Consider the following 42317-nt stretch of genomic DNA (forward strand, 5'->3'; position numbering starts at 1 on the left):
TCCCAAAGTCTCCTTGTATAGGTAGCTGTCATGCGACATGAGGCGTCCTCACCCGGCAATCGGTTGCAATGTACGCTCAAGTGTCGGGCGCAGATGTTCATGCTGCGTTGGCAGCTTCAACGCCTGACCCAGGTTTGCCGTATCTTCATCCCGGTCGAAACCGGGCTCATTCGTCGCAATTTCGAACAGAACGCCGCCGGGGGTCTGGAAGTAGATCGCCCAGAAATAGTCGCGATCAATGACCGGCGTGACCTGGTAGCCGGTGTCCATCAGCGCCTTGCGCACCTCCAGCTGTGCCGCCCTGTCTTCAACCGCAAAGGCGATGTGATGCACGGACCCCGCCCCCTGTCGGGAGGGTGCCACATCAGGCAGCGCCTCAAGGTCGATGGTATTGGCACCGGTCCCCTCCGCGACTGCAAAGCGGGTGATGTTTCCCGCTTGGTCGACTTTCTGGTAGCCCATGAAGCCCAGCAACTCTGCCATTGCCCCATCGTCCTGCAGCCGCATGCCAGCGGAATGAAACCCGCGGATCGCATGATCTTCGGCGACCCCGTTTCCTGTCCACGGTGCACGTGTATCCGCGTCGATTTCGGCAAGCGCGAAGCCTTCGCCATCGGGGTTTTTGAACGTCAGACGCCTTTCCCCGAAGTGGTCCTGCAGGGCCAGTTCGCCAGCATGATATGCGGCAAGACGATCCTGCCAGAACGCCAGTGACCCTTTCGGCACCGAGAAGACGGTTTCGCCAATCTCTCCAGTGCCTTGACTGCCACGGATGATGTTGGGGAACGGGAAATACGTCATCACCGAGCCCGGCGTTCCCACCTCATCCCCGTAGTAAAGATGATAGACATCCGGCGCGTCAAAGTTGACGGTCTTCTTGACCCGGCGCAACCCGAGGACTTGGGTAAAAAAGGTATTGTTCTCATTTGCATCCGCCGCCAGCGACGTCATGTGATGCAGGCCCTTGATTTGGTTCAGCATGTCTTTCTCCTTTCGGTAGCGCGACCCTGCGGCCGCAACAGCTCCTGTTTCTGACCCCAAGATAGGGAAAGCCAACTGTTGCGATAAGCGGCGGATTATGGAAGTTATTATCCCGCAAAGTGGGATTATATCATGGCCGGACACCTGGAACGCATCAAAACCTTCTTGTCGGTCGCCAATGCGCAGAGCTTTTCCGCCGCCGCGCGGGCGCAGAACAGCTCCTCCTCGGCTGTGACACGCTACATTGCCGAACTGGAAGAAACTCTGGGGGTTCAGCTATTTGTCCGCACCACGCGAAAAGTGTCGCTCACCCAGGCGGGCCTGCAATATTACGACAAGGTGCGCCCGCTGGTGACCGATCTTGCCCTTGCCGATGATCTGGCGCGGGCGCATCAGGACGCGCTGACCGGCGCACTGAAAATCAGCTGCCCGCTCTCCTTTGGTACCCGCTTTCTGAAAGACCCCCTGACCGAATATGCGGCATTGCACCCCGGCGTCGATTTGCGGGTCAACCTGACAGACAGCTTTGTCGATATCATCAAGGATGACCACGACATGGCGCTGCGGATTTCTTCGGCGCCCAGCGACAAATCCACCATCTGGCGCAAGATCAGGCCCGTGCCGCGCTGTCTGGTGGCCGCCCCTGCCTATCTTGCCGGTGCTGCCGCTTTGAAGGTACCGAGCGATCTCGGCAACCACGCCTGTCTGGGCTACACCAACCAATCCGAGGGCGAGGTCTGGCAGTTGGCGCATGTAACGGGGAATACGGTCCGGCCCACGCGCGTGCCGCCCGGATTTGCCTGCAACAACGGCGATCTGATTGCGCAAATGGCCGTTGCTGGCGCGGGCATTGCCTTGTTACCGCGTTTTATTGTGCAGGAGGCCATCGCAACAGGCGCATTGGTTGAGGTGCTGTCAGAGTGGCGCGCGCCGGAGATCTGGCTGACAGCGTTTTATCCGCCCTACCAGAAACTGCCGCTTGCCATCGATCAGTTCACCGAAGTTTTCGAGCGCCACGCCGATGATTTTGACCTGTAACGCGCGACGCAAATTCCCCACACCCTCTGATCGATCATGGCCATTCTGCGTGGAAAATGCGCAGACGGGTTGCAATGGCAGACAAGAATGCGGACAGTTTCACCACGAAACCGCGCAAAAGACGCGTTTCCGGCGCATCTGCATCGCCGCCGGGACTTGAAGGGGGGCAGAGCCAATGGACACCGCGAGAGCAACGGGAAAAGCCTCGGGTCTGATCCTGCGCACGGTGCGGATCTGGTCCGGCCTGTTCCTCTTGGCTTTCGTGACCACACATCTGCTCAACGTCAGCCTTGGGGTGATTTCTATCGATGCGATGGATGCGGCCCGGCCGTTCCTGTCCGGCCTCTGGGCCAACCCGGTCATGGGGCCGCTGCTGCTCAGCGCGCTTTTCATCCATTTCTGTCTTGGCCTTTGGGCGATCTATCGGCGTCCGACGCTGCGCACCAATCTGCAGGATCTCGTGCAGCTCTTTTCCGGTGTGATCGTGGTGCCGCTTTTGGCGACACATGCGGTGGGCGTGTCATCGCTCAAGCTGAATGGCGTCACGTTTGACTATGCTGCGGCGATCAAATTCTTCTGGTTGGGCCAACCGGCAATCGGGTTGTTGCAGGTGATCCTGCTCTCCGTTGTCTGGGTGCATGGGTGCGCCGGGTTGTTTACCTGGCTGCGCGCAAAGGAAAGCATGCGCAATGTGCTGGGCGGGCTCTACCCCATCGCGGTCGCGGTTCCGGTGCTGGCGCTTGTCGGCTTTGCCGAGGCCGGGCGCGGCGTTCTGATCGAAGCGCAAGCCATGCAAAACGCCGCACCAGCCTATTCGGAGGCGCCCCCCGAATACGCCGAGACGCCAGCCCCCAGCGCGGCCCCCAGAGTGCCATATGAGGTGATCAAAGAGGTCACAAATCAGGTGATTTGGGGATCGCTTGCCCTGGCTTTACTCACCTTCGCGGCCCGTGGGGTGCGGGTGGCCCTGCGTAGGTCCGAAACCGTGCGCCTGCAGCGCGGTGATACGCCACCGATTGAGACCACATCCGCGCTGAGTGTCTATGATAGCTTCCAGGCGCATCATCAGCCGCACGCCGGTTTGTGTTCGGGGCGCGGGCGTTGCGGCACCTGCGCGGTGCGCATCCTATCCTCGGAGTTCCCACTGCCGGACCCAAGCGCTCTGGAGGCCAAAACCCTGGGCCGCCTTGGGGCGGCGGAGGATGTGCGACTGGCCTGCCAACTGATCCCCTCGGGTGGTTTTCTGCAAGTTGAGCCGCTTTACCCCGCGGATTACAGTTTCAAGGACGAGGACTATGCCCGGGTAGAGCCTCCGCGCGCCTCGGAGGCCCCGGCGTGATGTTCTGGCGACAGCTGCGTGCGTGGAGCATCGCCGCCGTCTTGCTGCTGATCGCAACCATTACCGCTGCGCAGGAAACAACACCCGTCGCCCCACCTTCGGCCAATGATCTGCACGAATTCACCCGGCTGCTGGCAGATGAACGCATCCAGAATTGGATACAGGATCAGGCGGATGGCGCGGAAGCCGCCGCCCCCGAGACACGCAAAACCATTCGCGCGCAGTTGCGCGAAGCGACGGACAGGGTCAATGCCCGTGTGGATGACCTGAGCGCGGCTTGGGCCAGCTTTGATCAGGCACCGGAGGTCATTGCCGCCCGTTGGCGTGAACAATTGACGCCGGACAGACGCGTGCGCAGCCTGACCTTTGCGCTGATTTTCCTGTTTTTCGGCGCCGGGTTGGAATGGTTGTCGCGCCAATACACCAACCCATTGCGCCGGCGGATCGAATTTGGCACCTTCAGACGCCCCCGCGAACGGCTCTATGCCGCCCTCACCCGCACCGCCCTTGCGCTGACAGGGCTCGCGATGTTTGCGATTGGCAGCATCGGTGCGTTTTCCATCGTGTCATGGCCGCCCCTCCTCTACACGCTGATCCTGGCCACGCTGATGGGGATCGTGTCGGTCCGGGCCATCAACACGCTGATCAAGCTTTTCCTCGCCCCCAAGGTTGCGCAGCTGCGGCTGCTGCCTGTCGGGGACAGGATGGCCCGTGTCGTGGGCCGCACACTGATGACCTTTTCGGCGATGTTGATCTTCGCGATCTCTCTGATCGACGTCTTCGATCAGTTGACCACGGCAGATGTGCCGGAGGCTGTCTCTCCTGAGACGCTTTCCGTCGCGGTTCTCTTTGCCCTCTTGCTGCTGGTCGCCAGCCTGATTGCCATCGCCCTCTGTTTTTCGCAGGCGAAAAAGCACACCGGGCTGATCTCGCACCGATCGATGGCGCGCTGGCGGGTGTACCTGAGCCTGCTGAGTGTCTTGATCTTTGCGACCTGGCTGGTTGATACACGCGCGCTGATGTGGACAGTGGGGGCCATCGGTCTGACGATCCCGATGCTCAAGCTGCTGAAGGGCTGGACAAATATGGCATTTGACCATGCCATCGCGGATTTCACCACCAAAGCCGAAAAGGCCCGAGCCGCCGAAACCTCCCTCGACCCCGAGGAGATCATAAGCGAAGAAGAAGCGCCGCCAGAACCTGAGCCCATCGTTGATCCCTATGAAACCTACCGCCCGATTGCCCAAAGACTGATCCGCTTTGCGGTCTTTGTCGCCCTGGGCCTGACACTTGCCCTGATCTGGAATGCCGGGGTCTTTGAAAACTCCGAAACGCCCACCGTCGCGCAACGCATTTTCTCCATCCTGATCGACAGCGCCGCCGCTGTCCTGATCGCCGATCTGGTCTGGACCTGGGGCAAAACATCCATCGACCGCCGACTGGCCGCCTATAAGCCCCCCGAAGATGGCCAGGCGCCCGGCCCCGAGGCGCGCATGGCCACGCTGCTACCGCTGTTGCGCGTGGTGCTGATGGTGACCCTGCTCAGCATGGTCATCATGTCAGTCTTGTCGTCGATGGGGGTCAATATCGCGCCCATCCTCGCAGGTGCCAGCGTCATGGGCATCGCCATCGGCTTTGGCGCGCAATCGCTGGTCAAGGATGTGGTCTCAGGCATCTTCTTCCTGATCGACGATGCCTTCCGCGTCGGTGAATACGTCGAGATCGATCAGCTGCGCGGCACGGTCGAAAAGATCTCGATCCGATCCTTGCAGATCCGCCACCACCGCGGCGCGGTCCACACCCTGCCCTTTGGCGAGTTGAAATCCATGACGAATTACTCGCGCGACTGGGTGATCATGAAGCTGGAATTCCGCGTGCCTTTCGACACCGATCTGCAGCTGGTGAAAAAGATCGTGAAAAAAGTCGGAGCCGAGCTCAAGGCCAACGAACACTACGGCGATTCCATTCTCGATACGCTGAAATCACAAGGGGTTCGGAGGATGGAAGAATTCAACATGGTGGTGGGCGTCAAATTCATGACCCGCCCGGGCGAACAATGGCTGGTGCGGCGCGATGCCTATCAAAAAGTGCGCGATGCCTTTGAGGCCAATGGGATCCGCATGGCCGAGCGCAATGTGAAAGTTGAAATCGCGGGTGATGAACACCTGACTGAAGACGAACGCAAAGCCGTCACCGCAGCGGCCCAGGAGGCGGTGACCCAGCCCGTCAAGCCCGGTGTAATTCCGGATGAACCCTAGGCGCGTTTGAACTTGCGCACGGCAACCTGGGCCGACCGGCGCACCACCGCTTTCAGATGTGCGCGGTTGAGATCGGCCAGCGACAGCGGGTTGCCCGGAGAGGTCACCACCGCGATCAGCATGGCATAGTCACTGGGACCGGCATGGGTCAGATCCACGGTGAACTTGACCGCGCGCGGCGTGCGGGCGTCCACAGGTGCGGTGGGCTTGCCCCGCCCGACGTATGTCAGACCCGCCACAGCGGCGGGGGAATTGCCCTGCACGGTCTCCTGAACGAAAGTGCGCCAGGGGTTCGTCATCGCAAACCCGCTCAGGTCCCCGGACGGCGCACCGCTTTGCAAAAACAGGTCGATGTTCACATCGCTGCCCGGCACCGGGGTCGTATGGCGATGGTGCACCATCGCAAAGACGTCATGAACCGCTTGTGCGTATTGCACTGCTTCGGGAGCGGTGAGCAGGTCCGCCTCATTCGGCAACCCCGGATCCCACGGATGTGCGCCCGTGGGCAGAATGATCAGATCGGGGCTTTTGTGAAAGGTCTGGTCGGTCACATTGTCCAGCGGGCTCAGCGCCGTGGCGGGCAATTCCATGCGGCCCGTGTCATGGGGCACCGTGCGGATGAAGGTTTTGCCCACAGAGGTCGGTACGTCGGAAATCTCCCGCTCCCACACCCCGCGCGACACCAGCGCGGCGCGCAGGAATGTACCGGCCGTCGAGACGGAGATGCTCAGATCCTGCACCATCGTTTGCGGCAAACCCTCCATCGCCGGGCGCCAGGTCCAGCTGGGGTGTTCGCCGCTACGGTCAATCTCCCCGTGCCACACGCCTATGCGATTGCCGACATAGACGTGATCGCGCGCTTCGGGGTCAACGATCACGCAATGCGCCCCCGCTGGCGATCCGCCCGTCCCGCTGCCCGCGTCCAACGGCGCGTTGCGCAGGCCGGTGGGATACCAGCGCCCCTGCCCGTTGTACCACCACAGCGTGTCGAACTCGGGGTCGCTGACAATATCGCCGCTGGCATCTTCGCTGCGCTGGCCGGTAGTGGTCACATAGAAGGTCTCCCGTCCGGACACCGTGGCGTCGTGCACCGCAATATCGGTCCAGGCGCTGGTGGCGGGATGGGGCAGATAGTCCAAGAATGGGTTTGGGACGTCATCATCTTTCTTGCTCTTCGGGCGCTCAACCCCGGAGGACGTGCTGACCACCGAATTCGCAATCGGGGTCCAGACCTGCGGGCCGGGGGTTACCGCACGGGCGGAGCGGAAGATGCGTATGGTGCGCGTACAAAGCACCAGCAGCGCCGTCCCCTCATATTGATCTGCCGTGTCGCCTTCCTGCAGGATTTCGATCCCAAGCACCGGATCGCGGACACCGCCCTCGGTCAGCCAGTCCTGATTGAGGGCTGCGGCGGCATGACCATCTGTCAGGCTGGGGATCGTGACCCAATTCATATTGGTTGCGGCATCGCGCCATTTGTCGGAATACCAGATGCGGTTCGTGCCCAGAAACAGCCGCGCATCCGCATTGTCGGTGGCTGCCGCAGCGGCCCCCTGAGAATAAAAGCTCGACCGCTTGCCTTCGTCGGTTTCCGCCGTTGTCGCGGGATCCGTACGCACCACCGGCCCCCAGGGGGTCATCGCGGCGGGTTCGAAATTCCACGAGGCCTGCACATATTGCATGACCCGTTGATGCGGCTGTGTGGGGTGGAAGAGGCACCCGCCGCCATCGCCCTTGCGCTGCAGCGACCAGACCGTATCGCCAATGCGTTGAATGGCACCATTGTCCTGCGTCCCCGCAATCATCGGCCCGTCCAGCGCGGGATGGGAGGCGATGTAGCCGGGTTCGGCAATCGCGAGCCCGGCATTCATCGCGCGGGTCGTGCCGCCGGAATGTCGGAAGACGCCGCCATCGCAGCCCACCCAGATCGTGCCGCCCACTTCGGTCAGAACATGGACATCCGGGTGCATGCCCAGCCCGATATAGGTAGAATCGATCACGGCAAGATGTTGATTGCCCGGATCAAAATCCGTTGTCAGCCCGGCGCCGGATCCGGTGATGGTCAAATCGAACAGCGCCGCATTCCAGTCGACATAGAGTTCCAATGACCCGCCGATCGTGACCACGTCATCGCTGCCCACCTTACGCACGGCAATTGCCTGATCGTAGTCCGCCTGGTCATTGCCGGTGGTGATCAGGTTGCCCGCCCCATCCCGTCTGACGCGCGACACAAAGAGACCGACCGGCACATTCTGCACGACCGGAGCACTGTTTGTGCTCTGCGACAGATCCACCTGCCACAGGGCGGCGTGGTCGAGATTTGTCGCGGGCTGGAACGGGCTGGGGACCTTGCCCAGCACATACATGCGGTCGGTGTCCGGCGCCGGCGCGATGCTGATCCGCGATTTTGGCTGCATATTGGTCAACGCGATGCGTTCAAAGGTACCGCCCAGGCCCGTTGGTGACCGGTAGAGCCCATCCTGCGCACCGCTGCCCGCCAATGTCACCCAGAGGCCCTTGTCGTTCCAGACCACATCCGAGCAATAGGGATCGCCTGGCAGATCGGCAAAATTGGTGGTTGTGAATTCTACACGGTTCCAATCGCTATCTTCGTCGAAATCCCCCTCGCGCGACCACAACCCATTGGAGGCCGCCGCCACCAGGGTCCCAGCACCCGCCAATGTGGGCGTCACGCCAGGATCGGCTGCGAGCCGGAAAATGCCGCGCCCGGCGAGGTTCTTGGCCTCCCGGGTCCAGGGATTTTGCAACGGATTGGCCAGCGCATCCGGCAAGGTGCCGCTGAGGCGCAGCACCCCAAGCCCCCCCAGCTTTCTGCCCGGAATTTCCGCCAGCCGCGGATTGCTTTCGCCGGTGCCGACATAGACAATGTCCTTGGCCGGATCGTCAGCCGCACCGGTCTTGCCAAATACGACCCAGAGCGCACCGATGGTCAGTGATAGATCTGACCGATCAGCGGTCGGGGCCAGCCCAGCAGCCCCCAACGGCACCCACGACACCCCGGCGTCAGCGGAATACCAGACCCCGCCGTTGGCGCTGCCCACATAGATGCGCTGGCCGTTCGGGCTGACCTTGATCGCGCGCACGCGGCCTGCCACCACCGGATTACCCTCGGCCTGCCCGTTTGTCATGATCGACGGGCCCAGCGGTATCCATGTCCGGGCTTCGTCGAAATTGGCCTGAATGACGTCATCGAGCTCTTCGAGATCCCCCAGCACCCCGCCCGGCAGGCCGATACCGCGATCCCGCGCCGCCTGTTCCTGCCGTTGCGCCAGCATATCAGGCGATTTGGAGAATTCGCGTGGCCAGTTGTAGCGGGTCATCAGCTGTCCTCCCCGATTTCCGGGCCGTCATCCGGGGTGATGCGGATATAGCCCTCTTCGACAGTGGCGCGGCCTGTGGGCAGCACGGCGGCCTGCGTGGCGGCCAGAATAGGATCGTCGCGCCAGGTGATCGGCGTGCCACGCCGCGTCCAGGTCTGATTGGCGCCAAACGCCGCGATCTTGGGCAGGCGCACCTTGTCCGGATCAATGATCACCGGGCCAATGCGCGCCGAGGGCGCCACGCGCCCCAGCCCCGGTGAGACCCAATCATTCAGCAATTCCAGCGACTTGCGCGGCAAAAACCCGGTGGTCGCATGCACCCGCGCCGAGGGGTGCATGAGCAAGGTGAGCCGCAGTTTCTGCCCGACATGAACGCCCAAAGGCTCGCCCGCCCCAATGTAAGGGGCATCCAGCGGATTGGGTGCAGGCAGGAAACCGGCGCCAACCTGCGCTGACACCCCGCCCATGATTGCACGGAACCCCGCGCCTTGACGGCTGATGCGTGCGGCCTGCGCAATCTCTTTTTCGATCAGGTGGAACAGCCCGTAATCCTCCCCGATGAAGAACCCGTAAAGCCCGTCATGCCCCTTGGCGATCTCCCCCAGACGCACCTTGAATTCCTGCGATTTGACCGCATCGAACACTGCCTCGCGGATCAGATGTTCGCGGATGTCATCCGCGCTGTCGCCAAATGCGCCGGTTTTTGACAGATCTTCCGGGATATCCAGCCAAAGTTGCGTCATGACCACCGCGATGGGCCGTCCGACCAGCCCGGCAATGGTGGCCCCCGCGGAGGCGAGACTGCTGTCGACGCTCCAACTGGTGGTATCGACCGCGCGCAGAAAGGCACTGAGGGGGCTTTCTTTTTCCGCGTCAGCCTCCGAATTTCGTTGCAGAATGTCGGTTTCGATCATGCCTTGCGCAATCCGGCCACAAAGCCGTGCAGAGGCCGGCAGATCCGCCATGGGGGACCCTGACGCGGGCCCGTCCCGCCCGACGCCGCCCTCCCAGATCAAACCGCCGGTCACCGGATCATGCAGAACCTCGCCCAGGGGCTGCCCGGTCTGGTCGAAGAATTCCACGGATTCGTCGATGAAGTCCGGCAGCACATAGCCCGAGATGGGGTTGATCATATTGGCGGGCGTCGATTGATCCAAGCGCGCCTCGGCCGGGGTTGCGGAAGTGTCTGCGGGATCCACAAAGCGCCACATCAACCGCGCGGGCAAGGACAGACGCGGCGGCATGGCCAAGGCCGGGTCCCCCGCTTCCGTCTTGGTCGCCAGCGCCGTGGGCAGCGTGATCTTGGTCGTTGGCACCTCCCGGAACCGGCCAAAGCTGTCGACGATCCGGGCCCGCGACAGGCGCAGCGTCCCATCGGCAATCAGATCGGGCAATCCGGCCTCCTCCAATGCCGTTGCCACCGATTGCGGCGCTTGCATTACCTGGCCATCGGGGCCGGTCTCGATGGCAAGCCAAAGATCGTTGATCCGGTCCAGCGTGATCGACCCCAGATCGGCATTGCGCAAAAAGCCGGAAAGATCGGAGAGCGTGCGCTCATGCCCCTCGTTGATCTCGCCCTCATTCGTCGCGTCGCGCTGGTTTTCCGCGATCAGATAGGTGTCGATGACCGACTGATAGGTGCGCGCCAGCCCGGAGGTGATCACGGAGCGTCCGCGCAACGTGATCGTCTTGCCCTGCGGCTCAGCCTCGCCTGCAAATTCGATGCGCCCCAGCGTCCATCCCTCAAACCCACTGCCCGGCGCGAGCTCGACCTCCCACTCCAGCCAGACCGGCGACCATGGCTGCACCCAGCTGGTCACGGCCACCGGGCTCGGATCGCGCCCCTCGGCGAGGGAAAACCGGCGCATCGCGTCACTCAGGGCGATCTGCGTCGCCATCGAGGTTTCACCGCTGCCCCGCGCGACCGGTACGATGCCGTCGTAAACCCCGTCCGGCGAATAGCGTAGCGCCATCTCGCCGCGGACACGGTTTTGCGTGGGCCCGACCTGATCGTCCCGCACCACCGCTTTGATCGCGGCAAAGATCCACGGCATCATGTATAGATCATCCATGAAGCTGCTGCGCAGGATGCGGTTGGTGATCGCGGGCACATGGGTGTTGATCAGCACCGGCACGTAGGTCGAGGCCTGATACCCTTCGCCGTATTTCTCCTTCAGCTCCGTCGACCAGCGACAGATCAGTTTGTTGTCTTTGGTGAAACGGCCATCGCCCAGAAACCGCTGGGCACGTCCGTAGTTGCGCAGCCCGATGACCGGTGATGTGGGCCGGTGATACCGCGGACCCGGGCGTTTGACACGCCGACGCTCGGGCGCATCGTCCAGGATGCTGCCCTTGCGCTTGTATTTGATGTCCTCGGCCCGCCGCCGCAGATCCTCCTGATCCGAGGAGGTTTTGCCCCGTTTGCGGCCATTCCAGATCACATCCGACCGCGGCGCAGCAGCAGATTTTGCCTTGGCCTCTTTGGTCCGCAGGGGCCTGCCCGCTTTCAGAGCAGACTGCTGCCGCGAGATGATGACATCCTCGTAGGTTTCCGGCCCCTGAAACGCCTCAAACCCATCGGCATGTTCGGCCTCGTCCAACGCCACGATGCCATCGCGGTTGCCGACGTTCATCAACGATGTATTGGCCACCGCCGTCAGCAGACGTTCAAAATACTCTTTCTTCGGGCCGGTGCGAATGCCCATGCCACTGGCCGCCTGCGCCGCGATCAACCGTTCCAGCGTCGGGGCCATCGATAGTTCGATCCTGGACGCGCCGGGTGCCGCATCCTTGGCCACGCCACCGGTCACCGGCACGCCGTAAACCGCGCCATGCAGCACGGTCTCATACCGGGCACGGGTGCGGCGCAGCACGACCTCGTCCATCTGGTATTCCTTGAACCCCGACAGCAATCCGATCTGCGAGGAACTGAGTTTCAGCGCGCTACGCACATCGATGCCTGTGGCGTCCATCTCGGCGTCTTGCCGGGCCGTGGTGAGCTGCCGTTTGGGTGATTGCCACTGGGTGATGAAGGGGGCGGTTGAGGCAGTCCAGTTGAACTGCGCGATCCGGCGTGGCACCGAATAAGGCAGGCTGATGCCGCTTAACGGATCATTGGCACGTTCCGCCCACCAGCCGATCACCACATAGCTGGCCTGCTTTGTCATCACCTGCCCGGTCTGCAAACCGTCCAATGGGTCGTGAAAGGCAAAACGGTTGAGGCTGGCGTCATAGGAAGCCGTCCAGTTCGGCGATCCGCCGACGATCCCGGTCAGCCCGTCGGGCTCCAGTTTATGCGCCAGACTGGCCGAAGGCGCATTGGGATATTTGGGCAGGTCGAACACACGCCCGGTGTCAGCCTCGATCATCCAGGATTTCAGATCCACCTTGGTGCGCCCGCTGCGCCCCGTCATCCGCACCACCAGCCAACGGTTGGGCAAGGGGCGCATTTGCACCGGTGCATCCTTGTCTTCGACCATCTCGCCCCGCAGCAAGCCATCGGGTAGCGCCCAATGCAGATGCACGCCCTTGGCCCGTGCGCGCGGTGTGGAAAACGGCTCCGTCACCTTGCCCTGATCGGCGCCCTCGCCCAGCTCCAGCGGCAGACGCACATAGCGTTCGCTATGCGACGCAGGCACATACAGCGCCTGCACATCCACCGGCACCAGCAACGCGGGATCGGGCACCACCGGGGGTTTGGGAAAGAGCACATTGGCATCCACAACACGGTCCTGCACCGTCGTGGCCAGCGTCCAGTTGCCACTGCCGAGAATGGCGTTCATCAGGTCCGGCTTGATCCGATCCGCCATGTTCAGTCCTCCGCGATCTTCAGTTTCAGGGCCGTCGTATAACGGGCCGCGACCTTGCCAAGCGTCGGTTTGAAGGCGTCGTTCTGCGTCGCCGTGGTGCCCACGTTCTGGGCAAAGACCTGCCGGTAGGGAAAGCGGATCATCTGCATGGCAAACTCCGCGCCGCTCACTGGGTCATTGGGCCCGGCGCTCATATTCGTGGACGTGGCGGCGGCAAAGGACCGGGCGGTGTTGCTGAGATCGAGCACCCCCGCAGCCCCGCGGCGAAAGCTCACCGGGATCTGCTGTGCCTGTGTCGGCAGGTCTTTTTCGACACCGCTGGCGTTGACGTAGTTCCCGGTTTCGACGTTACGGGCCGGCACGGTTGCGGTTGTCCTGCCCCGCGCGCTGGTTTTCAGATTGACGCCGAACTGGATGCCTTGCCGGGGTTCTTCGATGTGCAGCACCTTGGGTATGCCATCAAAGAGCGCCAGCAGAACGGCAGGCGACAGCCGCTGCAGCCGCAAGAGCTTGATCCGGCTGGGATGGGACTCCGGCACGATCTCCGCGTCATTGGGCGCAGGTTCATTCTTGTAAGCCCGCACGTGCAGCCCGGGCCACCCCGCCACCGCCGCCGAGCGCAGCAGGAACCCGGTCACCACGCCGGCCGTGCCGCGCAGCACCGGCTCGCCCCCCGGCGCGCGATATTGCCGTTCGGCGTCATCGACCTCCCCCTCGATCTGCGGATAAAGCTGCTCCAGCTGCCCGCGCTCGATGGTGTTGGTGGTCGCGACACTCAGCGCCCCCTGCACCAACGCATCGGTCCAGGCGCGATCCAGATAGAAGAACCGGATGGATTCGTTCGGCAACAGCTCGGTATCGGGCACCAGATTGTTGAACGGCACCCCTTCCAGCATCCGCAGCTTGGCCAGAAATGTCAGGATTTCGGGCGGCGTGATCGTACCCCCAGCAGTATCGCCGGTGGTGTCGAAAACCGCATCGGCCAGAAGTTGCAGCGTCATGTTCTGGGAAAGCGCCATGGTCAATTCCTCTCGAAACGGTCTTTGACGAAACTGTCGAGCGACGAGAAATCGCTCAGGTCCTTGACGGTGTCGGCCCTGATGTCTTTGGCGCCGATCGCCGTTTGGGCCAGCTCCACCAACCCGGTGGACAGCACGTCATCCAGTTGCGTCTCGATCTCGCCATTCAGGTCAATCTCTGCAGTGCTCACCCGCCCGGGCTCCGACGCCTGCAGCTGGGCGAAGGCATCGAGGTTATCCGGCTGGGCTGCGATCTGATCGACCAGCGCGCGGTCCATGCCCAGCCCTTCCGCCAGGAATCCGTTGAAATCGCCCGCCAGCCCCTGCGCCTTGACCCCCGGGGTCACCAGCTCCACCGGGGTCGAGATCGTGCGGTCCCGCCGCAGATCCAGTGCTGCAATGATCCCGCTTTCGAGCAGTTGCGGGATCAACCCTGCCCGGATCGCATCCAGAATACGCGCGTTGTCGAAATCATTGATCAGCGTGCCCAGGATGTCGGTGCTTTGCCTAAAGACCGTTTCCTGGCTCACCCGCGCGCGGCTGGCGCCAAACCGTTCGGCCCGCCAGCGTTGCAGCGCGGCGACAAAGGAAGGCTGCGACATCGCCAGCAAACGGCCCGTCTCGAAGGCCACGGCGAGCGAGACATCCTCGCGGCCATCCGGCGTCATCATCCGCAAATGGTCGCTGATATGGGCCAGTACCGGGAATTGCGCCTCCTCCGCCAGCGGATTGCGCAGCAGCTGGTGGGGGGAGAACGCACCGCGATACCAGGCATTGGCGTTTTCACCGGTGCGGGTCAGATGCGGCAGACCGACATGGCCGGTTTCGGCCATCTCCAGCGGCAATTGGGTGACAGGCGCCGCGCCCGGATCATCCCCGGTGACTTCAGGCACGCAGTCCGGCAGGGCGCGTTCGTAACCGCCCTCGGCCACGGTGCCCAGAAGGCCCACATCCAGCGAACTCATCAACTGCTGAAAGCTGCCCGCCCCCGCGCAGGTGAACCGCCATGAGGTCAGCACGGGAAAGCGGTAGAATTTCTCGGCAAAGAGCCGGTCAAGCGGGAAGTTGAAGCCTGAGAAGGTCCCCTCGACCCGCCGCACCTGCGGCTGTGCGGCGGCGTCCGTGGCGCGCGCAACGGTCGAGAAATCGCCGTCCAGAAAGGAGATGGAATCCATACGGCCCAGTACGTTCAACCCGTCCGACGTGGCCCCGGCCCGGTCGATCAGCGTGCCATTGTGAAACACCACCTCACCCCGGCGCACCGCATCGGCCATCGCCCCCGCATTGCTCAGATCCAGCAGGCGCGTATCGGTGCTGACCTTCTGCGGCACCGCGGTCCCTGAGGACACCGAAGCGGCATAGGTGGCGACGGTCCCGTTCAGGAAGAGATCGGCCATCTCGTAGAAAGGGCGCGGTGGCGCGGGCGCGGGCAGCACGTCCAACTGGTTTTCGAGGTTGATCAGACAGGCGGTGTAGGCCTTGGGCTTGCAGTTGACCGTGTCGTACTGCGGCATTCGGTTGGCGATGACGACGGCCAGAAAGCCATCCTCATCCCCCATCGCGTTCTCGGTGTCATCCGGGTTGACCTCGCGCACGTGGGTCAGCAGTGACAGGTCCTGAACGGTGGGGAAAATCTTGTCGACCGTCGACTGCGGCACCGACAGATAGCTGGCGCGCGGCGTGTCGATGTTGCCGGTCAATGTCTTGGGCGGGGTGATGCACTCCTCCCACGGCTGGTCGTGTTTGATCTCGCCTTCCCCCTCGGCGATGACCACCAAAGCCATCCAGGGGGTGGTGTCTTCGACGGTCTGACCATGAAATACCGTGCCCGCTGCCGCCGCGCGCCGGTCCCAGGGCAGCGTGCGCTTGCGCAGCACAATCTGCGGCAGACGCGCCTCATACGCCCCTTCGGAGTTCGCCGGCGGAAAGGTCATCAGCGCCTGATCGGGGGGCAATTTCAGGCGCGGGGCGGTGACATTGAAATGCATGTCATGCGGGGCCACAGGCAGGCTGGTGTTATCCGTGACATCCACATCGAGCGTCGAGCGGATCTTGTAACTGCCCGCCGACAGCGGGGGCACGATGCTGTCGTATAAGTAGAATTTACCTCTGGCGACCATGTGCTTTTCCTATTCTGCCTGCGTCACGCGCAGATTGCCGGGGGCCTTCCAGGCAGCGGTTACAGTCTTGGTGCTCTGCCCCGACAGCGTTTCGAGATCGAGCCGGATGGCGTTGTTCAAGAGCCGCGCAATCAGTTGATCCGCCGTGATCCGGCCCGCGATGATGCCATCCAGCCGGTCGTCGGTGCGCCCGCCCAGGCTAACCGAAAACGGCCTGTCGGCTTTGGCGTTCAGACTGTAGACAATCAGCGTTTTGCCGTCGAAGGGCACTAGCTGCGGCGCGGCATCCGAGGCCTCGATGCCATCAAAATGCACCGCCAGGGTCTCAAGATCTGCCGGGTCGACCGTGCCCTCGATCATGATGGCAAGGCTCTGCGCGCCACGGTCGAAGCTAGTTTCGACCAGGGCCGTTTGATCGGTCAGATCGCGCGCCTGCATCCATCCGCAGCCTGCGCGTTTGCCGGCGCGGGCGCGGCTGGCCCCCTCGGCCCGCACAAATCCGCCTGAACAGCGCGCCATGCCCCGGCCCAGATAGGCAACCTGCGTGGTCTCCAGCCATCCCGCGATGTCTCCCGGCGCGGGTTCTTCGCCCGCCAGCACTGCGAAAGAACGGCTTTCAGACGGCAATTTGACCCGGCTGGCGTCAAGCTGGTTCAATATGACCTGACCTGCCGCGCCGATGACCACCAGACGCGCGGCCCCTTTGATGCTCAATTCGCCAGCCGTCGGGAAGCGCACCGTTCCGTTTGCGCCCGGCAGATCGTAGACCGCGATTTCGCCAGCATTGAGCGCGCGGCTGTCCCCGTGCCGGGCCGCCCCCGCTTGCACCATGTTTTCGACGGCTGCGAGTGTTTTTCTGTCAACTGCCCCCGCGCCCGTCCTGCCAGCGGAGAATGCGGCCACGGGCGACAGTGTTTCCGGAACAGTGGCAGCAGCGACCAGCGTCTTGTCGATCTTGGGTGCCCCGATCTGCGCGCGCAGCAAAACCGGTGCGGTGCGGGACGCCTGAGCGGTCCCGGCCACCACGGGCGGTGCGATCCGCTGGTATTTTTCGCTATTGGCCGTGACGCGCGTGACCTTTGTGACCGCATCGATGGCCGTCCCGCGCGCCGCGCGCGATGGCTGCACCATATAGCCACGCAACCGGGCCTTGCCAAAACTCACCGTCCTGGTTGTCAGCCCCTTCTTCGGTACCACACGTTTGCGCCCGGCGGCGGCGGACCCGACGATACGCTCCGACAAAAGCCCGACGCGCATCGGTGCCGCACGCTCGCGCGCCCAGGACCGTTTCGCTGTTGGCTGACGCGCAGCACCATGCCAATCGGCGGCAATCCGGGGCATTTTCTGATCCCCCATCGCGTTGAGCAAGGCCCGCTGCTCCTGCGCCTCGCGCACGAGGGCCGCCCGCAACGACCCCGCCGCACGCAGGGGCAGTGGTTTGCGGTCACCCGGTTCAACCTGCTCAAAGGCAACGCCGCCCGATGCATCATTGGGGATGCGTTTGGAGCGCACCGATTTGAAGCTGATATCGATCCCTTCGGTGGCGGAAATCACATCGCCCTTGGGCAGTTTCTTGGCATCGGTATCCTGTGGCGGCCCCCAGACCCCGATGGGGAATTTCCCGGTTTGGCGCGCGGTCGGGAAGATCTTGGTCGGGGCGTTCAAAGAGGCCGGACCACCATCGATGCGCGTCAGACGCATGGTCAGGATGATGTCATCCACGGTCTTGCCGGAGGGCGCCACGCCGAGGTTCGGTTTGGCCCCTGTGGGCACCCCGATCCCGTCACAATCGATGCCGGTCAGCGGGATGGTGCTGGTGAAGGAGAGCTCAAACTCGCTAGTGACATCAAAAGGATGCGCGATGGAACCATCGGCGCTGCCCGCTTCGTCACCATCCTCCGACGCCGGTGGAATGGCCCCTTTTCCGGCGATGCCGCTCATCGCCCGCGCGCGATTGCCGGGGGCAAGTTCCAGATATTTCTCGGCAAAGGCCGTCCAGGCGATGAGCTGTGCTGGCACCGGGCTGCTGTCGCCAAAGCGGACCCGGATGTCGATGGGGCCGACCTCGACCCGTGCCGTGCCGTGGAATTCCGGGCCGCGCACTTCGATATAGGCGCCAAGGCTGAAGGACAGCTTGATCGTGCCCAGGAAGGTCTTGATCCGGATGCCTGCCGAGACCCGCGCATGGGCGTCGGCCTCATAGCTGAAGGGGTCAAAATAGACGATGGCGTTGCCGCCAAAACTCAGATGCGCAAAGGCGGGCCCAAATTTTGCACTGGCCTCAAAGAGGCCGCCTGCCATGATCGCCTCGGAGGTCAGGGCGAAATAGGTCTCCGACTTGATGACGATGTTGCTGGAGACGGACCAGTTGAAGCCAAGGCGCGGTACCACCGGGTAGCCGTCACGCTGAAAGCTTGGGTGATAGCCGCCCAGCGTCAGGACGAATTGCCCGGCCTTATCGCCTTTGAACCAGCTGACATAGGCAAAGCCCCCCGTCAGCCGCGCGGATTTGTGAAGCAGCCAGGAGTTATCGGTGAGCTGCGCCTGTATCCAGATCACGCCCTCTTCGGTGGAGAAACGTGCCAGCAGGCCCAGTTCGATGGAGACCAGCGCCACCTCAGGCCGGGGCAGCGCCATCCGCGCCAGCCCGAAGATCGACAGCTCGAACCCCTGCCCGAACTCCACCGCGACCACGGCGATGCCGTCGACCAGCGCAAAAGAGGTAAAGCTGATGCCTGCCGCGAACCAGAACTTGCCTTTCTTTGCCGGGAAATTCCCGCGGATGACCATCAGATCCTCCGACAGGTTGCCGCCCGGGCTGAACGCGGGATCCAGCGCCTGGATCATGATGAATTCGTCGAAATCACCCGGGCTGGTGGGCGGGATCAGATCGCGGTTGATCCCGAAGCCACCGCCGATGCCCGTCAGGAAAAATGCCGGTGCCCCACCGATTGGGCCCAGCACCGCACCATAGACGAAAAACGCCGTATAGGGGTCGTCGCCCTTGACCGCCGAATAACCGCCGTAGAGCGACAGCCCGTAGGTGCCAAAGCGCGCGGCCAGCATGCCGATGTAATCGATGCTCTTGACCATCTCCGTGCCCGTTGGCGTGGTAACCGGGACATCGGTTTCGAATTTGCGCAGCCCCCCCGCCAGCACCACGCCGGACATATCCGCCGAGACCGCAAGCCCCGCAAGATCCACCGCCCAGGAGGCCGGGTCAAAAATACCGCCGCTATCAAGCCGGTAGCGCAGTTCCAGATCATCCACCGCGGCCTGCAGCCCGGCGATGGAGACATTGCCATCAAAGAGCAGGGAGATGGATTGCAGCGTATCATCAGCGATCTGCGAACCGAGGCCGATCTGGTCGATGTAGATCGGACCGAACTGGCTGCGGATGGGCAGCCACCAGGGGCCGTCACCGTCACCTGCGCTGAAGCGGAATGCGATGTCTCCACCAGGCTTGGACTGCACGGAAAACGCGGGGCTGAAGGCGGGAGCAAGGGCCGCGTCGCCCTCATTTGTCTCGGCCAGCATGCCCTCGGCAACCGCATTGCCGCCCTCCTCGCTACCGGTCTCGCCGCCCACCGCCACGGCCAGATCGGAGAGCTGCACCTGCGCACCACCCAGCTTTTCGGTACTGGACAGACGCGCAAAGCCGTGCAGGGCAATCGACCCGATCGCAATGGGGCTATCCAGCAGCGGCGCGTTTGACCGACCGATCCTCAGACCAACCCCATCGACTGACAGCGTCGGTTCGAAATCGAGGCCGCCCATGCCCAGTTTCAGCAGCCCGATTTTCAACCCCGCGGTGGGCCCGCCAATGATCCAGCGGCTGTCGTTCTCCAGCCAAAGCGCAATGTCACCCTCGACGATGGGCAGACGATCCCTGACGCTCAGACTGAACCCGACGACACCGCCGGGTTTGGCGAGACCGATATCAAGCGCGCCATCAATGGTAACGGTGGGTTCGGCATCCGCGATGTTGTCAATCAGCGTGATCACACGCGCCAGCTTATCCTCCAGCAGATCGGAGGCCTCCTCATCCTCGCGCAGGATCACGCGGAAGAAATCGGCATCAAGCCCACCGCCGGGTTTGAGCAGCACACCGGTGAGCATGTCTTCGAGCTTGAGGTTCCTGGCCGGTGCGCCGATGGGCTTGTCCAGCACCTCCCTGACCGGTGGCAGTTCCAGCAGGAAGGTGCCGACCAGATCGATGGCAAAATGCATGATGCCGCTGGCGATCTCATCGGGGGTATTGGTGCCGAAGCCGAGGTCGAATTTTCCAGGGGTAAGGTTGGTTTCGAAATCATAGCGCAACGTCAGCGCTTGGCTATTTTCTGGATCAACCGCCAGCCCGATGGACACCGACGGCACCGCCACCGTGCTGCCCACTTCCAGCGCGAAAACCGGATAGAGCTCGATCCCGCCCCCCAATGGGATGGTCGCGGGCCCCACGCCCACCTGCATCCCCGCAACCCCGGTGGCGTCAAAGCGCAGCGCGGCAGAGACGGTGTTTGCAAAGGGCACAAGCAGAATATTCGCGCCCACCTCGACCGAAATGGGGCTGGCGTGGAAGGTCACATGCAGAGTTGATCCGGGTGTCCCGGCATCGGCGATCTCAAGACGCGCACCGGCATTCATCGGGGTGGGTCCGACGCCCAGTGGGACCACCGACACGCCGTCAGGCAGGGCATCATCCAGGCGCAGGAGCCCTGATGCCATGAGCTGCGGCCAGCGAGTCTCCAGCGTTCCGGCCGGGTCCGTCACCCAGGCCACCATCGCGGGCCCGTCGAAGTTGCCCCCCTGGCGCAGGAGCAGCGCATCACCGATATCGGCGATCAGATTGCCCGCGGGCGTGTTCGTCGCGACGATGGCATCCAGCGCTGCTGGCAAGGCCGCGGTGACCCCGGCGGTGGCCAGTTGCGCAAGGCCCGCCGGGTTGGGGTATATTTCCAGATCGGTGCCTGCGCCATCGCGCATGAACAGGCTGACGGCACCGCTGGCGACGCTCAGATGCACCGCGCGCTGTCCGACCGTGCCACCGCTCAGCCCGACAAAAACGGCGATGGCGGGCAGCACCCGGCCATCGAGGTCGATATGGATGCCGACGGCGCCACCAAAATCAACATCCGCCGCTGGCATGAAGAGCGTCGGGTCGAGCGTGAATTCGAGCACCAGACCGCTGGCATTGCGGGCGCGCACCCCGATGCCGGGCGCGATTTCCCAGGTTCCGGGTGCCCCTGAGAGCCCCACCAGAGGTTTCAGCGCATCAATCAGCGCGATCACCCGGTCAGGCTGCACCGTTTTCCCATCAAGCGTGCCCAGCACCGTCCCGCGTCGCAACCACGCACCGGGGTTTAGGAACATCAGCGGCGGGATCACCACGCGCGGGGTACCGCCTGAGCTGTCGAGCAGCCCAAGACCGGTCAGGGCGGCGTCGATGATTGGGCGCACCCCGGGATCGGACTGTCGGACCCCTTCAAGGATGCGCGCGAGCGCGGTGGTCGCCATGGCCGGGAAGGCCGTTTGCGCCAGCCGCATCACATCCGGCGCAGGCCAAAGCGGCACGCTGGGTGGCAGGCCGCCCAATGCCTCGGCCTCTGCGGTGCCCAGATGCAAGGTGGCCGCAAAGGGGGCCAGGGGCACGTTGACGTGCGTCTCCTCCTCTGCGCCAAGACGCAATGCCGCTGCGGTCACACCCGCCTGCCCAATCTTTCCGGACACCGCCCATTCCGAGAAAACCGGCATGCCGGTGGCCCCTGAAAGCGTCACCGTCATCTGCCGCGCCACCGGGTCGAAGCTGATGCCCGTGGTGTCCCCGGTGATATCCGCGATCAAGGTCATCAGACGGTTGCGCAACGCAGGATCGGCCAGCAGATCCTGCAGGCGCGCCGCGGGATCATCCAACCAGTTGGACAGCGACAGCGGGTCCAATCCGTCGCCCGCCCCGAGAACGCCTGCTGCCCGCAGGGCGTCAGCAACCTTGGCCAGCGCCGGATCCGCTGCGGTCGCCAGTTGGGTGAACACCTGGGACAGCAAATCCTGAATTTCCGGCGTGCTGGGGGCGGCCAGCCCTTCGATGCCTAGATCACCATCGGCAAGACCGGGCGACAGCACAAGCCGTGGGAAGCTGCGATCATGGATGCGCACGCCGTGCAGAGTAATCTGCGCGCGGTTCAGGGCCGGGTCCGCCGCACCACCCAGGGTAAGGCTCAGATCGATCTCGATGGAGCGCAGCTCCAGATCAAGCGGCAGCGGCGCGGCCTGTGGCCCGCCGATCAGCCACCCGCTGCTATGGCGCAGTTCCAGCGCAGCGGTGATGGTGCGCGCCTGTCGCGGGGCGATGGCCGGTGCCCCGGACCCAAATTCGAGATCGACGCCGACGATTTCGGCCAAACCGTGCCCTTGCACCACCAGTCCCGTGGCCGCGGGCGCGCTGGAAAGCGGCACCCAAGCCCCCAAAGACGCAGATGTGATTTCCTGCAGCTCACGGCGCGTGCTCCGCGTCTGGGCATTGAGGCTGAGACCCGATGCAACCGTGGCGCTCAGCGCGCATCGGATTGTATCCGCATCCAGCGCCCCGTAGACAAGGTGCAGCGCCAGATCGCCGCGTTTGGTGCCGGTCCAGCCCGCAGGCAGCGCCAGATCGGCCACAGCCATGGCACGATCACCGAGGTATCCCGCGATCAGCCGCCGGGCGCGGGCAAGGTCGTCATCATCAAGCTCGCCCGCGTCCTCCTCCGGCATGAATTCCGCAAGGCGGCGCAGCATCTCCGCCTCAACCGCGGGCAGCGGCAACGGCACCTGTTCGGCGACGACCGGCTGACCAATTGTCACCAACCGGTTGATCCCGCTGCCCATGGCGTCGAGCGCCAGCCAGCAGGCATGCGCCGCCGCCGCATCCGCAACCACGGTGACATCTGGCCGTGCCGCCATAAGGGACAGACCGTGACGCAGCCGCGCCACCTGCCCCGCCACACCATCCGCGTCGCCCGAAGGCAAACGCGCTGCATCGCGCGGGGCCAACAACAGATGCCAGGTGCCCGCCTGTGACGACAAAGGCGTGAACGCCAACGGGTCACGCCCCGCCTCGCGCATGTCCAGCACACGGGCGGGATCAAGCGCGGGGTCCATGGGTGCATCGGGCCGGATGACCTGCACGTTGATCCGCGTGGCAGGGGCCGCGCCGACAATAGGGGCAAGATCAAGGCTCTCGAAAATCGCAGCTGCGGTCTGGTTCTGGATCAGATGCACCGTCGCCCCGGGAATGGCGACAGCGGGCGCGCGGACCTGCCCGTCGCTGCCCTGCCATAGGCCTGCAAGACCGTGCAACCCGGCGCTGACGGCGTCTTGCGCCAGACCGGCGCCAAAGGGTCCGGCGATCTGGGAAAACTCGCTGAGGATGGCCTGCGCCAGTTTCCCCGGCTCCAGCCCGGCATCCCCCGGACGCCACCGTCGCAGCGGCAAGGACAAGAGCCCATTGGGCGTCGGCAGCGGCGCATCGGGTTGTCGCCAGACCGCAATCGCGGGCATATTCGGCGCCTCCGACAGCTTGATCCGCCAGGGGTCGGTGATCGTGCCCGTGCCACTGACGTTGAACTGCGCCTCGGGACGGCCCGACAGGAACCGCGCCAGCGGCTGCAATTGTTCCTCGACCTTGCTCTCAGCGTCCGCAAGAATGCGCGCGAGCCAGCTCCGCAGCGCATTTTCCGTATCCGATATCAGTTCTGCCAACCGCAAACGGTGCCGCCGCGGATCGCCCAGCACCGGCGCGGACCTGCGCCAGCCGACCGCTTCGATCAGATCGTTGAGCCAGTCCTGACCGATCTGCTGTGCCAGATGCGCCAGCAGCCGTTCCAGCGCGTCCCATTGTGAATTGGTGATCGATGCAATGGCCTGCGCCACCCCGCCGGAAAAATCAGGAATGTCGATCGGCAGTTGCAGCCCGTCAATGTAAATCGCTGGTTTGGGTGCCTCATAGCCCACATCAAGCCCGGTATCCGGCGTCCAGCCTGCGCGCAGGCCGAGGTGATCGACCTCGAACCGGAAACCACCCTGATCGGTGCGCAACCGTCCCCCGCCCCGGGCGCGGCCCAGAGCCCGCACGGAGACTTCCGGCAGGAACCCGGCGGCACCACTGTCCAGATCGAGCGCCACGATGCCAGCGCGCACCCGCGTCTCAAGGACCGTGCAGCGCTCACCCAATGTGTCGATCTGTCTGAGAAATCCAAGCCCGATGACCAGCCGCGCGGCAGCGTCACGCCAGACCGCCACGTGCAGACCTGCGACCAGTGGCAGGACCCAAGGTGCTGCATCCGTACCCGATCCGGTCACAGCCCCCGGCGTTGCGTCGCCGGTGAGCAGTTCGCGCAAACTGCTCAGCACGGCGGGCACATCGGCGATGTGGCTGTTCAGCACCGCCTCCCAATGCGCCCGCAAGCGCCCGAGCGGATCGCCGAGGAATTCCAGCAGATCAATACGCGGATATCCCGCGCTGGCCCCGGGCGGGGCCTGCCACCCCAGCATGATGGCGATCAGATCCCCGGCTGGTCCAAGGGTGCCCAGCACCTCGCTCAAGGCGTCGGTGATCGCCTGTGCTGCTGTTGCGGCCAAAGCCTCCGGGTTTGTCAGATCCAATCGTGGATGCGTGGTGCTGAAAAGGGTGACATCCAGCAGTTCCAGCACCAGCACCGGCCTGCGCGCCGCGTTGAGACCGAAGCCCACGACCAGCGTGTCGACCGAAACGTCGGGCATGACCACGCCTGAGAGATCAAACCGCGCCTCTGCCCGGAGGTTTGGCACGGCCACGGCGGTGCCCAGGCCAAGATCGACGCGCACCAGATCCGCGCGCAGGGACACCTCCGCCGGGCCATCCCGCAGCCCAAATGCGGTGGTGAGCGTGAGCGTCGGTTTGCCGGATGCGCCCGCTTCGGCTCGCAAGCCAATCCTGACGACCGCGGAATCGACTGTCAGCAAAACCTCGTGGCCCTGCACCGTGGCACCACCACCAAACACGTCCGCCAGTGCCTGCAGCCAGGCCGCGCGCCGCGCGGCGTCGCCCAGCACCTGCGCCAACCAGTCGCCAAATGCATCGAGACCGCGGTTGAAGATATCCTCTACCGGCAAGGATGGGATCACCGGATCGCCATCCAGACCGATCAGCTTGGCAAAAGCCTGAATTTGCGCCCCTGCTGCGGTGCCGACCTTTGCCTGCAGCAACCCAATGATCAGCTCCAGCCCCGCATCCCGCAGGCTGTCAGGGTCGGTCAGCGATAGCGTCAGGTCGCGCCCCGTGGCCTCGCCCGGCAATTGCAGCCCGCGCAGACTAAGGCCCACCTTCGGATCACCATCGGCGGCGAAGGTGGGGATCAGCAGCCGCAACCCGACGGCCTGCAAACGGGCCTCCCCGGGAGGCGCCGGGGTGTCGGACACGGTGACTTCGCTGCTGATCGCGACGAACCCGCCCCGCTGGCGGATCAGCTCGGGGCTGGACGGCGCTGGCCCGCTTTTCGCCGCGCGAAACAGGGGAAACATCAGGGCGGATTGGCTGACCGCCAGCGGCGCGCTTGTATTGAAACGCACCCCCAGAAACAGATGCACCTCATCGATGGGCGTGTTTTCAGAAACCGGGGTGTCGTCCGCAACGACAAAGAAACCGATCTGTGACCCGCCGCCCAGATCTTCGGAGAAGAGCTCGATCCATAGCCGATCTTCAGCGTCCCGTTCGGTTTCGCCGCCGCGCATGGTCGCGACAAAATCAAACAGCGCCTGGCGCTGCGTATCATCGGCGAGCATTGTTTTCAGGTAGGCTTCGGGATCGCCCAGCCAGTCGCTGTTGAATTCGCCATCAGAACCAACCAGCCCCAACGCACGCAGCAGATCGGCGGTTTCGCCAAAGTCATCCGGCGAAAAGGCGTTCATCGCAGATCCTCCTTGAAGACAAACCGGGCCTGGCTTTCCACCACAAGACTGCCGCGCCGGGCCGTGAGGGCGCGCGGAATCAGGCGCTGGTTCTGCACGTCGCGACCGGAGGCCCCCGCAAGGCTCTCACTGGCAGAAATCAAGGCACCATGGGCCAGCGCGATCAGCGCTTCGCCCCAGACCTGCGCCACGACAGGGTTGCCCGCGGGCCTGTCCGTTGTGGCCATCACCAGACCGGTCAGACGCTCTTCGCTGCCTACGGCAAAGGGGATTTGCATTGTCGCACGCAGCTTGTCGGCCTCGACCTTGATATCGACCCGCACCAGCCCCTCGGTCAGTGTCGCCTGGATTTGCGATGCATGCACAACCAGCTGGTTGATCCCATCGTCCCAGATGACACTGTCCTGATCCTCGCAGATCCGCACCGCTGCCAGTTGCAAAAGCTGCGTCAGCCCCTTGGTCGTGACCGGCAGGTCAGCCCCCTTCTTACCCGTCTTGATCGGAACTTTGGGCAATGCATCGGGGAGGTTTTTGCGCAGCTGATCCATGAGGGATGTGGTGACAAAATCCAGCTGATTGGTTTTGGGCAGGTCAGGCCGCGTGATCACCGACCCCAGTATCTCGGTCAGGTCGTTGGGCTTGACGATATTGCCGATGAAATCGCCCAGATCTTCAAAGACCGGCGGCTTGTCCCGCACAATAACCAGATCGTCGATGCGAATGTCATCCAGCCGTCCGACCTCGTCGAGGATGTTCTCAAATCGTCTGCGAAAACTGGCCGAGGCACCGGGCACCCTGCCCAGATCCCGCAGCCGCGTGCCCGAGACAGCAGCGCCCGGCGTGAACCCTGGTCGTGATGTTGGCCGACGCACCATGGCGATTTCCCCAAATCAAGAGGCGCAGGTCCAGCGGTGTAAAACAGCCCGTTTCAAAGGCAGTTGATGACGCCGCACCCAAGCTGGCAGCGGCGGTACTTCGTTATTTGCGAAATGCGCTCAAAATCAGCTGCGCGACAAAACCAAGTACCAACCAAGTAAAAATGAACCCCACCAGTTCCAGCGCAAAACTGCCCCACTTGAAGTAGAGCTGTGCGACAATGAGAGCGACGGTGAAGGGGATAAACTCGCGTTCCAGAATGTCTTTGAGAGCAAATGTTTTGAGCAAGGAATACACTTAAAAACGCCCCACCGGTCTGAAAATTAGATCTTATTCAACCTCAAGTTAACGTGGCGGCAAGTGTTTCAGTCAAGGAATTATTTCACCGCTCCACCAGGGCCTCTGAACGACACCTCATCTGAAAATACGGCAGAACGTCAGCGACACAGCAATGCGTTGGAACGCAGACGGAAGCGTGGTTATAGGCGAAGGTCCAGACAAACGTGTCGGGTTTCTCACCTATGGAAATACTCCTAACAAAATGCAATTAAAATAAAATTCATTGGTTTAAAGGCTATACCTCATCCAGAAGAATACGCCCGGTGACCGGACCGATTTCAAAATCAAGCGAGCAATTTGGCAGGGCGATAATATCCGCCAGTGAAGTTCACCAATGGACATCAGATCGGCGCGGAAAGATGCGTTAATTTTTTATCGTCCACGCCGCAATCGCGCTGGCGCAGCTGTTGCAGGCGCGCTTGTTGCCGCCGAAACTTATCGCCTGGGCGATTCTCCGAACGCGCGATCTTAGCGCTTGAGCGACTGCATCCAGCTCAACGTCTGCTCGGTGGGCGCCGTGGGCTTATACTCTGCGCCCAAGGGGCGGTCATACCCCAATCCCGCGATAACCTCGAAGATATGGTCAAAATTAACTTCGCCGTGATCAGGTGTCCCCCGATCAGGCACGCTGGCGAACTGTATGTGGCCAATGATCGGCAGCAGGGCGTCGAGCCGATGGCTCAAATCACCTTCCATCAGCTGCACATGATAGCAGTCAAACATGAGCTTCAGATTATCCGCGCCCACCGCTTCGATGATGTCGCGCGCCTGCTCGGTCGTTGTCAGAAAATAGCCTGGGGCATCGTAGTGATTGAGCGGCTCGATCAGGATGGTGATGCCCAGCGGGGCGGCTTTCGCGCAGGCATAGCTCAAGGCGGATGTGAAACAGGCCTCAGCCGCATCGCCCTGCGCGAAGCCTGCCATCACATGCACAGCACCTGCACCGGTTTGCTGCGCGTATTCCAGCGCCTCGTCGATGGCTTCCCGCGCCTCCGTTTCGCGACCGACAAGCGCGCTGAGACCGTTTTCACCCGTGTCCAGGTTTCCCCGCCGCGTGTTCAGCCCCAACATCGGCAGGCCCGTTTCCTCGAGCGCAGCGGCGACCTCTGCGGCGCGAACCGCATAGGGCCAATGGCATTCGACCGCATCAAACCCGGCGGCTTTGGCCGCGCGAATGGCATCCGGCAGCGGCCTGTCTGCCCAAAGAAACCCGAGGTTGGCGGAAAATCGGGTCATGCGTCCCACTCCACGTCAAATTGGGTCACAAGATCGTTGACCTGCGCGGCGCTCAGCATGTTTGCATCAAATCCGCGCATCAGCATGGCCAGGCGCGCGGTGTCCTCAAGCTCTTCGATGGCATTGCAGGCCGCCTCCACATCCTTGCCCGCCACCACCGGCCCGTGGTTGGCCAACATCACAGCGCTCCTTTTGCCCGCCAGCCCGCGCACTGCCGCGCCCATCGCCGGATCGCCGGGCAGAAAGAACGGCAGCAGCTTGACCTTGCCCAGTTTCATGATCGCGTAGGGCGTCATTGGCGGCAGGAAATTGTCAGGATCCACGCCCGGCATCATCGACCAGGCCACCGAATGGCAGGAATGCAGGTGCACCACGGCACCGGCACCTTTGCGCGTGTCATAGAAGGCGGAATGCAGGGGCATTTCCTTGGTCGGAGCGTCGCCGCCAATGAGCGTTCCCGAGGCGTCGAAGTGGCTGAGCCGCGCGGGATCGAGCCGTCCGAAACTGGTGCCCGTTGGCGAGACAAGCAGCCCGCCATCCGAGGTGCGCGCCGAAATATTACCGGTGCTGCCGCCGGTCAGCCCCCGATCAAAGAGGGATTTCGCCAGCAAACACATTTGTTCACGTAGTTTGGTTTCGTCGGTCATGGGGCCTCAAGAACGTTGAACACATGCGCAAAGAAGTCTTCGGCGCCTAAGTTGCCGGATTTCGACGCCAATGCAATGGGATGACCACCGCTTTCGCCTGTGATCCAGAGGATGCCTGGCGCAAATTCCGCACAAATGTCACGACGGTAGATGCCCAGCGCTTTGGTCATGAGCCCCGCAGCTCGCCCTACCTGCAGCAACAAACCGGCGCGCGCGAAGACCCCGGGCGGCCATCCAGACACGCGTTTTTCCCGCCATTTAACGCACCGATCTTGGTAAGCGCAGCATCGGCTTCGTCGCCGCCTTTTGTGATATCTCAAATGAACAAACGATTTCTCCCATGGATTGCTGCGCATGTTCCCCGGTGGTCTGGTCAAATCACGTCGCCTGTCGGCGCATTTGCGGATACACAGGTTTTCAGCCCCCGGATGGAGATTTTCTATGCACCTGGCGATCATCGGATATGGCAACATTGCGCAAACGGCAGTTGCCTGGCTGGCGCACCGACCGGTCGCACGTCTGACCGTGCTTGTGCGGCCCGCACGCGTGGCCGCTCTGGAAGAGGACGCTGCGCTCAGCAAAGCCGCGTCTCGGGCGAGCGTCGTCGGCACCATCGATGAGCTGTTGCAGGCAAAACCTGATCTGGTTGCGGAATGCGCTGGCCACCAAGTTGTTGCGGAGCATGGTCCACGGATTTTGCGCGCGGGGCACGATCTGCTGCTGGTCTCGATCGGAGCGCTGGCGGATCAGGGGGTGGCGGATCAGTTGCGATTGGCTGCAGAAGCGGGATCCGCTCAGATGACCCTGCCCTCCGGTGCCATCGGCGGCATTGACCTGTTGGCAGCATTGGCGCTGGCAGGAGAGGTGCAGGTGAGCTACCGGGGCACAAAACCGCCCGCAGCCTGGGCCGGGACACGCGCCGAAGAAGTCTGTGATCTGTCGGCATTGACCTCGCCGCAGGTGTTCTTTGAGGGCACCGCCCGAGAGGCGGCGATGGCCTATCCCAAGAATGCAAATGTCGCCGCGACCCTGGCGCTTGCCGGTGCAGGATTTGACAGCACGCGCGTCTCGCTGATCGCCGATCCGGCAGCGACCGGCAACCAACACGCCTATGAGGTTTCAAGCCCGGCGGGCGGCTTTGCGATGACCATCGACAACGCCGCATCAGCAGGAAATGCGAAGACATCTGTTGCCACGGTCTACAGCGTGCTGCGCGAGATTAACCGCAAACGGGACGCCATTATGATCTGATGGGTCGCTGGATCCTCTACCACAGCTCAATTTTCTGACCGGTTTCAGCAGATTGGTAGATCGCATTCTTGATACGGATGACCTCCAGATAATCGCGGGCTTCGTTTTCGAACGCGCCCCGTCCCAGTACACCTTGCACCACGTGGTTTTGCAGGTGATAGACGCAATCGCCGCCGAACCCCTCCCAGGTGTCCGGCGGTAGGACCATCTCGACCTCCATGCTGCCATGCGGTCGCAATCTCACCGACCCATCGCCCAGCAGGGTCAAGACACCCTCTGTCCCTTCAAAGAGCGCCTCGCCCATGGTGCGGCGCTGATTGTCCGCCAAATGGTCGCAATGCCGGTTGCCATCAAATAGCGCGCGCACCCCATTCGGATGATCAAAGAGAACAAATCCCGCGTCCTCCCCCCGAATATCAGGGTTGATTTGCCGCAAATCCGCGTAGACCGCGCCGGGATTGCCGAAGAGGAAGCGGAATGTGTCGATCCAATGCACCCCGGTTTCGTGGATCAGGAATTTCGGCATCTGCTGAAAATAGGGCTGCCGGTCGAGATAGGCGTCCGGACCCTGCCCATCGCCGGGGCGCAGCCGGAAACTGGCCTGTAGCGGCGTGCCGATGCGCCCGCTGGAAATCTCGGACTTGATGGCGCGGTACCAGGGCATAAACCTGAAGTTCTCATGGATGATCAACCGCGCACCGCTGTGTTCGGCGAGAACCGTAAGGGATGTGGCCTCCTGCAAATCCTGACAAAACGGCTTCTGGCAGATGATCGTTTTGACCCCGGCATCCAGCGCCAGGAGCACCGCGTCCCGATGCGCCACCGGCGGCAGGATGATGTCGAGGATATCCGGCCTGGTCGCGGCCAGCATCTGGTGCAGGTCATCGAAGGCCGGAACCCCGGTTGCCTGCGCTGCTGCGATCTGACGATCTGCGGATCCCACACAAGTGACCTCCGGCAACCGCGCCCAGGCTCCGTAGTGAAACTGGCTGAAATACCCCGCACCGACGCAAGCGACCCGAAGAGCAGTATCAGACATCAGCTCTCCCTCAAGGCCGTTGCCACGGCGGTGGCAGCTTCGGTCGTCGTCGCTGATCCGCCCAGATCCCCGGTGAGCACAGTGCCTTGGGCAATCACCGCTTCGGTGGCCGTGCGCAACCGGACGCCGTCTGCGGCCATCACCGCATGATCATACCGCAGGCCCAGCCATTCCAGCATCATCGCGCCGGAGAGGATCATCGCCAGCGGGTTTGCGATCCCCTGCCCGGCAATATCGGGCGCCGACCCATGGCAGGGCTGGAAAACCGCATGGTTGAGCCCGATGTCCGCAGAGGGCGCCACGCCCAGCCCCCCCATCAACCCGGCACCAAGATCAGACAATATGTCGCCAAACATGTTTTCCGTGACCAGCACATCGAAATCCCACGGCTTTTGCACAAACCACAAGGCGGTCGCATCCACATAGGCATGATCGCTGGTCAGATCCGGATGTCTGGTCGCCTCGGCATCGAATAGCTCGCGGAAAAAGGCGAAGGCGCGGAACACATTCGCCTTGTCCACACAGGTCACACGGCCAGCGCTGCGCCCGGTCTCCTTGCGCGTGCGGGCCAGATCGAAGGCAAATTTGAACAGGAGCTCCGACGTTTCGCGTGTGATCAGCAGGGTTTCGCGGGCCTCGTTCTCGGTAACCTCGCCACAGCCCTGCGTGTGAAAGAGACCCTCCGTGCTCTCGCGGATCAGGACAAAGTCGACCTCACGGCCTTCCGGCATGTTTAGCGGCGTCTTTTGACCCGGGAAAATGCGAACAGGGCGCACGCCTGCAAACAAATTCAACGCTTTGCGTAGGTCGATCTGTGGCGAAATTTCGGTGCCATCGGGATAGCGCACGGACGGCAAGCCCATGGCCGAGAGCAGAATCGCATCCGATTGCCGTGCGGTCTCCATCGACGCATTTGGTAGGGAGTCCCCCGTCTCCGCGTAATGCGCCGCCCCCGCCGCACAGTCGGTGAACGCCAGCTGGTAGCCAGAGGTTTGTGCCAGGTCGCGCAGCAAACTCACCGTGGGCGCCATGATCTCCGGGCCGATCCCATCGCCGTGAAAGACTGCGATGTCATAATTCTTTTTCATTGATCTTTGCGCCTCTTGGTGTGTGCTATGCATCCAGTCTCAATAAAGCATCTGAGGGGATGACATATATCGCCACTTTAATGTATGCATTAATTTATACGTAAGCCTGACCCGATCTACAAGTAAGGATTGATATGTTCGCTGTTGTCGTCACTTTTTCAATCAAAACGGAGCATTTGGCGGCGTTCATGCCCTTGATGACAGAAAACGCGTCCACCTCGCTGCGGGAGGAACCGGGATGTCGCCAGTTTGACATTGCAACGGATCCGGCGCGCCCGGGCGAGGTTTTCCTTTACGAGCTTTACGACAGTGCGGCGGCATTTGATGCGCATCTCGCTTCGGCGCATTTCAAATCTTTCGACGCCACCGTCGCCGATATGATTGCGGAGAAATCCGTGAAAACCTACGGAAAGGTCCTGCAATGAGCGATTGGGAAGTCTACGCCATCAAATACGCGGACCGGAACAGCCGCACGCGGCGCGAGAGTTTCATTTTCGACGATAATCACGATGCGCCGCACCCAATGGACTATTTCATGTGGGTATTGCGGCGGGGGGCAGAGGTTATTCTGGTCGACACCGGTTATGATGCGGCGGAGGCGACCCTGCGGGACCGCCCGATCCGGCAGGACCCGGCGGCCTCACTTGCGCCGCTTGGGCTCAGGCCCGAAGATATCACAACCGTGATCGTGACCCATCTGCACTATGATCACGCGGGTGGGTTGCACCTCTTTCCCAATGCGAGACTCCATATGCAGGCGGCGGAGATGGCCTATGCCACCGGGCCCTGCATGTGCCATGACACGCTGAAGATGCCCTTCACCGCCGGGCACATCTGCGAAGCGGTCACGCGCCTCTACGCCGGGCAGGTGATCTTTCACGAGGGTGATGGCGAGGTTGCGGAGGGGGTCACGGTTCATTGCATCGGCGGCCATAGCCGCGGGTTGCAGGCCGTGCGCGTGCGCACCTCTGCCGGGTGGCTGGTGCTGGCGTCGGATGCAGCGCACTACTATGAAAATGTCTTTGCGCGCAAACCCTTCCCCATCGTTGTGGATCTGCAAAACATGCTGGATGGGTTCGACACGTTGGCGCGGCTCGCCACCCGCGCCACGCTGATTGTCCCAGGCCATGACCCGCTTGTCACGCAGGCCTTTCCCCCAGCCATGGCGGCGCATATCTGGCGGCTCGATCACGGCCCTGACAAACCCAGCCTGATCGGTGGCACGTGATGCGTCGCGCTGTGACGCGGGTTAATCTTCACGCGGTGCACAAATAACAGGCGGAAATCCTGACAGCTGTGCAGATCATCGATCTCATCTATGGTCAAACGACAATTCCCATGTGACATTAACCATTGGAAAGTTGACGCCCGAAGGCCACTGAAATTGCTCATGCGCACCACGACATCGCTGGACCAGCCGCGCGCCATCGGCGCCGCGATGGTATCCAGCAAAACGCGTGCGCACCGGTCTTATATCGACGGCTTGCGCCAATCCGGCGCGCTGAAACTGCTCTTTCCCCGGACCACGGGCCCGCTTGAGGCGATCTTGATCAACACCGCCGGCGGCATCACCGGCGGTGACAGCTTCACCATCTCCGGCACGGCGGGAGAAGGGTCAGAACTGACACTGACCACCCAGGCCGCTGAACGCGCCTACCGGGCCCAGCAGACGCAAACCGGCCAGTTGGAAACGCATCTGACTGTCGAAAGCGGTGCCCGTCTGAACTGGCTGCCGCAGGAAACCATCCTCTATGAGGGAAGTGCCCTGCGCAGGCGCCTCGAGGTGGAGATTGCCGCCGGGTCGCGGTTTCTGATGGTCGAACCGGTGCTCTTTGGCAGACGCGCGATGGGCGAAGATGTCCACGACATCCATTTTGAGGACCAGATCACGCTCCGACAGGAGGGCACCGTGATCTACCGCGACGGGGTGTGCCTCTCTGGCGACGCCGCAGCACAGCTTGATCGCCCGACCATCGCGGGCGGCGCGCGCGCCATGGCCAGCCTTGTCTTCGTCGCACCGGAAGCCGAAGCGCATGTTGCCCCACTGCGCGACCTCATCGGCTCGACCGGCGGTGTCAGTCTGCTGCGCCCGGGCGTCTTGGTGGCCCGGCTGCTGGCGGAGGACGGCTTTCATCTGCGCAGGCGTCTGGTGCCCATGCTCGACGATCTGACCCAAAACCAACTGCCCAAAAGCTGGAGACTGTAAGCCATGCAGCTGACCCCCCGTGAAAAAGACAAACTGCTGGTCGCCATGGCTGCCGAAGTGGCGCGGCGCCGTCTGGCGCGTGGTGTAAAACTGAACCACCCCGAAGCCATCGCCCTGATCACCGATGCCGTGGTTGAGGGAGCACGCGACGGAAAATCGGTTGCTGACATGATGCAGGCGGGTGCAGAGGTCATCACCCGCGATCAATGTATGGCAGGGGTGCCGGAGATGATCCACGATGTACAGGTCGAGGCGACTTTTCCCGACGGTACCAAGCTTGTCACCGTGCATAATCCGATCAGGTAGGAGACGCTGATGATCCCCGGAGAACTCATGGTCGCCGAGGGCGACATCACCCTGAACGAAGGCGCCGACGCCATCACCCTGATGGTGGCCAATACCGGTGACCGGCCGGTGCAGGTCGGCAGCCATTATCACTTTGCCGAAAGCAACCCGGCGCTTGATTTCGACCGCGCCGCGGCACGGGGCATGCGGCTGGATATTGCCGCGGGCACCGCCGTGCGGTTTGAGCCGGGCCAGCGCCGCGAGGTGCAGCTCATTCCGCTCTCCGGCGCGCGCCGCGTCTTTGGGTTCAACCAACACATCATGGGCGATCTGTGATCGTTCAAACCTTGGAGGAGGAAAGACCATGTGTGATATCTGTGTGATCAATTCGGTGAAGGAACGAATGCTGTCGCGGCGTGACTTCTTCAAAACCAGCGCTGTCGTCGGCGCGGCTGCAGCACTGGGCACGGTCGCAACGGCGCCGCCCGCTCTGGCGGCCGGTCATGGCGGCGTCTTCGACATGACCCACAAGCTGAGCCCCGAATTCCCAACCTTCTTTGGCGTGCCGGGCATCTCGACCGAGCAGCCATTCAACTTTGCCGAACATGGCTTCAACCTGCTCAACCTGAGCATCAATGAACATACCGCCACCCATATTGATGCGCCGCTGCATTTCTCTGCGGATGGCAATTCAGTGGATGAAATCCCCGTCAGCGACCTTGTCGTGCCGCTCTGCGTGATCGACATTGCCGCGAAGGCCGCGGAAAACCCGGATGCTCAGGTGACGCCCGACGATCTGAAGGCGTGGATTGCCGATCATGGGGCGATCCCCGACAAGGCTTGCATCGCGATGCACTCCGGCTGGGCCGCCAAGACCGCAAGCGCCGACTATGTGGGCAATGACGCAAGCGACGTCAAACACTTCCCCGGGTTCCACATCGAAGCCACGCAGATGCTGCTGGAGGAAACCACGGCTGTGGCAATGGCGGTGGATACCCTGTCGCTGGACCACGGCCCCTCGCCCGATTTCGCAACACATTACGCGTGGCTGCCATCTGGTCGCTACGGTATTGAAAACCTGGCCGGGCTGGATCAGGTGCCTGCGGCGGGCGCCACGCTGGTCGTCGGCGCACCGAACCATGTGGGCGGCACGGGCGGTCCTGCGCGCATCTTTGCGATGGTGTAGTGAGGATCTTGCATCTCATATCACCGGCCGAGGTCAGCGCTGCTACGCTGGCCTTAGTGCTGGTGGTTGTCCATGGGGTGGCGGTCCCTGCCCGTGCACAGGAACTTGATTGCACAAACCCCGTCACGCAAGTGGAAATGACCGGCTGCGCCAGCCGCGCCGCCGAGGCGGCGGACAAGCAGTTGAACGAAACATGGCAACGCGCGGTTGCAGCCGCCAGAGAACGCGATGAGGCAGATCCCGGCTATGAGCCGTCGAGCGAAGAAATCCTGCGCGATGCGCAACGCAGCTGGATCACCTTCCGCGATCAGGCCTGCAGCGCCGAGGCCACGATTGCCCGCGGTGGCACGATGGCAAGCCAGCTGTTTCTGATGTGCCTCGAACGGCTGACGCAGCGCCGCACCGAAGACCTGCACCTATTCACCGAGACAAACTGATCAGGAAGACACCCATGCCCGCCACAATCTCACGCTCCAGCTATGCCGCCATGTTTGGCCCGACGACCGGTGATCGCGTGCGGCTTGCCGATACCGATCTGATCATCGAAGTGGAACGCGATTTCACCACCTACGGCGAGGAGGTCAAGTTCGGTGGCGGCAAGGTGATCCGCGACGGCATGGGGCAATCGCAGGTGACACGCGCGGGCGGTGCGGTCGATACGGTGATCACCAATGCGCTGATTGTCGATCACACGGGCATCTACAAAGCGGACGTGGGCCTGAAAGACGGGCGCATCCACAAGATCGGCAACGCAGGCAACCCCGATACCCAGCCGGGCGTGGATATCATCGTGGGCCCCGGCACCGAGGCCATTGCCGGTGAGGGCAAGATCCTGACGGCCGGTGCGTTTGACAGCCACATCCACTTCATCTGCCCGCAGCAGATCGAAGACGCGCTGCATTCCGGCGTCACAACGATGCTCGGGGGCGGCACCGGGCCCGCGCATGGGACGCTGGCCACCACCTGCACGCCGGGGCCCTGGCATATCGGGCGTATGCTGCAAAGCGTGGATCATTTTGCCATGAACATCGGCGTGTCCGGCAAGGGCAACGCCAGCCAACCGGCAGCTTTGGTCGAGATGGTCGAGGGCGGCGCCTGTGCCTTGAAACTGCACGAGGACTGGGGGACAACACCTGCCGCGATTGATTGCTGCCTCAGCGTGGCCGACGACATGGACGTGCAGGTGATGATCCACACGGATACGCTTAACGAGAGCGGTTTTGTAGAAAACACCGTGGCCGCCATGAAGGGCCGCACGATCCACGCTTTTCATACTGAAGGCGCAGGGGGTGGCCACGCGCCAGACATCATCAAGATCTGCGGCGACGCCAATGTGATCCCCTCGTCGACCAATCCGACGCGGCCTTTTACGGTCAACACGCTGGAAGAGCATCTCGACATGCTCATGGTCTGTCACCACCTCGACAAATCGATCCCTGAAGACGTGGCCTTCGCCGAAAGCCGCATCCGGCGCGAGACCATCGCTGCCGAAGACATCCTGCATGACATGGGCGCGTTTTCGATCATTGCCTCGGACAGCCAGGCGATGGGGCGCGTCGGCGAGGTGCTGATCCGCACCTGGCAGACCGCCGACAAGATGAAGAAACAGCGCGGGCGTCTGGTTGAAGAAACCGGCGAAAACGACAATAGGCGCGTGCGCCGCTACATCGCCAAATACACGATCAACCCTGCAATTGCCCATGGGATCAGCCATGAGATTGGCAGTATCGAGGAAGGCAAACGCGCGGATCTCGTGCTCTGGAACACCGCATTCTTCGGCGTAAAGCCCGAAATGGTGCTGATGGCCGGTACCATTGTCTGTGCGCAGATGGGGGATCCAAACGCCTCCATCCCGACCCCGCAACCCGTGTACACGCGGCCTATGTTCGGCAGCTTTGGCCGATCGGTTGAGCGCTCTGCCGTGACCTTCGTCAGTGCTGCGGCAGAGGCCGCAGGGATCGGCGGCACGCTGGGACTGCGCAAAGACGTCATTGCGGTGAAAAACACCCGGAACATCGGCAAGAAGGATCTGATCCTGAACAACGCACTGCCGGAGATTGAAGTGAATCCGGAGACCTATGAAGTCCGTGCCGATGGTGAATTGCTCACCTGCCAACCCGCCGAGGTGCTGCCGATGGCACAGCGCTACTTCCTGTTCTGAGGGTAACACATGATACCAACTGCTCAAAAGGTGACATCACAGGGCCAGCCCGTGCAGGACCATGTGACGCTTGACTATGATGCCCGTTTTTTGCGCCGCAAGGTGCTGACCACGCAAAGCGGTGCGCAGGTTCTTGTCGATCTGCCCCAAACGACCTCGCTGGCGGATGGGGATAGGTTGGAGACAACGGATGGCGGGTTCATTGGGGTACGGGCCGCGCCTGAGCCCTTGCTGGAGATCACCGGGCACGGCCTGCACCGTATCGCTTGGCACATCGGCAATCGCCACACGCCCTGCCAGATCGAGGAGAACCGGCTTTTGATCCAGCGGGATCACGTCATCGCGCAGATGCTCACGCAGTTGGGCGCGCATGTGCATGAGGTGGTCGAGCCCTTTACACCGGAAGGCGGCGCTTATGGCCATGGGCGGACCCACGGTCATGATCACGATGCCCAACACGGGCCAGACGATCACATACACGCCCATGACCACTGACGCGATCCTGACCCTGACGCAATGGCTGTCGCCGGGGTTTCCGGTTGGCGCATTTGCCTATTCGCACGGGCTGGAAACCGCCATTGAAACCGGCGCGATTACGTCTGTGGATGATCTGGAGACATGGGTCACCGACCTGATCTCCCAGGGAGGAGGTCGATCTGATACCATCATCTTATCAAGTGCTTATCATGCTAACCCTCATGTACTACATCAGGTTGATGAAACCGCCCGCGCTTTTGCCGCCAGCGCGGAGCGCCTGCTGGAGACAGAGCAGCAAGGGGCCGCGTTTTGCAGAACGGTGGACGCAGTTTGGGGCACGGAGCTCGGGGCCTGCACTTATCCGGTGGCTGTCGGACGGGCGGCCTGCGCGCAGGCGATCCCGCTGGAGCTGACCGCGCAGATGTACCTGCACGCATTCGCTGCCAATCTGATCTCCGCCGCGGTACGCCTGGTGCCATTGGGCCAGACCGAGGGTCAGGCGCTGCTGGCCAAACTCGCGCCTCTTATCAGGGCCACTGCCAAGACCGCTGTTTCAGAGCAACTTCACGATCTTCATAGCCATTGCTTTGCCGCTGACATCGCGGCGATGCAACATGAGGTCCAGTATTCAAAGGTGTTTCGAACATGACAAACCTAAACGGCCCCCTGCGCATCGGTATCGGTGGCCCTGTAGGGGCTGGCAAAACAACGCTGACCGCCTGCCTTGCCCGCGCTCTGAGCCCACGCCACTCCATTGGTGTGATCACCAATGACATTTACACGCAGGAGGATGCGGACGCGCTGATGCGCCTGCAAATCCTGCCCCAAGACCGGATTATTGGTGTAGAAACAGGCGGTTGTCCCCATACCGCCATTCGCGAGGATGCCTCCATCAACCTGGCCGCCGTGGCGGAAATGCAGGCGCGACACCCGGACGTCGACGCCATTCTGATCGAAAGCGGTGGTGACAATCTGAGCGCGACCTTCTCGCCGGAACTCGCAGATGTGACGCTCTATGTGATCGACGTGGCGGCGGGCGAGGAAATCCCCCGCAAGGGGGGCCCCGCCATCACCCGGTCGGACATTCTGATCATCAACAAGACAGATCTGGCCCCGCATGTCGGCGCATCGCTGGAGGTCATGGAACGGGACGCGGCAAGAATGCGCGCGGGGCGGCCCTTCATCTTTACAGCGCTGCGCCATGGCCAGGGTGTTGAAAATGTCATTCATGCCCTGCGCGAGGTTTCAGGCTTGGGCATGGTATCGACTGCTGAGTGAAAGCGGGTCGATAACACACTGAATGAACTACAGGTTATGTATCTCGAAGATTTTGCGCGGCGGTCTTTACCGCGGCGCGGATGCGGGGATATGTGCCACAGCGACACAGGTTACCGCTCATCTCTGCATCGATGTCAGCGTCGCTTGGATCCGGCACAGCATCAAGCAAAGCCGCCGCCTGCATGATCTGGCCCGACTGACAGTATCCACACTGCGCGACCTGATGATCGATCCAGGCGGCTTGCACCGCATGTAGGCTTTCGGGCGTGCCGAGACCTTCAATTGTGGTCACCGGCCCCTCGACGTCTGCCGCGGCCAATTGACAGGATCGCATTGCAACCCCACCCACATGCACCGTGCAGGCGCCACATTGCGCAACGCCGCAGCCGTATTTCACGCTGGTGATCCCAAGGGTATCCCGCAACACCCACAGCAAGGGCATATCGTCGGCAACATCCACGTCGTGGTTTGTGCCATTCACGGTTAATTTCATGCCGATCTCATCCTCGCGAATTCAACATCAATTTACGAAATTCACGCGCCGCCAGCAACGACGTCGCAACGTCACAACAGCCCATCAGCAAGTCTTAGAACCCTACAGGGCAGGTCATTTCAGGCGGCGCGAGCCTTGCTGCGGCAGTAGCAGGAGGCGCGGATTGGCACGGTGGCGCGTGCGATCGCCTGATCCAGTTGCAGTTTGATGTGCCGCGCTTCGGTCAATTCACCCCGGTGCACCAGACACTCGTGCAGCCCGTGCAGGGACCAAACGTTGCGCGGGTGTTGGCACGCCCGCGCCAGTGTCTCATCCAAGCCGAGGTCCGCGCGGTACACCGCTTCGGCCTCATCAAAGCGCCCCATCTCCATCAGCAGCGCGCCAAGCGCATGGCGGGTGGGTTGCATCCAGCCCCAGGGCTCATCATAGAGCAGCGCATCATCCAGCGCGACCGAGCGCCGCAGATGCGCGATACCGGCCTCGTGATCGCCGGATTTGAAGGCCAGTTCGCCCTCCATCATCGCCTCACCCACCTTCAGCACATCTGACCCGAAGTTGTTGAAAACCATGCGGGTGTCCTGCATCGCCGCCATAGCGGAAAGGGCTTTGTCACGCTCCTGTCGTGCCTGATCAATGAGACCCTGGTTGGCCAGCGCAATCACCCGCGCCTGCCGCATCGCCGCCGTTGTGTAGCTGTAGAGCTCGGCATCTTCGGGCAAGGGTTCGTCAATGATATGCTGCCACATTCCAAAGCGTATCATGACATGGATTTTCTTCCCCCAGAAGCTCTCAAAGAGATCCGGCAGGTAGCGTACAACCTTGTCGGGCAACATCTCGATCAAGCGCTCGGACGCCTGCAACGCCCTTTCCGGCTGACCCAGAAACATCGCGCCATAGGCCTCAAAATGCACGTTGTGAATGCGGTAAACGGTGTAGAAGTTCTCCGCCCCTGCAACGGCCTCGTATTTCTGGTCAATTTCTGCCGCGCGCGCATTTCGTGTCACCACGTTCTGGTAGTCGCCACACAACACATCGATATGGGTCGCCATATGCACCAGATGCCCGGAATCGGGCACAAGATCGACCAGCCGGTCCCCTTGGCGCAGTGCCTTTTCCGGGAACGGCGACATCTCCATCAGGTGAATGTACATATGCAGCAAGCCGGGGTGATCCCAGGCGCCGGGGAGCGTGTCAAAGGCCTTCTCAAGCGCGGCCTGCGCCTCCAGCGTCGAAGCCCCCTCGCGCGGCTGACCGCTGGGCAGATCCCACAAGAGCCAGGGCGTCCGGTTCATCAACGCCTCGGCAAAAAGGCATATGACGTCGAGATCGTTCGGGTGATCGGCGTAGACCCGGCGCATCGCGTCGGAAAACGCGTCATTCCACGGCGCGAAATCCTCAATCTCCGGATCATCGGGAAAACGGTCCGCCAGCGCCTCGATCAGAGCAACCTCGACAGGCGTAAGATCGGGTTTGAGCTTTTGCGCCTGCGCCAGCGCGTCATGCGCCTCGCGCAGCGTGCTCACCCGCTCTTCGGCTGTGAAAAACTCCCAGGGTTTATTGTAATTGGGCCCAACGGCATAGGCGATGCCCCAATGGGCCAACCCGCATTTGGGATCAGCCGCAATGGCCAGTTTGAAACAGTCGGCGGCGGCTTCGTGATTATAGCCGAACAGCCAGATCAGACCCGTGTCAAAGTGACGTTGCGCCGTCTTTGACGCCGTGGTGATGTGTCGGGCATATGTGCCAAGATCAAAGCCGTCCATTGCAATCCCTTTCATGAATAACGCCCCCGCGTTGCGGCGGGAGCGTATCACGAATTGCGTTTCGCGCCAGATCGTTTGCCTGTACTAAAACTCCACCACAGCCCTGATCGACTTGCCCTCATGCATCAGCTCGAACCCGTGGTTGATCTCGTCCAGTGTCAGC

The 42317-nt window shown here is 62.4% G+C and carries 31 protein-coding genes (1 of these 31 cut by a window edge); 15 read left to right on the forward strand and 16 right to left on the reverse strand.

What is annotated here, in order from left to right:
- Together Q1A63_RS10760 and Q1A63_RS10765 are read right to left on the reverse strand one after the other, a co-directional pair.
- Positions 1-39, reverse strand: partial view of an alpha/beta hydrolase gene (locus tag Q1A63_RS10760; protein ID WP_298970558.1) — the start only. Its footprint begins 582 nt before the window's first position; 39 of the gene's 621 nt are visible here — the first part of the coding sequence; it begins with the start codon at positions 37-39; its stop codon lies beyond the left edge, outside the window.
- A gap of 9 nt (positions 40-48) precedes the next feature.
- Positions 49-981, reverse strand: a complete 933-nt coding sequence (locus tag Q1A63_RS10765; protein ID WP_298970556.1) for a VOC family protein — start codon at positions 979-981, stop codon at positions 49-51.
- 132 nt (positions 982-1113) lie between these two features.
- On the opposite strand from Q1A63_RS10765, the gene Q1A63_RS10770 reads away from it, so the two are divergent.
- From Q1A63_RS10770 to Q1A63_RS10780, 3 genes are all read left to right on the forward strand, one after another.
- Positions 1114-2019, forward strand: coding sequence for a LysR family transcriptional regulator (locus tag Q1A63_RS10770; protein ID WP_298970554.1), 906 nt, complete (start codon positions 1114-1116; stop codon positions 2017-2019).
- A gap of 175 nt (positions 2020-2194) precedes the next feature.
- Positions 2195-3358 (forward strand): 2Fe-2S iron-sulfur cluster-binding protein, encoded by a 1164-nt coding sequence (locus Q1A63_RS10775; protein WP_299631497.1) that lies wholly within the window; start codon positions 2195-2197, stop codon positions 3356-3358.
- Positions 3358-5616, forward strand: a complete 2259-nt coding sequence (locus Q1A63_RS10780) for a mechanosensitive ion channel domain-containing protein (protein ID WP_298971565.1) — start codon at positions 3358-3360, stop codon at positions 5614-5616. The genes Q1A63_RS10775 and Q1A63_RS10780 overlap by 1 nt, the downstream gene beginning before the upstream one ends.
- On the opposite strand, the gene Q1A63_RS10785 is transcribed toward Q1A63_RS10780, so the two are convergent.
- From Q1A63_RS10785 to Q1A63_RS10830, 10 genes are all read right to left on the reverse strand, one after another.
- Positions 5613-8957, reverse strand: a complete 3345-nt coding sequence (locus tag Q1A63_RS10785; protein WP_298970550.1) for a hypothetical protein — start codon at positions 8955-8957, stop codon at positions 5613-5615. The two genes, Q1A63_RS10780 and Q1A63_RS10785, sit on opposite strands and share 4 nt — an antisense overlap.
- Positions 8957-12766, reverse strand: a complete 3810-nt coding sequence (locus Q1A63_RS10790; protein WP_298970548.1) for a hypothetical protein — start codon at positions 12764-12766, stop codon at positions 8957-8959. Before Q1A63_RS10790 ends, Q1A63_RS10785 begins: the two co-directional genes overlap by 1 nt.
- Positions 12767-12768: 2 nt before the next feature.
- A complete protein-coding gene (locus tag Q1A63_RS10795; protein ID WP_298970546.1) occupies positions 12769-13785 on the reverse strand; it encodes a hypothetical protein in 1017 nt (338 codons plus the stop codon).
- 2 nt (positions 13786-13787) lie between these two features.
- Complete coding sequence (locus tag Q1A63_RS10800) at positions 13788-15905, reverse strand: hypothetical protein (protein WP_299631501.1); 2118 nt, start codon at positions 15903-15905, stop codon at positions 13788-13790.
- Between the two features lie 9 nt (positions 15906-15914).
- Complete coding sequence (locus tag Q1A63_RS10805; RefSeq protein ID WP_299631503.1) at positions 15915-25829, reverse strand: DUF6603 domain-containing protein; 9915 nt, start codon at positions 25827-25829, stop codon at positions 15915-15917.
- Positions 25826-26704: a hypothetical protein gene (locus Q1A63_RS10810; RefSeq protein WP_299631504.1), complete on the reverse strand. Its 879-nt coding sequence runs from the start codon at positions 26702-26704 to the stop codon at positions 25826-25828. The genes Q1A63_RS10805 and Q1A63_RS10810 overlap by 4 nt, the downstream gene beginning before the upstream one ends.
- 103 nt (positions 26705-26807) lie before the next feature.
- Positions 26808-26993, reverse strand: a complete 186-nt coding sequence (locus Q1A63_RS10815; protein ID WP_298970540.1) for a hypothetical protein — start codon at positions 26991-26993, stop codon at positions 26808-26810.
- A gap of 519 nt (positions 26994-27512) precedes the next feature.
- On the reverse strand, positions 27513-28280 hold the full coding sequence (locus tag Q1A63_RS10820; RefSeq protein ID WP_299631507.1) for a TIM barrel protein: 768 nt from the start codon (positions 28278-28280) through the stop codon (positions 27513-27515).
- Positions 28277-28927 carry an aldolase gene (locus tag Q1A63_RS10825; RefSeq protein WP_299631509.1) on the reverse strand — a complete coding sequence of 217 codons (651 nt, stop codon included), beginning with the start codon at positions 28925-28927 and terminating at the stop codon, positions 28277-28279. The genes Q1A63_RS10820 and Q1A63_RS10825 overlap by 4 nt, the downstream gene beginning before the upstream one ends.
- Positions 28924-29169 (reverse strand): nucleotide-binding domain containing protein, encoded by a 246-nt coding sequence (locus Q1A63_RS10830; protein ID WP_299631511.1) that lies wholly within the window; start codon positions 29167-29169, stop codon positions 28924-28926. The genes Q1A63_RS10825 and Q1A63_RS10830 overlap by 4 nt, the downstream gene beginning before the upstream one ends.
- 199 nt (positions 29170-29368) lie before the next feature.
- On the opposite strand from Q1A63_RS10830, the gene Q1A63_RS10835 reads away from it, so the two are divergent.
- Complete coding sequence (locus tag Q1A63_RS10835) at positions 29369-30178, forward strand: aspartate dehydrogenase (protein ID WP_299631513.1); 810 nt, start codon at positions 29369-29371, stop codon at positions 30176-30178.
- A gap of 16 nt (positions 30179-30194) precedes the next feature.
- On the opposite strand, the gene Q1A63_RS10840 is transcribed toward Q1A63_RS10835, so the two are convergent.
- Both Q1A63_RS10840 and Q1A63_RS10845 read right to left on the reverse strand, forming a co-directional pair.
- On the reverse strand, positions 30195-31217 hold the full coding sequence (locus Q1A63_RS10840; protein WP_299631515.1) for a Gfo/Idh/MocA family oxidoreductase: 1023 nt from the start codon (positions 31215-31217) through the stop codon (positions 30195-30197).
- A complete protein-coding gene (locus Q1A63_RS10845) occupies positions 31217-32305 on the reverse strand; it encodes an isocitrate/isopropylmalate family dehydrogenase (RefSeq protein ID WP_299631517.1) in 1089 nt (362 codons plus the stop codon). The genes Q1A63_RS10840 and Q1A63_RS10845 overlap by 1 nt, the downstream gene beginning before the upstream one ends.
- A gap of 134 nt (positions 32306-32439) precedes the next feature.
- Here Q1A63_RS10845 and Q1A63_RS10850 point away from each other — a divergent pair, with 134 nt between their 5' ends.
- From Q1A63_RS10850 to ureG, 11 genes are all read left to right on the forward strand, one after another.
- Complete coding sequence (locus Q1A63_RS10850; RefSeq protein ID WP_298970526.1) at positions 32440-32730, forward strand: putative quinol monooxygenase; 291 nt, start codon at positions 32440-32442, stop codon at positions 32728-32730.
- Positions 32727-33533, forward strand: coding sequence for an N-acyl homoserine lactonase family protein (locus Q1A63_RS10855; protein ID WP_298970524.1), 807 nt, complete (start codon positions 32727-32729; stop codon positions 33531-33533). Before Q1A63_RS10850 ends, Q1A63_RS10855 begins: the two co-directional genes overlap by 4 nt.
- 162 nt (positions 33534-33695) lie before the next feature.
- Positions 33696-34511, forward strand: a complete 816-nt coding sequence (locus Q1A63_RS10860; RefSeq protein WP_299631520.1) for an urease accessory protein UreD — start codon at positions 33696-33698, stop codon at positions 34509-34511.
- A gap of 3 nt (positions 34512-34514) precedes the next feature.
- Positions 34515-34817, forward strand: coding sequence for an urease subunit gamma (locus Q1A63_RS10865; protein WP_298970521.1), 303 nt, complete (start codon positions 34515-34517; stop codon positions 34815-34817).
- A 9-nt stretch (positions 34818-34826) separates the two neighbouring features.
- The gene (locus Q1A63_RS10870) at positions 34827-35132 is read left to right on the forward strand and encodes an urease subunit beta (RefSeq protein ID WP_298970519.1); all 306 of its coding nucleotides are present in this window, start codon (positions 34827-34829) and stop codon (positions 35130-35132) included.
- A gap of 28 nt (positions 35133-35160) precedes the next feature.
- Positions 35161-35982, forward strand: coding sequence for a cyclase family protein (locus tag Q1A63_RS10875; protein WP_298970517.1), 822 nt, complete (start codon positions 35161-35163; stop codon positions 35980-35982).
- Positions 35982-36419, forward strand: a complete 438-nt coding sequence (locus Q1A63_RS10880) for a lysozyme inhibitor LprI family protein (protein ID WP_298970515.1) — start codon at positions 35982-35984, stop codon at positions 36417-36419. Before Q1A63_RS10875 ends, Q1A63_RS10880 begins: the two co-directional genes overlap by 1 nt.
- Positions 36420-36433: 14 nt before the next feature.
- On the forward strand, positions 36434-38143 hold the full coding sequence (gene ureC, locus Q1A63_RS10885) for an urease subunit alpha (RefSeq protein WP_298970513.1): 1710 nt from the start codon (positions 36434-36436) through the stop codon (positions 38141-38143).
- 9 nt (positions 38144-38152) lie between these two features.
- Positions 38153-38638 (forward strand): urease accessory protein UreE, encoded by a 486-nt coding sequence (ureE, locus tag Q1A63_RS10890; protein WP_298970511.1) that lies wholly within the window; start codon positions 38153-38155, stop codon positions 38636-38638.
- Complete coding sequence (locus Q1A63_RS10895) at positions 38628-39269, forward strand: urease accessory protein UreF (RefSeq protein WP_298971563.1); 642 nt, start codon at positions 38628-38630, stop codon at positions 39267-39269. The genes ureE and Q1A63_RS10895 overlap by 11 nt, the downstream gene beginning before the upstream one ends.
- Complete coding sequence (gene ureG / locus Q1A63_RS10900; RefSeq protein ID WP_298970509.1) at positions 39266-39898, forward strand: urease accessory protein UreG; 633 nt, start codon at positions 39266-39268, stop codon at positions 39896-39898. The genes Q1A63_RS10895 and ureG overlap by 4 nt, the downstream gene beginning before the upstream one ends.
- A gap of 34 nt (positions 39899-39932) precedes the next feature.
- Here the strand turns inward: ureG and Q1A63_RS10905 are convergent, their stop codons facing one another.
- The gene (locus tag Q1A63_RS10905; RefSeq protein WP_298970507.1) at positions 39933-40391 is read right to left on the reverse strand and encodes a (2Fe-2S)-binding protein; all 459 of its coding nucleotides are present in this window, start codon (positions 40389-40391) and stop codon (positions 39933-39935) included.
- Between the two features lie 119 nt (positions 40392-40510).
- On the reverse strand, positions 40511-42169 hold the full coding sequence (locus Q1A63_RS10910) for a hypothetical protein (RefSeq protein WP_298970505.1): 1659 nt from the start codon (positions 42167-42169) through the stop codon (positions 40511-40513).
- Between the last annotated feature and the right edge of the window lie 148 nt (positions 42170-42317).

The organism is uncultured Roseobacter sp., from assembly GCF_947499265.1.
Lineage (GTDB): Bacteria > Pseudomonadota > Alphaproteobacteria > Rhodobacterales > Rhodobacteraceae > Roseobacter.

Bases quoted from the DNA above. Each gene is read 5' to 3' on its own strand.
- ureG (WP_298970509.1), top strand. From the start codon at position 39,266: ATGACAAACCTAAACGGCCCCCTGCGCATCGGTATCGGTGGCCCTGTA.
- Q1A63_RS10785 (WP_298970550.1), bottom strand. From the start codon at position 8,957: ATGACCCGCTACAACTGGCCACGCGAATTCTCCAAATCGCCTGATATG.
- Q1A63_RS10850 (WP_298970526.1), top strand. From the start codon at position 32,440: ATGTTCGCTGTTGTCGTCACTTTTTCAATCAAAACGGAGCATTTGGCG.
- Q1A63_RS10865 (WP_298970521.1), top strand. From the start codon at position 34,515: ATGCAGCTGACCCCCCGTGAAAAAGACAAACTGCTGGTCGCCATGGCT.
- ureC (WP_298970513.1), top strand. From the start codon at position 36,434: ATGCCCGCCACAATCTCACGCTCCAGCTATGCCGCCATGTTTGGCCCG.
- Q1A63_RS10770 (WP_298970554.1), top strand. From the start codon at position 1,114: ATGGCCGGACACCTGGAACGCATCAAAACCTTCTTGTCGGTCGCCAAT.
- Q1A63_RS10780 (WP_298971565.1), top strand. From the start codon at position 3,358: ATGTTCTGGCGACAGCTGCGTGCGTGGAGCATCGCCGCCGTCTTGCTG.
- Q1A63_RS10810 (WP_299631504.1), bottom strand. From the start codon at position 26,704: ATGGTGCGTCGGCCAACATCACGACCAGGGTTCACGCCGGGCGCTGCT.
- Q1A63_RS10805 (WP_299631503.1), bottom strand. From the start codon at position 25,829: ATGAACGCCTTTTCGCCGGATGACTTTGGCGAAACCGCCGATCTGCTG.
- Q1A63_RS10855 (WP_298970524.1), top strand. From the start codon at position 32,727: ATGAGCGATTGGGAAGTCTACGCCATCAAATACGCGGACCGGAACAGC.
- Q1A63_RS10895 (WP_298971563.1), top strand. From the start codon at position 38,628: ATGACCACTGACGCGATCCTGACCCTGACGCAATGGCTGTCGCCGGGG.
- Q1A63_RS10875 (WP_298970517.1), top strand. From the start codon at position 35,161: ATGTGTGATATCTGTGTGATCAATTCGGTGAAGGAACGAATGCTGTCG.
- ureE (WP_298970511.1), top strand. From the start codon at position 38,153: ATGATACCAACTGCTCAAAAGGTGACATCACAGGGCCAGCCCGTGCAG.
- Q1A63_RS10800 (WP_299631501.1), bottom strand. From the start codon at position 15,905: ATGGTCGCCAGAGGTAAATTCTACTTATACGACAGCATCGTGCCCCCG.
- Q1A63_RS10820 (WP_299631507.1), bottom strand. From the start codon at position 28,280: ATGACCCGATTTTCCGCCAACCTCGGGTTTCTTTGGGCAGACAGGCCG.
- Q1A63_RS10775 (WP_299631497.1), top strand. From the start codon at position 2,195: ATGGACACCGCGAGAGCAACGGGAAAAGCCTCGGGTCTGATCCTGCGC.
- Q1A63_RS10765 (WP_298970556.1), bottom strand. From the start codon at position 981: ATGCTGAACCAAATCAAGGGCCTGCATCACATGACGTCGCTGGCGGCG.
- Q1A63_RS10840 (WP_299631515.1), bottom strand. From the start codon at position 31,217: ATGTCTGATACTGCTCTTCGGGTCGCTTGCGTCGGTGCGGGGTATTTC.
- Q1A63_RS10845 (WP_299631517.1), bottom strand. From the start codon at position 32,305: ATGAAAAAGAATTATGACATCGCAGTCTTTCACGGCGATGGGATCGGC.
- Q1A63_RS10795 (WP_298970546.1), bottom strand. From the start codon at position 13,785: ATGGCGCTTTCCCAGAACATGACGCTGCAACTTCTGGCCGATGCGGTT.
- Q1A63_RS10860 (WP_299631520.1), top strand. From the start codon at position 33,696: ATGCGCACCACGACATCGCTGGACCAGCCGCGCGCCATCGGCGCCGCG.
- Q1A63_RS10870 (WP_298970519.1), top strand. From the start codon at position 34,827: ATGATCCCCGGAGAACTCATGGTCGCCGAGGGCGACATCACCCTGAAC.
- Q1A63_RS10905 (WP_298970507.1), bottom strand. From the start codon at position 40,391: ATGAAATTAACCGTGAATGGCACAAACCACGACGTGGATGTTGCCGAC.
- Q1A63_RS10825 (WP_299631509.1), bottom strand. From the start codon at position 28,927: ATGACCGACGAAACCAAACTACGTGAACAAATGTGTTTGCTGGCGAAA.
- Q1A63_RS10790 (WP_298970548.1), bottom strand. From the start codon at position 12,766: ATGGCGGATCGGATCAAGCCGGACCTGATGAACGCCATTCTCGGCAGT.
- Q1A63_RS10910 (WP_298970505.1), bottom strand. From the start codon at position 42,169: ATGAAAGGGATTGCAATGGACGGCTTTGATCTTGGCACATATGCCCGA.
- Q1A63_RS10835 (WP_299631513.1), top strand. From the start codon at position 29,369: ATGCACCTGGCGATCATCGGATATGGCAACATTGCGCAAACGGCAGTT.